General features: G+C 36.4%; 51 protein-coding genes (2 of these 51 cut by a window edge). 3 read left to right on the forward strand and 48 right to left on the reverse strand.

Annotation, left to right across the window (positions count from 1 at the left end; translation table 11 throughout):
* From SCSH_RS00880 to SCSH_RS00920, 9 genes are all read right to left on the reverse strand, one after another.
* Positions 1 to 331 carry the 5' end (the start) of an argininosuccinate synthase gene (locus tag SCSH_RS00880; protein WP_057490018.1) on the reverse strand. Its footprint begins 869 nt before the window's first position, so only the first 331 of its 1,200 coding nucleotides appear in the window; the start codon lies at positions 329 to 331; its stop codon lies beyond the left edge, outside the window.
* A 201-nt stretch (positions 332 to 532) separates the two neighbouring features.
* Positions 533 to 1,783, reverse strand: coding sequence for a hypothetical protein (locus tag SCSH_RS00885; RefSeq protein WP_057490019.1), 1,251 nt, complete (start codon positions 1,781 to 1,783; stop codon positions 533 to 535).
* A gap of 230 nt (positions 1,784 to 2,013) precedes the next feature.
* The gene (locus SCSH_RS00890) at positions 2,014 to 2,538 is read right to left on the reverse strand and encodes a transcription repressor NadR (RefSeq protein WP_057490020.1); all 525 of its coding nucleotides are present in this window, start codon (positions 2,536 to 2,538) and stop codon (positions 2,014 to 2,016) included.
* Between the two features lie 318 nt (positions 2,539 to 2,856).
* Positions 2,857 to 4,326: a glutamate--tRNA ligase gene (gene gltX, locus SCSH_RS00895; protein WP_057490021.1), complete on the reverse strand. Its 1,470-nt coding sequence runs from the start codon at positions 4,324 to 4,326 to the stop codon at positions 2,857 to 2,859.
* Positions 4,327 to 4,699: 373 nt separating this feature from the next.
* Positions 4,700 to 5,413: a TIGR00266 family protein gene (locus SCSH_RS00900; RefSeq protein WP_057490022.1), complete on the reverse strand. Its 714-nt coding sequence runs from the start codon at positions 5,411 to 5,413 to the stop codon at positions 4,700 to 4,702.
* A gap of 151 nt (positions 5,414 to 5,564) precedes the next feature.
* Positions 5,565 to 6,065: a beta-class carbonic anhydrase gene (locus tag SCSH_RS00905; protein ID WP_057490023.1), complete on the reverse strand. Its 501-nt coding sequence runs from the start codon at positions 6,063 to 6,065 to the stop codon at positions 5,565 to 5,567.
* A gap of 100 nt (positions 6,066 to 6,165) precedes the next feature.
* Positions 6,166 to 7,566, reverse strand: coding sequence for a DNA repair protein RadA (gene radA, locus SCSH_RS00910; protein WP_057490024.1), 1,401 nt, complete (start codon positions 7,564 to 7,566; stop codon positions 6,166 to 6,168).
* Entirely contained in the window at positions 7,530 to 7,991 is a 462-nt protein-coding gene (locus SCSH_RS00915) for an isochorismatase family protein (RefSeq protein ID WP_057490025.1), read from the reverse strand. Before SCSH_RS00915 ends, radA begins: the two co-directional genes overlap by 37 nt.
* A gap of 3 nt (positions 7,992 to 7,994) precedes the next feature.
* Complete coding sequence (locus tag SCSH_RS00920) at positions 7,995 to 8,441, reverse strand: dUTP diphosphatase (protein ID WP_057490026.1); 447 nt, start codon at positions 8,439 to 8,441, stop codon at positions 7,995 to 7,997.
* Between the two features lie 218 nt (positions 8,442 to 8,659).
* On the opposite strand from SCSH_RS00920, the gene SCSH_RS00925 reads away from it, so the two are divergent.
* Both SCSH_RS00925 and galU read left to right on the forward strand, forming a co-directional pair.
* Positions 8,660 to 9,676: an NAD(P)H-dependent glycerol-3-phosphate dehydrogenase gene (locus SCSH_RS00925; protein WP_057490027.1), complete on the forward strand. Its 1,017-nt coding sequence runs from the start codon at positions 8,660 to 8,662 to the stop codon at positions 9,674 to 9,676.
* 4 nt (positions 9,677 to 9,680) lie between these two features.
* The gene (galU, locus tag SCSH_RS00930) at positions 9,681 to 10,601 is read left to right on the forward strand and encodes a UTP--glucose-1-phosphate uridylyltransferase GalU (RefSeq protein ID WP_057490028.1); all 921 of its coding nucleotides are present in this window, start codon (positions 9,681 to 9,683) and stop codon (positions 10,599 to 10,601) included.
* Between the two features lie 65 nt (positions 10,602 to 10,666).
* Here galU and SCSH_RS00935 read toward each other — a convergent pair whose 3' ends face one another.
* The 7 genes from SCSH_RS00935 to SCSH_RS00965 form a co-directional block, all read right to left on the reverse strand.
* On the reverse strand, positions 10,667 to 11,347 hold the full coding sequence (locus SCSH_RS00935; RefSeq protein WP_057490029.1) for a rhomboid family intramembrane serine protease: 681 nt from the start codon (positions 11,345 to 11,347) through the stop codon (positions 10,667 to 10,669).
* Positions 11,334 to 11,870: a 5-formyltetrahydrofolate cyclo-ligase gene (locus tag SCSH_RS00940; RefSeq protein WP_057490030.1), complete on the reverse strand. Its 537-nt coding sequence runs from the start codon at positions 11,868 to 11,870 to the stop codon at positions 11,334 to 11,336. The genes SCSH_RS00935 and SCSH_RS00940 overlap by 14 nt, the downstream gene beginning before the upstream one ends.
* A 400-nt stretch (positions 11,871 to 12,270) precedes the next feature.
* Positions 12,271 to 13,401, reverse strand: a complete 1,131-nt coding sequence (locus SCSH_RS00945) for an N-acetyldiaminopimelate deacetylase (protein ID WP_057490031.1) — start codon at positions 13,399 to 13,401, stop codon at positions 12,271 to 12,273.
* 125 nt (positions 13,402 to 13,526) lie between these two features.
* Positions 13,527 to 14,225 carry a 2,3,4,5-tetrahydropyridine-2,6-dicarboxylate N-acetyltransferase gene (gene dapD, locus SCSH_RS00950; protein ID WP_057490032.1) on the reverse strand — a complete coding sequence of 233 codons (699 nt, stop codon included), beginning with the start codon at positions 14,223 to 14,225 and terminating at the stop codon, positions 13,527 to 13,529.
* Between the two features lie 99 nt (positions 14,226 to 14,324).
* Positions 14,325 to 14,672: a hypothetical protein gene (locus SCSH_RS00955; RefSeq protein ID WP_057490033.1), complete on the reverse strand. Its 348-nt coding sequence runs from the start codon at positions 14,670 to 14,672 to the stop codon at positions 14,325 to 14,327.
* Between the two features lie 13 nt (positions 14,673 to 14,685).
* Complete coding sequence (locus SCSH_RS00960) at positions 14,686 to 15,063, reverse strand: hypothetical protein (RefSeq protein ID WP_057490034.1); 378 nt, start codon at positions 15,061 to 15,063, stop codon at positions 14,686 to 14,688.
* A gap of 22 nt (positions 15,064 to 15,085) precedes the next feature.
* Positions 15,086 to 15,763 carry a hypothetical protein gene (locus tag SCSH_RS00965; protein WP_057490035.1) on the reverse strand — a complete coding sequence of 226 codons (678 nt, stop codon included), beginning with the start codon at positions 15,761 to 15,763 and terminating at the stop codon, positions 15,086 to 15,088.
* Positions 15,764 to 16,048: 285 nt separating this feature from the next.
* Here SCSH_RS00965 and SCSH_RS11205 point away from each other — a divergent pair, with 285 nt between their 5' ends.
* Complete coding sequence (locus tag SCSH_RS11205; RefSeq protein ID WP_193743665.1) at positions 16,049 to 16,195, forward strand: hypothetical protein; 147 nt, start codon at positions 16,049 to 16,051, stop codon at positions 16,193 to 16,195.
* Positions 16,196 to 16,413: 218 nt separating this feature from the next.
* Here SCSH_RS11205 and SCSH_RS00970 read toward each other — a convergent pair whose 3' ends face one another.
* From SCSH_RS00970 to SCSH_RS01125, 32 genes are all read right to left on the reverse strand, one after another.
* On the reverse strand, positions 16,414 to 16,779 hold the full coding sequence (locus SCSH_RS00970) for a PTS glucitol/sorbitol transporter subunit IIA (protein WP_057490036.1): 366 nt from the start codon (positions 16,777 to 16,779) through the stop codon (positions 16,414 to 16,416).
* A 47-nt stretch (positions 16,780 to 16,826) separates the two neighbouring features.
* Positions 16,827 to 17,828: a PTS glucitol/sorbitol transporter subunit IIB gene (gene srlE, locus SCSH_RS00975; RefSeq protein ID WP_057490037.1), complete on the reverse strand. Its 1,002-nt coding sequence runs from the start codon at positions 17,826 to 17,828 to the stop codon at positions 16,827 to 16,829.
* A 76-nt stretch (positions 17,829 to 17,904) separates the two neighbouring features.
* Positions 17,905 to 18,447 carry a PTS glucitol/sorbitol transporter subunit IIC gene (gene srlA / locus SCSH_RS00980; RefSeq protein ID WP_057490038.1) on the reverse strand — a complete coding sequence of 181 codons (543 nt, stop codon included), beginning with the start codon at positions 18,445 to 18,447 and terminating at the stop codon, positions 17,905 to 17,907.
* A gap of 85 nt (positions 18,448 to 18,532) precedes the next feature.
* Positions 18,533 to 19,021: a transcriptional regulator GutM gene (locus SCSH_RS00985; protein ID WP_057490039.1), complete on the reverse strand. Its 489-nt coding sequence runs from the start codon at positions 19,019 to 19,021 to the stop codon at positions 18,533 to 18,535.
* Positions 19,021 to 20,886 (reverse strand): BglG family transcription antiterminator, encoded by a 1,866-nt coding sequence (locus SCSH_RS00990; RefSeq protein WP_057490040.1) that lies wholly within the window; start codon positions 20,884 to 20,886, stop codon positions 19,021 to 19,023. The genes SCSH_RS00985 and SCSH_RS00990 overlap by 1 nt, the downstream gene beginning before the upstream one ends.
* 22 nt (positions 20,887 to 20,908) lie before the next feature.
* The gene (locus SCSH_RS00995) at positions 20,909 to 21,709 is read right to left on the reverse strand and encodes an SDR family oxidoreductase (RefSeq protein WP_057490041.1); all 801 of its coding nucleotides are present in this window, start codon (positions 21,707 to 21,709) and stop codon (positions 20,909 to 20,911) included.
* A gap of 345 nt (positions 21,710 to 22,054) precedes the next feature.
* Positions 22,055 to 22,576, reverse strand: coding sequence for a YjbQ family protein (locus SCSH_RS01000; RefSeq protein WP_057490042.1), 522 nt, complete (start codon positions 22,574 to 22,576; stop codon positions 22,055 to 22,057).
* A gap of 17 nt (positions 22,577 to 22,593) precedes the next feature.
* Positions 22,594 to 23,283, reverse strand: a complete 690-nt coding sequence (locus SCSH_RS01005; RefSeq protein ID WP_057490043.1) for a triose-phosphate isomerase — start codon at positions 23,281 to 23,283, stop codon at positions 22,594 to 22,596.
* 3 nt (positions 23,284 to 23,286) lie between these two features.
* Positions 23,287 to 24,126 carry a class II fructose-bisphosphate aldolase gene (locus SCSH_RS01010; RefSeq protein ID WP_057490044.1) on the reverse strand — a complete coding sequence of 280 codons (840 nt, stop codon included), beginning with the start codon at positions 24,124 to 24,126 and terminating at the stop codon, positions 23,287 to 23,289.
* Positions 24,127 to 24,281: 155 nt separating this feature from the next.
* Positions 24,282 to 25,307 carry a PTS glucitol/sorbitol transporter subunit IIB gene (gene srlE, locus SCSH_RS01015; protein ID WP_057490045.1) on the reverse strand — a complete coding sequence of 342 codons (1,026 nt, stop codon included), beginning with the start codon at positions 25,305 to 25,307 and terminating at the stop codon, positions 24,282 to 24,284.
* 41 nt (positions 25,308 to 25,348) lie between these two features.
* On the reverse strand, positions 25,349 to 25,867 hold the full coding sequence (srlA, locus tag SCSH_RS01020; RefSeq protein WP_057490046.1) for a PTS glucitol/sorbitol transporter subunit IIC: 519 nt from the start codon (positions 25,865 to 25,867) through the stop codon (positions 25,349 to 25,351).
* Positions 25,868 to 26,096: 229 nt separating this feature from the next.
* A complete protein-coding gene (locus SCSH_RS01025) occupies positions 26,097 to 27,044 on the reverse strand; it encodes a sugar-binding transcriptional regulator (RefSeq protein WP_057490069.1) in 948 nt (315 codons plus the stop codon).
* A 51-nt stretch (positions 27,045 to 27,095) separates the two neighbouring features.
* Complete coding sequence (locus tag SCSH_RS01030) at positions 27,096 to 27,455, reverse strand: PTS glucitol/sorbitol transporter subunit IIA (protein ID WP_057490047.1); 360 nt, start codon at positions 27,453 to 27,455, stop codon at positions 27,096 to 27,098.
* Positions 27,456 to 27,467: 12 nt separating this feature from the next.
* Positions 27,468 to 27,839 (reverse strand): transcriptional regulator GutM, encoded by a 372-nt coding sequence (locus SCSH_RS01035; protein ID WP_057490048.1) that lies wholly within the window; start codon positions 27,837 to 27,839, stop codon positions 27,468 to 27,470.
* 108 nt (positions 27,840 to 27,947) lie between these two features.
* The gene (locus SCSH_RS01040) at positions 27,948 to 29,195 is read right to left on the reverse strand and encodes an NAD(P)H-dependent oxidoreductase (protein WP_057490049.1); all 1,248 of its coding nucleotides are present in this window, start codon (positions 29,193 to 29,195) and stop codon (positions 27,948 to 27,950) included.
* A 245-nt stretch (positions 29,196 to 29,440) separates the two neighbouring features.
* Positions 29,441 to 30,790 (reverse strand): glucose-6-phosphate isomerase, encoded by a 1,350-nt coding sequence (locus SCSH_RS01045; RefSeq protein ID WP_057490050.1) that lies wholly within the window; start codon positions 30,788 to 30,790, stop codon positions 29,441 to 29,443.
* Between the two features lie 139 nt (positions 30,791 to 30,929).
* Positions 30,930 to 31,547, reverse strand: coding sequence for a phosphate-starvation-inducible PsiE family protein (locus SCSH_RS01050; RefSeq protein WP_057490051.1), 618 nt, complete (start codon positions 31,545 to 31,547; stop codon positions 30,930 to 30,932).
* A gap of 965 nt (positions 31,548 to 32,512) precedes the next feature.
* Positions 32,513 to 33,223: an SDR family oxidoreductase gene (locus SCSH_RS01055; protein WP_057490052.1), complete on the reverse strand. Its 711-nt coding sequence runs from the start codon at positions 33,221 to 33,223 to the stop codon at positions 32,513 to 32,515.
* Positions 33,224 to 33,628: 405 nt separating this feature from the next.
* Entirely contained in the window at positions 33,629 to 34,822 is a 1,194-nt protein-coding gene (gene metK / locus SCSH_RS01060) for a methionine adenosyltransferase (RefSeq protein WP_057490053.1), read from the reverse strand.
* Positions 34,823 to 34,926: 104 nt separating this feature from the next.
* Positions 34,927 to 35,637, reverse strand: a complete 711-nt coding sequence (locus tag SCSH_RS01065; RefSeq protein WP_057490054.1) for a thioesterase II family protein — start codon at positions 35,635 to 35,637, stop codon at positions 34,927 to 34,929.
* A gap of 111 nt (positions 35,638 to 35,748) precedes the next feature.
* On the reverse strand, positions 35,749 to 36,429 hold the full coding sequence (locus tag SCSH_RS01070; RefSeq protein WP_057490055.1) for a 4'-phosphopantetheinyl transferase family protein: 681 nt from the start codon (positions 36,427 to 36,429) through the stop codon (positions 35,749 to 35,751).
* Positions 36,426 to 38,141 carry an ABC transporter permease gene (locus tag SCSH_RS01075; protein ID WP_057490056.1) on the reverse strand — a complete coding sequence of 572 codons (1,716 nt, stop codon included), beginning with the start codon at positions 38,139 to 38,141 and terminating at the stop codon, positions 36,426 to 36,428. Before SCSH_RS01075 ends, SCSH_RS01070 begins: the two co-directional genes overlap by 4 nt.
* The gene (locus SCSH_RS01080) at positions 38,138 to 38,839 is read right to left on the reverse strand and encodes an ABC transporter ATP-binding protein (RefSeq protein ID WP_057490057.1); all 702 of its coding nucleotides are present in this window, start codon (positions 38,837 to 38,839) and stop codon (positions 38,138 to 38,140) included. The genes SCSH_RS01075 and SCSH_RS01080 overlap by 4 nt, the downstream gene beginning before the upstream one ends.
* A gap of 2 nt (positions 38,840 to 38,841) precedes the next feature.
* Complete coding sequence (locus SCSH_RS01085) at positions 38,842 to 40,497, reverse strand: AMP-binding protein (RefSeq protein WP_057490058.1); 1,656 nt, start codon at positions 40,495 to 40,497, stop codon at positions 38,842 to 38,844.
* Positions 40,498 to 40,513: 16 nt separating this feature from the next.
* Positions 40,514 to 41,485: an ABC transporter permease gene (locus tag SCSH_RS01090; protein WP_057490059.1), complete on the reverse strand. Its 972-nt coding sequence runs from the start codon at positions 41,483 to 41,485 to the stop codon at positions 40,514 to 40,516.
* A 38-nt stretch (positions 41,486 to 41,523) separates the two neighbouring features.
* On the reverse strand, positions 41,524 to 42,267 hold the full coding sequence (locus SCSH_RS01095) for an ABC transporter permease (RefSeq protein ID WP_057490060.1): 744 nt from the start codon (positions 42,265 to 42,267) through the stop codon (positions 41,524 to 41,526).
* A gap of 11 nt (positions 42,268 to 42,278) precedes the next feature.
* Positions 42,279 to 43,223: an ABC transporter ATP-binding protein gene (locus SCSH_RS01100; protein ID WP_057490061.1), complete on the reverse strand. Its 945-nt coding sequence runs from the start codon at positions 43,221 to 43,223 to the stop codon at positions 42,279 to 42,281.
* A gap of 24 nt (positions 43,224 to 43,247) precedes the next feature.
* Positions 43,248 to 44,444: an MFS transporter gene (locus SCSH_RS01105; RefSeq protein ID WP_057490062.1), complete on the reverse strand. Its 1,197-nt coding sequence runs from the start codon at positions 44,442 to 44,444 to the stop codon at positions 43,248 to 43,250.
* Between the two features lie 7 nt (positions 44,445 to 44,451).
* A complete protein-coding gene (locus tag SCSH_RS01110) occupies positions 44,452 to 45,252 on the reverse strand; it encodes a class I SAM-dependent methyltransferase (RefSeq protein WP_305851974.1) in 801 nt (266 codons plus the stop codon).
* A gap of 52 nt (positions 45,253 to 45,304) precedes the next feature.
* Positions 45,305 to 49,495, reverse strand: a complete 4,191-nt coding sequence (locus SCSH_RS01115) for a non-ribosomal peptide synthetase family protein (protein ID WP_057490064.1) — start codon at positions 49,493 to 49,495, stop codon at positions 45,305 to 45,307.
* Between the two features lie 17 nt (positions 49,496 to 49,512).
* Positions 49,513 to 51,546, reverse strand: a complete 2,034-nt coding sequence (locus SCSH_RS01120; RefSeq protein WP_057490065.1) for a type I polyketide synthase — start codon at positions 51,544 to 51,546, stop codon at positions 49,513 to 49,515.
* A 17-nt stretch (positions 51,547 to 51,563) separates the two neighbouring features.
* Positions 51,564 to 57,671, reverse strand: partial view of a hybrid non-ribosomal peptide synthetase/type I polyketide synthase gene (locus SCSH_RS01125; protein WP_057490066.1) — the 3' portion only. 3,285 nt of this gene lie beyond the right edge of the window; the window shows 6,108 of its 9,393 coding nt (coding positions 3,286–9,393); its start codon lies beyond the right edge, outside the window; the stop codon is at positions 51,564 to 51,566.

Genomic DNA, 57,671 nt, shown 5'->3' on the forward strand with positions numbered 1-57,671 from the left:
TAGTAGCACCTGTCTTGTGAGCAATTTCAACTAATTTTTTAGAAATAATTGGACGGCTGAGTGCTGACACCAAAGGATATTTTTGCTCATAATAAGCATGCGCCTGAAGAGCTGGAAGAACGTATTCTTCAGCAAATTCATCTTTAACATCAAGAACGTAAGACTCAACAGCTCCGACTTTCAAAGCTTTCTCATGGATAAAATCTAAGTCCTTACCTTCGCCGACATCCATACAAACTGCAACAACATCATAATCTTTTTTGAGCCAGGTAATGGCAACTGAGGTATCAAGACCGCCTGAATAGGCTAAAATAACTTTTTCTTTCGACATAAAATAAACTCTTTTCTATTTTGAATTTTAATTAATTATTCAAAGAATGATTTTATTATATTGCATATTTATTCAAAAGTCAAGTATATTTTTGAAAAAATATTTATTTTTATAATTTTTTTATGATGCTTATAGGGAAAATTCTAGCAGCAAAAAAGCCAGAACTTTCAAGCCTGACTTTTTTTCTTGCAGTAAGAACAGTTAGTTCTCCCCTTTAGGATATTTATAACTTAATAAATAATCACCATTAGATTGTTTTACAAATTCGAGAGATACATACGATAGCTTAGATTTATCAGAGCCGGAATAATCATTGTAAAGAAGCTTCAAAGTCTTTTTAAAGCCTTCACCGCTGCTTGACATGGCTTCTCTTGCGCCTACAGGATTGCCATGCTTTTTGATAACATCATCTAAGTTCGTGCCACCTTTGCCAGTATTCATATGACCAGTAGTTAAATCATCAACATCAGCCTGCGTCCAATTAGACTTGTAAGAACCTCTCGGAACAGTTTTAATTCCTGATGGAGTAGAAGACATTACCCCACTTGAAAGAATAAATTTACCATCATATTGCTTTTTAAAAGAAAGATGTACTCTTTCATTGTTTTTAGTGCTGCTATAATCCAAGGACAAAAGATTACTATCAATGTGAGCTTCTGAAGCTTTACCAAATTTCTTAATGATAGATTTAACGCTAGACCCTCCCTTGCTGCCAGAGTAGCCAGCAAATTTTAAACGTTTAAATTTAGACTCACTCCATGTGTAGTCATAATCAGAAGGACTTGCAACATAGTCTTGAACTTTAGTGCTGTCTTTTGAATCCTCATCAATGTCTTCTTCGTCCTCATCATCTATATCTTCTTTAACAGATTTCTTTTCTGTTCTTTCGGTTTTAATATCATCGCTTTTAGGCTGACGGACAAAGACAGCAAGTCCACTGATTAAAAAGACAAGCGAAGCTATGACAAGAGCAATAATTGACAAAACTACTTTACGTTTAAGATTGACAATTAAACCGACAATAGCATAAATAATACCCAAAAAAGCAATAATGACATAAATGAACGGCAGCGGTGCCAGCCAAGCTAAGATAAGGGTAATGACTGAAACCACAAATGAAATAATCGGAAGAACAATGAGTTCCTTACGAGCAGGGGCATTTTGCAAGGCCGGATTGACCGTTGGAGGAACAACCGGCTGGCCAAAGTTCATCTGCTGGCCTTGAGGCGGTACCGGTTGACCTGAAGGTACAGACTCCTGAGAAACTTGCGACTGGCTCTGCCCTTCTTGATGAGCACTCCCCTCTACTACAACTGGCTCTGCTGCTGGCTGTTCAGCTGGATTTGAGGCTTGTGGCTGAGTATTTTGACTCTCTGACACAGGGATTCCTTCAGTTGGGTTTTCAGGAGCGTTTTTTTCTGGAGTATTTCCCTTATTCAATTCTTCTACCATAGTATCTCCTTTGTTTTTTCTTTATTGTACTATAATAGTAGACCTTTTTCAATGTCTCCCTTAACTTAAAAGAAGGCTCATATAAAACAGCAGATCTGCTATCAAGCAAACCCAATCTTCTTGGCAACAGCAAGCTGCCTTCTGACTGATAGGACTATCAGAAGAAAAGCTGCTTTTGAATCTATTTTCAAGACACAAGTAATTCAGATCTGGCAGCTTCTTACATGAGGTTAATCTCTAAATGCCAGCCCTTCTTTTTCTAAAGCTTGAAAAATCTTTTCAAAGGTTTCTCTGTCTTGACAGGAAATTGTATGAAGATGAATGCCCTCTGTCAAACTGCTTAGTAAACTGCCTTGATAGCGGGACAGCTTATCCATAAAATAATCGATGTCGTCTTGTTTTGCAATATTGAGCGGAGCCGTAATCATGCCATAAATGGGGTGTTCTACTTCAACATCCAAAATATTACCGCCATTTTGAACAATTGTTTCCAATTCCAAACGAACCTCTTTTGCACTGTGTTTACAGGCCAATTTCCCATGATAGTAAGATTTTGGAATCTGCAAATGTTCAGCTAAAAGATAGCCTCGGTGAGTAGCCATAATCGCATGGTTTTCAGCCCGCAAAAGGGCAACATCTCCTACGATAATCTGACGGCTGACACCTAATTCCTTAGCCAGATGGCTGGCAGAAAGCGGTTGAGAGGCCCCTTCTAATTTTTCCAAAATAGCCTTGCGGCGTTCCTTAGCTTTCATTTCTTACCTCTAATTATTAACCATAAATTAAGTTTATGGTCTCATTTCTTTCATTATACCAAATCTTGCAAACGATGTTGATGTTTATGATTGGACTAGGTGATTAGTCACAGGCAGTACTAGGATAGGGCAAAGTGAAAGCAACAGTGTCTAGTTTTAATTTTTGAAGAGTATAAGAATATGAGCAACATCTTCTATAAAACAGGGACTGGACAAATCTAGTCCAATCCCCACTTGTTATAGCATTAATCAACAAGGCAGTAATTTTTTCACCTTATAGCTGCAGTAAAAGACAAACCAACCGCCCAAAATCTACGGTTAAGCAAGTCCTTCATTAATCTTTTCTAGCATAGCTGCCAGATGCTCAATAGATTTTTCTCTGCCCAAGAGGTAAATAGTGTCTGGCAGCTCTGGACCATGCATTTCACCAGATACCGCAATGCGGATCGGCATGAAGAGATTTTTACCCTTGATACCTGTTTCTTTTTGAACCGCCTTAATTTGTGGGAAGATGTTCTCCGCTACAAAATCAGCATCACTCATGGCTTCCAGTTTAGCCTTGAAGGCTTCCAACACTGTCGGTACTGTTTCACCAGCCATAAATTCCTTTTCTTTCGCTGTCAGTTCTGGGAAATCTTCAAAGAAAAGATTGGTCAGTTCTACAATTTCATCAGCCGATTTTAATTGTAGCTTGTAGAGTTCAACTAATTTTTCAGCTTTATCTGTCAGACGGCCTGCCTTTTCTAAGAAAGGTTTGCAAAGCTCGAAAATACGGTCAAAATCAGCATTTTTGATATAATCATTGCTCATCCAGTCCAGTTTCTTTTGGTCAAAAGCCGCTGGTGACTTGCTGAGACGATTTTCATCAAAGAGCTTAATCAACTCCTCACGCGAGAAAATCTCATCTTCGCCTCCAGGATTCCAACCCAGAAGAGCGATAAAGTTGAAGACTGCTTCTGGCAGATAGCCTTTTTTGCGATAGTCTTCAATAAATTGCAAGGTATTGGTATCACGTTTTGAAAGTTTCTTGCCAGTTTCTGAGTTGATAATAAGAGTCATATGACCAAACTCAGGTGCCTCCCAACCAAGGGCTTCATAGACCATGAGTTGTTTAGGGGTGTTGGCAATATGATCATCGCCGCGGATAACATGAGAAATTTGCATATCATGATCATCCACTACAACAGCAAAGTTATAAGTTGGATAGCCGTCTCGTTTCTGAATAACCCAGTCGCCGCCGATATTGCCGCCTTCAAACTCAATATCCCCCTTAACCATATCCGTCCACTTGTAAATACCACTTTCATTAACTGCTAAACGAACCGTTGGCACAATACCAGCTGCCTCGCGTTCTGCGATATAAGCTGCTTTTTCTTCTTCAGACATACCGAGGTATTCGTTGATGTAACGAGGTGTTTCACCAGCTGCTTCCTGACGCTCACGCTCAGCTGCCAACTCTTCCTCAGTAACATAAGACTTATAGGCCTTACCCTCTGCCAAAAGCTGATCAATGTACTTTTGATAGAGTGCCAAGCGTTCAGACTGACGGTAGTTTTCATGAGTTTCTGGACTTTCATCCCAGTCAATTCCCAGCCAGCGCAGATTATCAAGCTGGGAGCGTTCTCCATCCTCAACATGACGCTTACGATCTGTATCCTCGATCCGAATCACAAAAGTACCGCCATAGTGGCGAGCATAAAGGTAATTAAAGAGCGCTGTCCGCGCATTTCCAATGTGTAAGAGTCCAGTTGGACTTGGTGCATAGCGCACACGAATGTCGTTTGCCATTTCTCTCTCCTGTCATTTAGATACACAGACTTATCCAGCAAAAAAATTAGCAAAAACTCCCTCAAAACAATCAATAGGAGCCTATCTGTATAGGAAGTCTGTGTCCATAAAAATCAATCGTTTCTATTATAGCACATCCTGGTCAGTCAGGTGAAGAAAATAAGAATAACTTCTAAAGAAAGTACTCAACCAATATTTTTCCGATACTTTTCATAGCTAAAAGGCCAAAAATAACTGACGATTTATACAGTAAATCATTTTATCATTTCGCTTTTATTTGCTTTGTCAATACCGCATCTATAACTAAAAAATCGAGGCTGAGTTTTAGTTCAGCCTCAATTTTTACATACGTTTTTAAGTAGTGATAGTTTAATCAATGGTTGCTTGTTGCAATGAAGTTCTGCAGAACACCGGCAAATTGCTGCAGATTAAGACTTTGTACATAAATATCACCTGTTCCTCGGAAAGTATTAACAATTCCTTCGCCAGTTCCAATAGATTGCATAAAACCATTTTCCAAATGAATGTCATAGTCTAAATCTCGGCTCCAAGCCACAACATGAGCATTGTCAATCGTGATTTCCTGACCTTGTAGCTCTATTTTTTTGATGGAGCCAAAACTGTTAGCCAGCAGAGTCCCCTGGCCTTCTGTTGTCATAACGAAAAGACCGCCCTGACCACCAAAAAGAGCCCGTCCAACACTTTGAGCTTGCATTTGATACTGAGCAGAACCATCCAGAGCTAGGAAAGCACCATCATTGAGCCGATATTGCTTTTCTCCCAGTTCTAAAGCAATAACTTGACCCGGCATCGAAGGGGCCAAAGCTAGCTTGCCATCGCTCGCATTGGATACTGCTTGAGTAATGAAAAAACTTTCTCCAGAAGTCACCGAACGGCCAATAGCTCCCATTAGTTTCCCAAGCCCTGAACCACGGCCGTTGACTTTGGTATTGAGAGTTACGCTCGGCGTGTGATAAACCATACTGCCACGTTGAATATAAGCAGACTCTCCTGTTTCCAAAGCAATCTCTACCAAAGGAAACTGCATGTTGCTGTCAATAGTGTACTTCATGCGATTATCGGGCATAATAAGCCTCCTTCAAAAATTTATTTGTATTACTTGTTTAGTACAAATAAATTATATAATTCCCTAACTCCCTTGTCAATAAAAAAACTAATCATTACTCTTTGTGCTTTAGTTTTTATAAGGCCCCTTGAACAAGAAAATGACACCAACTTTATGATTCTTTTACTACTTTAATTCTTCCTGTATCAACATCGTAAACAGCTCCTGAAATAACAATGTCATCAGGAATCAAAGGAGAGTTTTTCAAAATAGCCATGTCTTCTCGAACGCTGTCCTCAACATCTTCAAAAGGAAGGAAATCTCGATCCTTTACATCAACAGCCAAATCACGCTTTAACTGCTGGGCAAACTCTTCATTTGTAAAGGTCTGGGCTCCACAGTCCGTATGATGCAAAACCACAATTTCACTGGTTCCCAGCTGCTGTTCAGAAATAACTAAGGACCGGATAACATCATCTGTCACACGCCCGCCAGCATTGCGCAAGATATGAGCATCTCCCAAGGCCAGTCCCAAAGCAGGTGCTACGTGCAAACGAGAATCCATACAAGTAACAATGGCAACACGCGTCTTAGGCTTCAGTGGTAAATGCGCGGTCCCATGCAAGTCAACGTAGGCTCTGTTTGCTTTCATAAAATTATCAAAATAAGACATTATAACTCCCTCGCTTAAGCTGTTCAATTCATCATTTGAACAATACTTAGGCTGTATCATACCATTTTTAAAAGACTTTGTATAATTAAAAGTCTAAAAATCAATGAAACACCTTTTTTAAGACTTCGCTGACAGTTGTCACACCAATAACCTGAATACCTTGGGGAATAGTTAAACCAGTCAGAGCATTTTTAGGGACAAATATTTTGGTAAAGCCCAACTTTCCTGCTTCATTAATTCGCTGCTCAATACGATTAACACGGCGGATTTCACCCGTCAGACCAATTTCACCAATATAGCATTCCTTAGGGTCAGTTGGTTTCTCTTTGTAGCTGGAAGCAATAGCGACTGCTACCGCCAAATCAATAGCCGGCTCATCTAAGCGGACACCACCGGCAGCTTTGAGATAAGCATCTTGATTCTGCAAAAGCAGACCGCAGCGTTTCTCCAAAACGGCCATAATCAAACTAACACGGTTAAAATCAAGACCTGTCGTTGTCCGCTTGGCATTACCAAAGACCGTCGGAGTTACCAAGGCCTGTACTTCAGCCAAAATCGGACGAGTCCCTTCCATAGTCACCACAATAGCTGAGCCTGTCGCACCATCCAGACGTTCTTCCAAAAAAACCTGACTGGGATTAAGGACCTCAACTAGACCACCTGATCGCATTTCAAAAATACCGATTTCATTAGTCGAACCAAAGCGGTTTTTAACAGCTCGTAAAATTCGAAAAGTATGCTGGCGCTCGCCTTCAAAATAAAGCACCGTATCCACCATGTGTTCCAGCATGCGCGGTCCAGCCAGCTGACCTTCCTTGGTCACATGACCGACGATAAAGGTGGCGATATTATTAGCCTTAGCCAGCTGCATAAGCTCACCTGTCACCTCACGAATCTGGCTGACAGATCCTTGAACACTGGAAATTTCAGGACTCATCACCGTTTGAACAGAGTCAATAATTAGGAAATCCGGCTGAATTTGCTCAATTTGGGCACGAATAGCCTGCATATTGGTTTCTGCATAGAGGTAAAATTCGTTATTAATGTCACCCAAACGTTCAGCCCGCAATTTAATTTGCTCTGCTGACTCTTCACCAGAAACATACAGAACACAGCCCTTGTTGGCTAGCTGAGTCGAGACTTGAAGGAGCAGGGTTGACTTACCGATACCAGGATCACCGCCAATGAGAACCAAACTCCCCGGAACTACACCACCGCCTAAAACACGGTTGAATTCTTCCATATCGGTTTTAATACGAGCGTAATCAATAGAATTGACATCTTTAAGTTTAGTAGGTTTTGTTTTTTCACCTGTCAGACTGACACGAGCATTTTTGACTTCAGCAATTTCCACCTCTTCAACAAAGGAAGACCAACTGCCGCAATTTGGACAGCGTCCTAAATACTTGGGTGAATTATAGCCGCACTCCTGACAGACAAAAGTCGATTTTTTCTTAGCGATGATTATTCTCCTTTCGTTATTATTCCAGCAGCTTGCCATTGCTGCAGTGTCTTTTGGAATTTTTTCGTGTTAATGACGCCAAGGCAGGCTAAATCAACTGATACTTGGTAACCTTTATGGGCTGCAGCTAAAACTGAAGCATTAATACAGTGATTGCCATCAACACCGATAAATTCTAAGTGATTAGTTCCGCTTTTTGCCAAAAAATCAAGCAAATTCCGATTGGTAAAGCAAGACGCTCGGCGTTTTTCAAAAATCTGATCAGAGACTATAGCCAGCCCTGTGGCAAATTTTTTAGGCTTGTTAGATAGTTCCCATAAAAAACGATTGAGCACATAAATCACGCGCTCTGGCGGATAAGCATTTATTTTTTTATTGACCATTGATAAAAGTTGGCTTGGATAAGACTTTGTTTCACCAACATAATCTGTCTGCATATCAATAACCAATAAATAATCAGCCATCTCTTACTTTCCTGTGCTGCCAAAGCCGCCTGTGCGCTGACCACTTGCTTCATCACCATCTGCCAGCAAGAAAGGCATAAAGACTCCTTGTACAATTCGTTCACCAGCCTCCAACACAACTGGTTTGCTGCTGATATTCTGCATCTGAGCAAAAATATGGCCTTCATTGTTAGGATTGTTGTAGTAGTCCCCGTCAATAACACCGACAGAATTAATGAGAACCAAGCCTTTTTTGCGAGGATTAGAAGAGCGGTCATAAAGATAAAGCACTTCTCCAGTCTGCATATAGGCCTTAACCCCTGTCGGTACAAGCATAATCTCACCTGGTGCAATCGTGACAGTCTCGGCCACTTTGAGATCGTAACCTGCTGCATGAGCAGTTTCACGCTGAGGCAGCAAATTAGTATTGGTAAAGCCGGAAACCAGCTCAAATCCGCGAATTTTTGACATCTTGTCCTCCTTGAAATCCATTTCCCCTATTATAATTGATTCGCAAAGCAAAAGCAAAAATTCCCTCATTCTTATCTAATACTCATTTAAACAGTTTTGAAAAACTGTGCATCATTTTTAAAATACACAAAGAATACCATTTCCTTTCGACTAATTAAAGACAAACGAATTAGCTTTATGATATAATGAGGTTAACTTTAATAATACAGGAGAAAAAAATGATAAGACAAAAAATTGCCGTGCTTGGCCCCGGGTCATGGGGAACTGCCTTATCTCAAGTCCTTAACGACAACGGTCATGAGGTTCGTATTTGGGGCAATATTCCTGAACAGCTCGATGAAATCAATGAGCATCATACCAATAAACGCTATTTTAAAGATGTGGTGCTGGATGAAAAGATTAAAGCTTATAAGGACTTGAAAGAAGCCCTGAAAGATGTCGATGCTGTTCTTTTTGTAGTTCCTACAAAAGTAACACGCTTGGTTGCTAAACAAGTGGCAGAAATTCTTAAGCATAAGGTCTTTATCATGCATGCTTCTAAAGGACTGGAGCCAGGAACGCACGAACGCTTATCAGTTATTCTGGAAGAAGAAATTCCAGCTGAGTTTCGCAGCGATATTGTTGTGGTTTCCGGACCCAGCCACGCTGAAGAGACCATTGTCCGTGACATTACTTTGATTACTGCAGCCTCAAAAGATTTGGAAGCTGCTAAATATGTTCAAAAACTTTTCAGCAATAACTATTTCCGCCTTTACACCAATCCGGATGTCATCGGTGTTGAAACGGCCGGAGCTCTCAAAAATATTATCGCGGTTGGAGCTGGAGCTCTGCACGGCATGGGCTACGGTGACAATGCTAAAGCAGCTGTTATTACTCGCGGTTTGGCTGAAATTACCCGGTTAGGAGTGAAATTAGGCGCTGATCCACTAACCTACAGCGGACTTTCAGGTGTTGGGGACTTAATCGTTACTGGAACTTCAGTCCACTCACGCAATTGGCGGGCTGGAGATGCTCTGGGACGCGGTGAAAAATTAGAAGATATTGAAAAAAATATGGGAATGGTCATTGAAGGAATTTCAACCACCAAGGTTGCCTATGAACTTTCCAAGGAACTTGACGTCTATATGCCTATCACCAGTGCTATTTATCAATCCATCTACGAAGGTAAAAATATCAAGGAAGCCATCAAGTCAATGATGTCCAACGAATTTAGAGCAGAAAATGAATGGAGTTAGTAATATGCCAAGCAAAAAAGTAAGAAAAGCCGTTATTCCCGCAGCAGGATTGGGAACACGTTTCCTGCCAGCTACCAAAGCACTTGCCAAAGAAATGCTGCCCATTGTGGATAAACCAACAATTCAATTTATCGTAGAAGAAGCCCTGAAATCAGGTATTGAGGATATTTTAGTTGTTACTGGTAAATCAAAACGTTCTATTGAAGACCATTTTGATTCCAACTTTGAACTTGAATACAATCTAGAGCAAAAAGGAAAAACTGATCTTCTCAAGCTTGTTAATGACACTACAGCTATTAATCTGCATTTCATTCGCCAGAGCCATCCGCGTGGATTGGGTGATGCTGTCCTGCAGGCCAAAGCCTTTGTTGGGAATGAACCCTTTGTTGTTATGCTGGGTGACGACCTGATGGACATCACAGATGATCAGGCTATCCCTTTGACACGCCAGCTGATAAACGATTACGACGAAACCCATGCTTCTACAATTGCTGTTATGCCGGTGCCGCATGATGAGGTTTCTGCTTACGGTGTTATTGCTCCTCAAGGTGAAGGCGTTAAGGGTCTCTACAGTGTTGACACCTTTGTTGAAAAACCAGCTCCTGAAGAAGCTCCTAGTGATTTGGCTATTATCGGCCGTTATCTGCTGACACCTGAAATTTTTACAATTCTGGAAACCCAGAAACCTGGTGCTGGCAATGAAGTACAGCTGACAGATGCTATTGATACTCTCAATAAGACACAGCGGGTTTTTGCGCGTGAATTCAGAGGAAAACGCTACGACGTCGGTGATAAATTCGGCTTTATGAAAACTTCTATTGATTATGCCCTCAAGCACCCGCAGGTTAAAGAAGATTTAAAATCTTATATTATCAATCTCGGTAAAGAATTAGATAAAGAAGCTTCAAAAAAGAACTCGAAATAAGCTCGAGTTCTTTCAGACTGTAGACAAACTTCATTTTGAGGTTTGTCTTTTTTTAATTTTTATCTTTACAAAAATCTACGGCTAAAGGCTAAAAACAGCAGCACCAGAGCAAGCCCCAAATAGAGTAAAAGGGCTTCTAAGCGCTGGCTGGTTTTGAAAGCTTGCTTTTCTGTCTGACTCGGTAGAATAACACCTAAAATAACGCCGCCAATCATGCCACCTAAATGCCCAGCAATACTCACGCTCGGCATAAAAAGGTTAAAGAGCAGATTGATAGCAATCAGAGCCTGATAATTACGTCCCAGCTGCTTTAAGTAGGGGTTACGCCCAAAATATCCCAAGACTGCAATCGCTCCGAACATGCCAAATAAAGACGTTGAAGCCCCGGCTGCTACAACACTTGGTGTAAAGAAAAGGGTAAAAATATTCCCCATAATACCAGCTAAAAGATAGAGGAGCAAAAATTTCCAAGAGCCCCAAATGCTTTCAGCCATCTGTCCTACAAAGTAAAGAGTCAAGCTGTTAAATAAAAAATGTTCCCAGCCAATATGGACAAAAATGGGAGTTATCAATCGCCAAAGCTGATTTGGCATTTGAATGACAACATCTCCATACATGCCACCAAAATTAAAAACAGTCAGCGTTTCTGTTGCCCGTCCAAAATAAAGAATCTGCATGGCTAAAAAGACTAATGTTGTCAGGGTCAACAAAAACGAAGTTGCAGGATATTTTTTAAAGCTCTCCATATTGTAGTACCTCTTTCACTGGAATATCAAAATAATCGGGTTCAAAATCAAGCATCTGAAAAGGATAGGCAGTACTAACCGTACTGCCAGCAAAATCAGCCAGATAGCGATCGTAATAACCTCCGCCAAATCCCAGACGATAACCCATATTGTTAAAAGCAAGACCCGGAACGTGAATAAGATCAATATCGGACTTGGCAACCGTTTGATTGCTTCTTGGCTCTTTCAGACCAAATGCATTCATCTCCAAATCAGCAGCATTATAGCTAACAAAAACCATTTTCCCCTTGCCATAGGTCTTAGGAACAACAATTCTTTTTCCGTCTTTTTGCGCCTGCTCGATCAACAAAGACGTATCAAATTCAAAGGGAAAGGCCAGATAAGTCGCCAGAGTACGGGCCTTTTTATAAGTTTCTAATTCAATAAAATTACTGACCAGCTGCTGGTCTCTTTGCGTCTTAACAGTCCTGCTCTGATTTTTTAACTGCTCTATCATTTGAGCCCGAAGTTCTTTTTTTGTCATGCTAATATCATAACACGATTGAACTTTTTTTCCTATTATTAACTAAGATTACTTAAAAACAAGACTGCTTTAAGAAAAAATTCTTAGCTTTTTTCTTTCTGACCATCTAAAAAGCTGATAAAATAAGGGGTTCTAGCTCTAATAAAATAAAAATTTTACTTTAAGGTTTCTTTAAGGTTTCTCTTATATAATTTAATCATCCTAAAACAACCACTTCCCCAAGTGGTTGGGGAGATAAACTTTCCTATTTTATTTCCCCTTTTTCATAAATCTCCTGGGCATTCAGTGAAAGCTGGATGCCCTTCCCTTTTCTTTTTAAAACCCCTTGGGAACTCAAGTCCTAAGGGGTTGTTTTCATTATTCTGTGGGTTTGCGCAGCAATCATTACTGTCTTTCCTCTTTAATTTGTTCTAGTCTTTAGAAAACCGCTAATTTTATCAACCGCAAACGGCAGAGCTTCTTCTTTAGGGCTCATCTTGGGATGGTGCAGCGCATAAGGAGTGTCAACCCCCAACCAGAACATCACACCAGGGATTTTGTTGAGTAAGTAGCCAAAGTCTTCACCAGTCATAGCAGGCAGACAGTCAATCAAATGGACACCGTCTGTATTTTCAAAATAAGCCATGAGATTTTGAGCCAATTCGGGATTATTTTCGACCGGCAGATAACCGCCCTGCTTTAACTGAACATCAACTTCTAGGCCAAAGGAGGCTGCAAGACCTTGGGCAATTTCCTGCACCCGCTTTTGGATCAGCAGGCTCATATCCTGGGTCAATGTACGGATGGTTCCGTGCAGGGTCGCCGCTTCAGCAATGACATTGTTGGTCGTTCCGGCGTGCATAGACCCAAAAGTAACGACTCCACCTTCAATAGGATCAACATTGCGGCTGACAATAGTCTGCACTTGTGTAATAAAATAGGAAGCAGCTACGAGAGCATCATTAGCATTATGCGGAAAGGCAGCATGCCCACCCTTACCTTTAAATGTGATGAAAACTTCACAGGTCCCGGCAAATAAAGTAGCTGTATTGGTCGCAATATCTCCAACCTTAAAGTCAGGACGAACATGCAAACCGTAGAATTCATCAGGCTGCCAATCGCCAAAGGCACCGTCCTCATACATGAGCATACCGCCTGCTTCATTTTCTTCTGCTGGCTGAAAAAGAAAGAGCAGGTTGTTTTTGGGCTGAACTTGTACCATTTCATCTAGTAAACCAAGAGCAACTGTCATATGCATATCATGACCGCAGGCATGCATCCGGCCTTCATGAGTGCTGGCAAAATCAAGTCCTGTCTCTTCAACGACAGGCAGAGCATCAATGTCTGTCCGCCAGCCAATCGTTTTCTCAGGTGCCCAGCCTTTCAAAAAGACTAAAATTCCCGTGCGCCAAGTCTTTTGTTCAACAAAGTCTTTGCCATGGGTAATTTCAGCGATACGTTCCAAGAGATAAGCCTGCGTTTTAAATTCCTCCAGACCAATTTCTGGAATTTGGTGCAGATCACGACGAATTTTGATTAAATCTAGAGTCATATTAATTTTCCTTTTGTAAAGAGGCTAGAACAACGTCCCGCCTCTTTTGAATTGATTCATACTTAACAGCTTAGTGCAGTGTCTGAGAGAAATTCTGTTGACTTTACTAGAATTTTCCCTAAGACCTAGAGGTTGCGAAGGGCGTCTTCAAGAGCTGTCTTTTGCTGCGTTTTTTCATCAATTTCTTTGATGACACGCGCCGGCACACCAGCTACGACAACATTTTCAGGGACGTCTTGAGTGACGATAGCGCCGGCTGCCACAACTGAACCGCTGCCGACCTGTACCCCTTCAATAATAACCGCATTGGCACCAACCAAAACATTGTCTCCGATACGGACAGGATCAGCAGAAGCTGGCTCGATAACGCCAGCAAGGACAGCACCTGCTCCAATATGGCTGTTTTTGCCAACAGTTGCACGGCCGCCAAGAATAGCCCCCATATCAATCATAGTACCTTCACCAATTTCAGCACCGATATTGATAACAGCTCCCATCATAACCACAGCATTATCTTCAATCGTCACTTGGTCACGAATAATTGCTCCCGGTTCAATACGAGCGTTGATATGGCGTTTATCAAGCAAAGGAACTGCCGAATTGCGCCCGTCTTGCTCAACAACATAATCCTTATTCTCAGTCAGCTTCGCTAGCAAAGGTTCAATATCTTTCCAATCACCGAAAAGAACATTGCCAAGCTTAACAACTGAAGCAGGAACTGCTCCAGTAAGCTCTCCCTCAAAAGTCACCTTGACATTCGTTTTCTTTTTAGCATTGCCAATAAAAGCAATAATCTCTTGCGCAGACATTTTTTGTGCAGTCATGATTTTCTCCTTAATAGCTTTATTACTATTATAACAATATTCAAGTTATTTGTGTCAAATTTCCACAAAAAAATACCCTAATAACGGGCATTGATTAAATTAATCTGTAAACTTTTTTAACGTTCCTAAGTACAGCGAACCTCCAATAATAGCCAGAATACCACCAACCCATCCCAAAAACGGAACAAGTGAAATAGCTCCTCCAACAATCATTAAAACACTGGGAGCTGCTCCTACCCGCATATCACCTTTATAATAGACAATTCCCACAATTCCAAGAACCAAAATGGCAATCTTGATAATATAAATAAAAGCTGTCATACTTGATGTTGCTGATACAGAACCTGTCGCTGCAGCGCCTAAAATAAACCAAACTGCTACAAGTAAAAAAACTCCCCCAACTAAACCTACGATACCATTAGTTAATGCTAAACCTTTTGTTTTCATATTTCTCACTTTTCTAATCATTTATTTTGTCATTTGATTTTTGACTATTTTTCCACTTTTTCCATTTCAAATACTCTTGAAAATCAGCATAATCATCAGAGAGTACAGTTTCTTTTGCATGTCCATCAGGCTCATCTTCCTCATTACTGGGAGAAATAAAATTAGTTAGCCAATCTGCTATTTTATTTCCTGTATTAACTCGCCTTTTCTTAAAAATCCTGCCAGATTTATGAGCCGCATTCGCATTAATTTTGTTATTTACTGCATTTCCTAAAATCGCTCCTAATCCAATCCATTTCCCAGCTTTAATTAATTCTTGGATGATAGTCGCAGTTATTATAACTATCATGAATAAAAACAGCATAATTATTAAAAAATAAAAACTAAACATAAATTCCACTTAAATTTCATTATCATGAACCAAACATTGTATCTACTGTTTGTCTATAGGTATTACGAATTTGAATAAGCGCTTGAGCCAAAAACTCTTCGGAACCGCTTAGAGGCATGTTTTTCATCGAACCATACTCTTCTTTAGCATCTTTGTATTCTTGATCAAGTTCAGCTTTTGCCTTTTTAAATTCTTCTTGATAGTCGCTATTAGTCAGATTAAGCTGCTCTAATTTGTAATTATAATAGCCAATATAATCATCAACAACTAATTTATATATATCAAGATAATCCCCATATGTTTTCATTGATTGAATTTTTTCATCAGAAACAAGATTTGGATCATAATTTTTTAGACTGCTTGTAGATTTTGACTCAGTTTTTGAATCTGAACTCTTTTTTATTTTTTCTGATGACGCAGTAGTAGAAATCTCTTTTGATGCTTTATCGACAGCATCACTGTAAGCAGACTGAGAGACTAACACTATCACAATTCCTGCCAATGAAATTATTGTTCCAATAATGGTCAGAACTTTCTTTTTCTTTAAATTAACAATAAATGCTACTATACCTAAGATAAGACCTACAACAGCAAAAAGAAATGCTAAGTTATTAATAAATGGTACCCATGATAAAGCAAGCCCTATCCCTCCAAAAACCAAAGCTAAAATTGGCAAAACTTTTCTTTCTTCTTTTTTCATTAGCTTCTCCCCTATTTTGAAAATCTTTACAAAACCATTATATAATATATATATATATATATCAGGTTGTAGACAAACTCTATAGTTAGCATTTCACAAGCACACACATCTTAGGATAATATCAATTCACAATCTATAAGAAAAATAGACGAATTGAACAAGCCTAGCCCAGATACTTTCCGCTGTAGCAAAAACGCCAGAAATGAGTGATTTCTGGCGTTCGGAGATTTTGAGACTTAGGCTCAAAATCTTAATTGAACATGGGCTACAGATTATGGCAAAAAGATGAGTCCGCCTAGAATCTTAACGATTCCGCGGCGCACTCCCTATTTTGCCTTTATCCGCAGACGCCCTTTGTATCTTGAACTTAGGTATGAAATTCCAAAGGAAGTTGCTGCGACGATTGCCGTTAGAAATCGATACTATTTCTAACGGTAATCTAATGCAAAACCTAGTCAAAAGCTATAGCGTTGGCGTTTGGTTTTGCCGTCCGCGCTACCTAAGGAAAGTATCATAACACAATAGTTCTTTTGATAAAAATTGACTTTTTCTTCAGTCTGAAGCCTTCCGAAGAGGGCTTTTTAATGTTTGGTAAGTGCTTTTTCTCTTTTTCAAAACAAGGTTTGAGTGTTTTTTTGAAAATTTTATACTTAAGTGAAAAGCTGAATAACTGATCCGGCATTCAGAACCACGGGCTCGCTTGCCTGAACATGGAGAGTTCCTGGAAGTGAGCCTTCGCTTGAACCATCAAAAGAGATTGTTATATGGCCCAGATTCTTTAAATTTTTCTCAACGACATCACCAACTGCGGTCACCGGAAATTCTTGCTTATCGATGACCAGTCTACTGCCTGTAACAATCGCTCCCGATAAATCTTTGTTATCAATCTTGTAGCAGTATTCTGCTAAGTCAGCCGGAGCTTCTTCACCAAAAAGAATCAGCATATTGGCATCTTTAATCATACTAAGGGCCTCTGGCCCGACATCCAAAACTTTTGCTTCAAAAATCTTAGTCATTTTCCTCCCCTTTTCTAACTAAATAATTTACATTCATTTTATTCTTTTTATTGATAAAGTCCAATGCTGGCAATCCAGGCTACAATAACGCGTGGAACACCATTAAGGAAACGTGAGTAAAGAACGGATGGAACACCGACTTCTACTGTTTCAGCATCGGCTTCTGATAACCCTAGGGCAACAGGAATAAAGTCACAACCATTTTGCGTATTGATGGCAAACAGAGCCGGAAGAGCCATTTGCGGCGGAATAGTTCCTTTACCGATTTCAACACCAATAAGCGTTCCAATAATTTGTGAAATAACAGCACCAGGGCCAAGTAAAGGTGATAAAAATGGAAGTGAGCAGATAAAGCCAATAATGACAAGCCCCCAAATATTACCAGCCAACGGCACCATAAGATGAGCCAGCCATTTACCAACTCCTGAACCTTGAATAAAACCAATCAGAAGCGATACAAAGGCCATGAAAGGAAGGATGGTGTTTATTAGTGTTTGAATAGCATCACGCGCTGCCTGATTAAAGATTGCAACAATTTTACCGGCACCCATGCCAATCCGAGCAATAAAACTTGTTTCAGCACGCTGCTCCGTGATTTTTTTACTGGTATCATAACTTTCAGTTTTTGCTTTAGAAGTCTGTAGATCCACCTGATTGTCAGGAGATTCAGCAAGAGCTTCTGTAGAACTGATTTGTTCAGGACCTACCGCTGATACATAAATATCTTCAGTGATATATTGTGCCAGCGGTCCACTTTTACCAGTTGCCACAATATTAATAGTAGGAATGCCTTTTTTAGGATAAATACCGCAGCGCAGTGTTCCGCCGCAATCAACAATAGCTAAAGCTATGTCTTTATCTGGAATAGAGGTTTTAAAACCGTTAACAGCTTCCATTCCTGTTAATTCAACAATTTTATCAACAATTTCAGGTTTTTCACCACCACCGGTAATATAGATAAATTTGTGTTTTTCTTCAGTCGGTGTGATAATCAAAGGACCACCAAATCCACCATTGCCTTTTACAACTTTAATACTTCTATAAGCCATAGTTTTCTCTCCTTTAATCAGTTAAGTAAGTCCTAGGGGACTTTCCCTAAACTTCTTAGATACTATCTTCTTTTTATTAATCAAGTGTTTTACTCAGGGTAATGCCTTGCTGTTTGCATACCCAGGCTGTGGTCAGATCTGTTACCCAGCCAGAGACAAAATTCATCAACAAGCCAACTAGTAAATAACGAATGGCTAGATCTATTTGACTCAAGCCGAGCGTCTTAATTCCTGATGCGATTCCCAGCCAGACAAATAATTCACCGGGATTGATATGAGGAAAGACCCCATTTGAAGTATGGCAAAATTGCATTTGAGAGGCAATGTAGCTTGGTTTGTAATATTCTGGCATGAAGCGTCCCATGCTGATGGCCATTGGATTACCCAACATAAAGGCTGATATGAACGGTAAAATCATATAGCGGCTGATTGGATTTTTAGCAGACATCTGAGCCAACTTATTAACCTTCTCTTCTCCAAGCAGAGCAATCAGGGCATTCATTGCAACCAAGAGCATCAAAACTACCGGAACAATGCTGGTCATCCAACTGACAAAATTGTCACCACCTGTCTGGAAAAGTTTCATAAAACCTTCAGCAAATTTTGAAATATAAGACATAACTATCTCCTTTTTTATCTATATTAAAAGCTAAGAAAATTTAGTCTAGATTTAAATTTTCTCTGTCTTAAAACCTTTTTCACCTTTAAATTTCATGACGATTTTTTAATCTCAATTTAAAGCGTGATATTAATACTTTAGCGTGCAGTCCAAGATCAATCAGTGGAGCTTGTTTTGGTTCATCCTTATAAACACCTGCTTCTGTTTTCAAAAAAACAGCTCTCGCATCTTCGATAGCCATGCGCAGCAATTTGTTTTCTTTACGAACCAAGGGATTATAGGTGTCAAAATAGTGAATATCCTCTCCAATATAGTCCGGCATATCCTTAAATCGAGCAGCCATGGTGACGCCTTGCATCTTTTTAGCATCTAGGACTATGCCTTCTTTATCAATAGCAAACATGACAATAGTACCCGACCTAATCCTACCGGATCTACGCCCTATAGCAACACGCCCCTGACGTCTTAACTGGGCATAGATTTTATTAAAATGTTTAAGCTGCTTTAGACCCAACATCAATTGAACAGCATAGGCTGCCAGTATAAGCAAGCCAAAACTAACCATAACATCCATTAAAATACTCCTTTTTCTCTGGTAAATGCGATAAAGTCTGCTTCATTTTCAATTTTTCTCAAAGCTTCTTTAAGGTCTGTATCACCAGCAATTCGAAAAATGTCATCATACAGCTCTAAAAGTTCTGCTTCTGTTTGACTTTCAATTTTAGGCGGAATAGCTACTAAAAAGATAAGTTCTACATTTTCTTCGTCCGTACAATAAGGCTCTTCAGGAACTCCCAGCATTAGCACGGTCTTTTGCAGCGATTGATTAACAGTATGCGGGAAAGCAATGCCATTACCAAACACCGTTGACTGCTCCTTCTCTCTGTCTAAAATGCGTTTTTCAAAATCGTCATCAACCAAATCCAAGGCTTTCAGCCGATGGATCATATGTATCAAGTAATCCCGATAACTTGCAGCTTTAGACAATCTCGAAAAAGTTAAAATAACCGTTTTGAGATTTTTTTGATGATAGTGATTAACACGCTGCCACTCTTCACGCAGCCACTGGTCGTCAAAGAGATTTTTAATTTGAACAACTGGAGAATTCAGTCGACCCAGCTTCAAGGGAATGGTCGTAAAAATAGCAAAATAATTATCATTTGTGGCAGGATTAAAATTTTCCTCCGAATATTGAGTTATTTCAATGTCATAGCCAAGTACACGCATTAACTGCCGTTTTATCATATGTGCTGTGCCCCGTCCTGTTGTACAGACAACTGCAATCCGACGCTTTTCGCCTTGGGAAACGGTTTCATTTTCATGCAAAATTAATTCGAAATAAAGCGCCAAGTAACTCAGCTCGGATAACTCAAGCGGATGACCAAAATGCTTCCTTAAATCGTCACCAGCCACCCTTGCCATCTCAAAGGCTAGAGGATATTTATTTTGAATTTCTCCATGAAAAATATCGTTAGCCTGAACATGAAAGATCAGCCGATTGATAAGAAATTTTAGGTGGGTCTGAATTTCAGAAAACAAATGCTCTTCATCAAAATTAACCAAGAGTGTCTCTTTAACCCTTTTGACAAGGCTTTGATAAAGTTCCAGCAAGTCCTGCCTATCTGTAGATTGATAAGTTAAGGCGTCAATGTATTGGGTATTGAGCGGAAAACTCAGAAAATCTTGTTCATATTGGCTGAGTGACACTTGATAAACCAGCTCAATATGATAAAGCAGCTGCCCCATGATGTCTGAATGAATCAGTCCATTGACATAATAGTCAATTGGAGACAGCAACAGTTTATTTTGCTGAATGCGATCAACCGTTATAGAAATGACTTTGGTCAGCAGTTCCTGTGTTTTTCTTGGAATTTTAAAGTCAGCATATAATTGTTCCAAAAAATGATAGGTTTCTTCTTTTAAAGCATCTGAATTAAAATAAGAATAGACATGGTGAATATAAAAGAGCCGCAAATTCAATTCTGTTCCGACAATTTCCAGACCGCGATTGGGTCTGCCTGACAGGTGCAAATGATAATTTTCAGCTAGGTTCTTAACACGTTTCAAATCCTTATTAATAGTAGTCCGGCTGACACCAATTTCCTCTGCCAAATCATCAATGAGCAAAGGCGAAGCCGCCTGAACCAAACGCTTAATGAGATAAGAAGCTCGTTTGTTTGCCGAATTAAAATCACTTTCTTTACGAAGACTCCCCGCTAAAATAGTTTCCAAGCGAGCATAATCATAAACTTCTAACAAGAGATTATTTGCTTCCTGCCTGATTTGAACATCACCGTCCAAAACATCATTGAGCTGCTCAATGCTTGTCAGCAGCGTTTTCATACTGACATTCAGTTCTTTGCGCATAGCTTCCAGAGAAATACTATGCTGAGCAACCAATAGTTCCAAAATATGATACCAGCGATTAACTAATGCCACTTTTATCGTCCTTTGTATTTAATTAACCGCGCGTTTTACCTCCAGCAACATTTGTTGTAATTCCCGTGATATAACTTGAGCGATCCGAAATGTAGTAGGCCACCAAATCAGCAACCTCACTCAATCTACCGCTGCGTCCCAAGGGTGTCGTTGTTGTTGACGCGTAACCCGCACGAATATCTTCAACTGTTTTTCCTCTAGTATAACCAAGAGCCTCTTCATAAGCAAGTGTCCGCAGACCCGTTGCCTCCATAATACCTGGAGCAATACCAACCACACGAACATTGTATTTCCCAAGCTCTTTTGCCCATGAACGTGTATAACTGTAAACTGCAGCCTTGGTTCCTGCATAAGCACTTTGTCCTTCAGAACCTTCTAGCCCTGCTTCTGAAGCCATATTGATAATGACACCTTTTTTCTTATCAACCAAGATTCGGCCAACAGCCTGACTAACCAAATACAGCCCTTTTTGATTAATCATCGTTATTTTGTCAAAAACGGCATCATCAAGTTCATACTTGCCATGAGGATCCTTGGGATCTACTAAGAGACGCGGAATATTGATACCTGCATTATTAACCAGAGCATCAACTGTTCCAAAATGTTCAACAACAGCAGCTACAGCTTCCTCCACCTGTTGACGCGAGGTGACATCTACTTTCTGGAAAAAAAGATTGTCATGTTTGAAGTCATTGTCAGCAATATCAAAGTTAGCAACCTTGACACCTAAATTCAGCAATTCTTCGACAATGGCCCGGCCAATCCCAGATGAAGCCCCTGTAACAATTACTGTTTTCCCAGCAATATTTAACCAATCCATTATTGTTACACTCCTTTACATTTTTTATAGCTCTTTAGTCTATAAATAGAATTCCTACTGTCAGTCAGCTTGATGTTGTCCACTTTCTTTGACCACTACTGACACTTAGCAAGAATAGCCGTTTTATCAAGTGATAAAGGGTTCTCGATATTGCTATAAAACTAAACAACTATATTTTGTATGTTCATTATAAAACGCTTACAAAAAATAATTAAGACACACTTTTTTCAGCTGTTAAAAAATTTAGTGTATTAATTAAAAAAACCGATAACCTCTATTAAAGATTACCGGATTAAAATGACATATTATAAAATCTGAAATAATGGCTGTTAAACTGCTTGTTTTACCTTATTCTCCGAACACCGTCACCTGACACTTACGGGTACGTTCTCTCGTCTTATCATAATCAACAAAGTAGAAATAACCCGTACTGCCTACTCCCAAATCACCATTCGTCACATCAACAAGCTGGCTAGAACCAATTAAAGTTGCTTTTAGATGACCATCACCATTCCAAAGTGCTTTGCGATCACCTCCAGGAAGATAGCTTTCAGCATCTGGCCACGATTCTACCGCTTGATAATGGGCTTCTCCAGGATAAATATAAGTTTGGGCACTAGTGTGATCTGGAATGATTTTTTCAAGAACATTATTCAAATCAGCCTGAAGAAATTCATCTCCATCTTCTGTATAATCATGGGCAAATTCTTCAAAGAAAACCGCACAGGTTGTATGGGGTGAAATCATTGCCAGCAGGCCATTTTCAATCCCGCTTTCTTTAACGATTTCACGCAGCTTATCAGTTATGTTGACATAGGTTGCCTTCCCTGCTGCTGTATCTACAGTAAAGGTTTTTTTATATAGCTTCATCTGTCTTATCCTCTTAGTTACTTACTGGCTTTTTCAGCCGCTTCAATCATATCTCTGAGCATTTGTTTAGGATCTAAAGCTTCTGTAATACCGCTGGTACAGCCTGTTCCATCTGCTCCAAGTTTAATTACCTTAAAGACATCATCTGCATTAGAGATCCCTGCTGCCTGCATCACTAAAGTATCTGGTGATATCGCTTTGATTGCTTCATTAGTACTTGTCACATAGGCCTCGTCACTTGTATTGCCCGTCCCAATTAACTCGGTCGGCTCACACAGGATAATGTCAGGTTTTAAAGTAGCAATAGCCCGCGCTTCTTTTAAAGAATTAGCACAAACAATAGTGATGATATCTAATTCATCTGCACGCTCAACAGCCTTAACAATTTCATCAAAAGTTACAGGACGTTCAGCATGATTAATAAATGTTGCATCGGCGCCAGCAAATTTTACAGCTTCAGGCAGCACATGCCCCATGCCTCGGCCAGGTTTAAGACTGTCAATATGCTGCGCTGATACAATAACCTTATCTGTCACGGTTGCTACATGGCTTATGTTTGCAAAGGGACAAGTAACAAACACCGACAGGTCAGGAAATTTTTCAGCCATTTCTTCAGCGACTATAGCCATTTCTACAATGTCATTTCCATAAAGATAAGATTTTGGATTAAACATGAAAAACGGCGTCTTTATCTTAATCTTACTCATTTGCTACTCCTTAATTGCTTGGGTTCCAAAAACATCAAAATAGTGATCCAATACTTTTTCCATACCTGCATCTGCTGCCTTCTTCAAGTCAATATAATTTTGAGGCTTGGCCTCTTTAACAGCCTGATAAGCACCAACTAAGAAATCTGTATAGATATTGATTTTTGTAATACCTTCCCGAGCACAGCGGCCTAAATTTTCATCACCTGACGAGGATCCTCCGTGCAATACTAGCGGAACTGATGTAAGGCTTGCAATTTCATGCAGACGCTCAAAATTAATCTTTGGTTCTCCCTTGTAAACACCGTGTGCTGTTCCGATTGAAATAGCTAAAGAATCAACATTCGTTGCTTCTACAAAGGCAACCACTTTACTTGCTTCTGTATAAACAGAATCTGTCACTTGATCAGACTCAGAAACATCATTAGCTCCAACATGGCCTAGTTCTGCTTCAACGACAACATTGCGATTATGAGCATAGTCTACAACTTTTTGTGTAATAGCAATGTTGTCATCAAATGATTTTTGCGAAGCATCAATCATAACTGATGAAAAGCCCAAATCAATAGCCCTTTTAATAAAATCAAAATCTTCGCCATGGTCCAGATGTAAAACAATTGGCACCGATACCGATTCGGCGTAAAATTTGCCTATAGCAGCAGCCTCATCCAATGATAAAATGGAACTATGGGACTGAGCAAAAGCTAATAAAATCGGAAGCCCACGTTTCTCAGCAGTTTTTACAAAAACTCTTGCAGAATTAGAATCAATAAAATTAGCATGAGGAATGGCATAATGATTATTCTTAGCAACTTCAAACAGGTATTTAGAATCTGTAATCATATCTACTCCTTTCAACTAGAGTGGGACAGACAGCCATAACTTTTGCTAGTCCCCCACAAAACGCTGTAACCAATAAGATCAAGCAATACAATCGCAATTCACAGAAATTGTTTCTATAGTCCTAGCCTCCTTTCTTGACAATGATTTCTTATAAATTAATACATACCGATACTGAAAACCCAGCCAATAATAACAGCCAGCGCTCCTGTAACAACACGGCTGTAAAGTATAGCTGGCACACCAACTTGCACAGTTTCGGGTTTAGCTTCCCCAAGCGACAGTCCAACAGGAATAAAATCACAGCCTGCCTGCGCATTGATCGCAAAAAGTGCTGGCAAGGCATAAGTTACCGGAATGGTTCCTTTGGCAATCTGTGTTCCTATCAGAACGCCAATAACTTGAGCAATGACTGCTCCAGGGCCGATAACAGGTGATATAAAAGGAATACTGCAGATAAAAGCAATAACCACAAAACCGATAATAGAACCTGACAGCGGCTCAAGTAAATGTGCAATAACATTTCCAATACCAGTATAATTAATAATCCCAATAATCATGCTCATAAAAGCCATGAAGGGAATGATATTTTTTATCAGCATATCTACCGTATCACGGCCTGCCTGATAAAAGACTCCCATAACATTTCCGATACCGCGAGAAAATTTGACTAGTAAGCTATCTTTAGCATCTTGATTAGCCTTATGCTCAGCTTTGACTTGAGCATATTTTTCTTTAAAAGCTTCATCATCCATAAGATCTTGATTTGAATTTTCGTCGCTAGCAGCTGCAGCATCAGCCGCTGGAGAATCAGCTAAGGCAACACATTCTGGTTTAACTCCTGAAACAAAGTTCTCTTCATTAATATGTTTGGAAAGTGGCCCAGAAGGCGACGACGGTAAAACATCAAGCGTTAAAATGCCCTTCATTGGATAGACTCCAATACGAGCTGTCCCGCCACAATCAATAACTGCCGCAGCTATTTCATCATCTGGAATAGCATTTTTAAAACCATCGACGGCTTTTGCCCCTGTTAATTCCGCTACCTTTTGAGCTACGGGGTGAATGCCTCCGCCAGTAACAGAAACAATCTTATTTTGCTGAGCGGTTGGCCGAATAAACAGACCCTGTCCCCAGCCATTGTCGCCTTTGTTTACAAAAACTGTTTTGTATTCTTTTGTCATATGTCATCCTCTTTCCTATCAATCTTGTTTCCTTATAATCCTTAGCTAGCACGCTGCACCAAGAATCTCGTAATTCTTTCTGTAACAAGGCCGCGAATAAAGATAACAACAATACCAGCTAGAAAATAGCGGACTGCAAGACCTCCTTGAGAATGCCCCGCTTCAACAACACCATTGGCAATTCCCAAGAATACAAACAGTTCGCCTGCATTTGCATATGGAAACAAACCTGTGACTGGATGAATCATACTTACTGTTGCATCGTAAAAAGCAGGTTTTTCTTCTTCTTTTAAAAATTGTCCAAAGGTATAGGCCATTGGATTAGTTAATATGAGACAAGCCAATAAAGGCATTACAGTATAGCGTAAAACGGTAAATTTAGCACAGGAGCGGATGAATTTATCAACACGTTCCCGGCCAATTAAGGCAATTAAAGCATTAGTAAAGGTTAAAAGAGCAACTAAAAGAGGGACAATTCCTGTCATATAACTAACAAATTGTTTTCCTCCTGCTTGGAACATCCCGATAAAATGTTCACCAAACCATTCAATATAGTTCATATAAATTCCTTTCTTTCGCTACCACTTCTGGTAAGCGCTTGCATCCTTATTTAAAGAAGGGAGTGGGACTCCATCATGATTTCACAGAAATCGGTGTTGTCTCCACTCTCTAATTTTTAGGTTCTGATCTTAAGGGTTATGTTAAACCACCTAAGCCTCGTATCTTGCCTTTTGAATGATATGATTAAAAGAAATCTAAGTCTACTTTTGTGCTGACCCTGATTGAAGATTATTGTAAAATCTTTTGAGCAGTTGTATCCGTTGTAACAAGAATGTCAATTAATTGATTTTCCAGAGAGACCTTAATAGCTTTTGCTTTATCATTTCCATAGGCAACCGCCACTACTGTAGGAATCTTTTTAATCTGGTTCAAATCAAGCCCCATAACTCTTTGATTAATATCATAGCCAAGCTCTTCACCATGGCTGTCAAAAAAGTGTGAATTGATATCTCCAATGACCCCTAATTCCTTTAGTCTTGCAATATCACTAGAATTGATATAGCCTGTCTGAGCCATTGTATTCTGATTATTTACCCCAGCAATACCCACCAAAGCAATATCTACATCCTTGGCTTCTTCTAAAACACCAGAAATCGTCAAATCCTGTTCTAATTCTTTTTTCAAGGTATAGGTTGATACCATGGCTGGCACATAAAGATAATGTGCTTTTGCCCGTATTTTTTTTGCCAATTCATGAACTAATTGATTGGAATGTAAGTAAAAATACTCATTTCCCATACCGCCAACCAAAGGATAGATATGAATGTCCGGATAATTTAAATAGGGAAAATAATCAATGACACTTTTCAATGAGGCTCCCCAAGAGATACCGATTTTGTTGACAGCATCAGCTCTCTTGATATAAGACTCAAGATAGTTGGCTGCAGTTCTCCCAACTTTTCGTTTAATTTCGGTATCGCTCAAACTTTCTGTGTCTACAACGATAACATCTTTTAAACCAAATTTTAATTCTAAGGCACGTTCAAGTTTTACAGTGTAAACTGACTGGCTGTTGATAAAAATTTCAACAATTTTAGCTTCTCTGGCATCGATTAGTATTTTTGAAATAAGCGAACGCGAAACACCCAGTTTTCTAGCGATTTCAGCCTGAGTCATTCCCTCATCGTAATACATAATCGCAACTTTAACATAGTCTTTTTCTGAATACTGGTCCATGATCATCCCTGATTTCTAATAGATATATGTCATATTATAACATACCAGATTTTAATCATTGATAATCTTTAACCTATCCCCAACTTGCAATTTTGGAAAAATAACTGGCTCTGCTATGACAGCTCCGGGCAAGATATCATTTTCACCATTTCTAAAGTAAACAGAAACATGTCCTAGCTCTCGAAAGTTTTTATTGGCAGCATCGCCAACCTTAGTAATCGTATATTCCTGAGCACCAAGCTGAAGTTTAGTCCCAACCTTAAGTACATTATCTTCCTTGGCTTGATAGTCATGCACCACACAAATTGCTCTTAATTCCGGTGGAGCCATTTGGCCAAAGAGGACAATAAGCATTTCTTCTTCAAAGGCAGGTACCATTTCACCTATTTCAACAACTTTAAATACTTCCATCAGACACTCCAATTAATTATTTTTTACTACTAAAGATTCAATAGCCTCTTGTATAGCCTTATGATTTTCGCCCTTAACACTGTCAATTAAATGCTCATTTAATTTCTCGCCTATAATTTTGTCAAACGATGTAAATTTAGAAAAAATGGTTAAGCCCTTTAAATAATAGGCCTCAACAATTTTCTTTTCCTCATTAATAACTAGTATAACAATAGTTGAAGCAATAAGTGATTTTACAACTTCAGAAACCAAACGATAATGATTGGTTCCTTGGTAATTGGCGACCAGCCTTTTGACAAAACGTTGATAATACTGGATTTGATATACACTCAGTATAAGCTGAAATAAAATAATAACTGTTAAAGCAATTGCTAAATTGGCCATTTTTCTTTCCTTAGTTTATCAGTCTAACCAGAAGAAACTTGTTAGCATTTCCTTCTGATAGCAGAATCTCACATTATTAATCAGTGCAAAACGTTTTTACAAGAAGCTCTAAGCAAATGTCTCATCTTGCAACTTACGTAATTTATAAACAGTTGTCGTTTCATCCAGTTCAATATCATCGTAGGTCAGGAAGGTACCATCTTTAATATCTCTTTTAGCCACTGAGTTTCCACCAACAAGACCAATTGGTACATTGTCATTTTTCTTCATATCTTCATGAGTCTCAACGACACCCCGTACACAGAAGCCGCCAATGCCATCAATTTTTTCACCAGCCTTGATATCGCGTTTAGCAACTGCAACGGTTTCAGCAATTGGAGCTCCTAAAGGAACGATGGCATAATCATGTTCCAAGACAGCCCGTGCAATGGTTAACGGGGTTTCTAAGCTGCACAGATGGTAAGGACGATAAATGATGTGATGATCACGATCACCAACTTTCAAAAGATAATTCATCTCATGCTTAACGCCTTCATTTTGACCTTCGACAATCACAAATACACCAGGCGCGATACCATCCACATATTCAACAACACCAAACTTATCGAGGACACCACCGTTTTCTTTGAGGTCAAGATTTTCAACAGTCCCTTTTAAGTCTGCAGAAATTCCGTGCATGCCAGGAACATCGGGTACAAAACCGATGGCATTAGCCAGCAGATTCATTTCTGCCATTGTTTTCGTGCCATCTTGGAAGGCTGCCAGCATGTGGCTGTTCATTTGTTTTGAAGCCGCTTCCTCAGCAGCAGTATCTGGATTCGCAGAAACTTTCAGAGCATTGTTCTTACCCTTACCGGCAACGAGAACTTTCATGCCCATGCTTTTAGCAAATTCAAACAATTGGGCAGTGGCAGCTGGCTCGTCGCCATCTGAACCTGTATAAACCAGACCTGCAGCATCATATAATTTTTTCATCAAAGGGCCAATGGTAATATCAATTTCAACATTCAATAGCACAAGGTGCTTTTTAGCAATCAAGGTTTCAAGAGCAATCTTGGCACCTGCTTCTGGAACACCTGTTGCATCAACAATGACTTCGACACTGTCAGAATGAACAATTTCTCTAAAGTCTGTACTAGTCAAAATATCAACTTTTTGCTTGGAACTCTGATTGAAGGCCTGAGCAGCACGATCAGCATTGCTAAGATTAATGTCACTGATGCCAGCGACCACCATGCCTGGAATGGTTGAAATCTGTGAAATCATTCCATAGCCCATTTGACCAGCTCCAATAACACCTACTCTAATAGGATTTGTTTGGGCTTCTCGTTCCAAAAGTTTACTGTATAGCGTCATAATAGACCTCCTTTTTTTGTCATATGACATTTTATTTGTCATTTGCTACAAGCAAAGTGTAACCCTTTTCATGTCATTTGTCAATAACTTTGTCAAATGTAATATAAATGTAATTTTATTAAAAAAAGCCTAAGGCAGACCGCATGATAGTTACTTAATCATGTGATTCTACCTTAGACTTCCAGCATTATTTATAATGATATTAGAAAAGCCAAGACATTAGCCTTGGTTTTTCAGGTTTATGATTAGAGACGTTTGTTCAACTCAGCACCAAGATCCTCAAAGCCTGGTTTACCAAGAAGGGCAAACATGTTTTTCTTGTAGGCTTCAACACCTGGCTGATCAAACGGATTAACACCATTGAGATAACCAGACAGTGCAATAGCAAGCTCAAAGAAATAGATTGTGTAACCAAGTGTGAATTCATCTTGTTCAGGAATGGTCAGATAAGTATTTGGCACACCACCATCTGTGTGAGCAAGAAGAACACCATCAGTTGCTTTTTTATTGACAAAGTCAACATCCTTGCCTTGAAGGTAGCCAAGACCATCAAGATCTTCTGCTGCTTCTGGCACAAGAATATTTTTGCGCGGTTTATCAACGCGGATAACTGTTTCAAAGAGATTACGGTAACCTTCTTGGATAAATTGTCCAAGCGAGTGAAGGTCTGTTGAAAAGTTAGCTGATGTTGGGTAAATCCCTTTTTGATCCTTACCTTCTGATTCACCGGCTAATTGTTTCCACCATTCTGAGAAGTACTGCAGCGATGGTTCATAATTAGCAAGCACCTCTGTCACATAGCCTTTTCTGTAAAGGATATTACGGATAACAGCATATTGATAAGCTTCGTTTTCCGCAATCTTATCTGAAGAATAGTCCTTGCGGGCAGCATTGGCACCTTCCATCAATTTGGTAATGTCCGCACCGCTTGCCGCAATTGGAAGAAGCCCAACTGGTGTCAAAACAGTGAAACGTCCGCCCACACTGTCAGGAACAACGAAAGTTTCCCAGCCATTAGCATCAGCTTCAACTTTAACAGCACCTTTTGCTTTGTCAGTAGTTGCGTAAATCCGTTTATTGGCTTCTTCTTGACCGTATTTTTTAATCAAGAGATCCTTGAAGACACGAAAAGCAATCGCTGGTTCAGTTGTTGTTCCTGATTTAGAAATGACATTGACTGAGAAATCTTTATCAGCCACATAATCTACCAAATCAGCAAGGTAATTTGAAGAAATGGAATTTCCGGCATAAAGAATTTGCGGTGCTTTGCGCTCTTCTGCCTTTTGCAGATTAACAAATGAATTGTTTAAGAAATCAATAGCTGCGCGAGCACCAAGATAAGAGCCGCCGATACCAATAACCACAAGCACATCACTGTCAGCTTGGATTTTTGCAGCCGCTTTTTGAATACGGGCAAATTCTTCTTTGTCATAGTCTTCTGGCAGATTGAGCCAGCCAGTCATTTCTGCACCTGGTCCAGTGCCATTGCGAAGAGCCGTATCCGCAGCTGTCACTTGCATTTGCAGATAATCCAATTCATGAGGGGCTACAAATTGGTCCAAAACTTTGGAATAATCAAATGTAATATGTGTCATGTTTAATACTCCCTTAAAATTTCAGGTTCCATATTATCATACTCTTTTGTAAGGGTTTTTTCAATCCTTTTGAGTAGAATTTCACAAAAAAGAGACAACTATTTATTTTTCTGAAAATACCCTGAAAATTGCTGTTATTTTACGAAAGCGACTTGATAATTTCCACCCTTGTAATGATACCATTTTTCATACTGTCAACCCGTAAAGCGACATCATTCAAATAAACAGCTGCCCCAATGGTAACATGTTTTTCCTCTGCTTCTAAATGGCGCACAACAAAGTCTCTTAATAACTCTCCTTTTTGACCCTTCAGATTGACACGCGCTATAACATTAGCGATCTTGACCTTTTGACTGCCGCGAACAATAATATTATTCGAATCATCAAAACTTGTGAAAAGGTATTTTCGTGTGGCAAATAAGGCAGAAATCGCCAAAATACTCCACAAAGAATCAAGGCTGGTACTTTGATCTACAACCACATGTCTGGCAATGGCAAAGAGCAAAACTTCAATGATGGTAGCAGAAGTATGCTTACTAAGCATTTTAATCAACTCAACACCAATGGCAATGCTCATGGCCTGATCAAGAAAATTCTGAAGATAGGACTCAATTGAGGCATCAGAACTAAATATTTTCATCATATCCATAGCCAAAAATCCAGTCGATACAATCAGTACAGCTACCAGGATTAAGGAAATCAGAATCTCAACATAAAATGACATCTCATAAAAGCTGACCTGTAAAAACTTTCGCATAAAACCTCCTTTAATTAAGATACAAAGGGCGTTAAGAAAGCAAGAAGAAAATAGGAGCCTAACGCCATGCGCTTTGCGCATAAGGCAGGCTATCTTTTTCTCGACGCTTTTAGCCCGTGTTCGATTACATAAGATACAAAGGCGTAAGCGACACAAAGCAAAATAGGAAAGCTGACGAAGATGCTCAGCATCTAGGAAGTCTTTATCTTTTTGCACAGTGTCGTAGCCGTGTTCAATTGCTAAGATACGGCAGAGGGTTGTTATCTAAGTGCTTTGCACTTGATAACAAACGCCAATCACCATTGTGACTTGGCTACCTCTCCCACTAACTTCGTTTGGTTAGTAAAATCGACTAACCAAACGAAGTGTCGCAAAGGGCGTCAGCGAGCAAAGTCAAAATAGGAGGTTTGACCAAGAGTCAAAGGACTCTAGGAGAAGCTATCTTTTTGACACAGCTCGCAGCTCGTGTTCAGTTAGTAAGATACGGCAGAGGATTGTTATCTAAGTGCTTTGCACTTGATAACAAACGCCAATCACCATCGTGACTTGGCTACCTCTCCCGCTAACGTCGTTTGGTTAGTAAGATCGACTAACCAAACGAAGTGTCGCAAAGGGCGTTAAGAAAGCGAGAAGAAAATAGGAGCCTAACGCCATGCGCTTTGCGCATAAGGCAGGCTATCTTTTTCTCGACGCTTTTAGCCCGTGTCCGATTACATAAGATACTAAGCCGTTAAGCGACTCAAAGAAATTTAGGGAGCCTGACGAAGAATCCCTAAAGATTCTAGGAAGGCGAGTCTAACTTCACAGAGTCGTAGGCGTGTTCAATTAAACGCTTTCTTAAAAAGAAAACTTTATTCTATTATAACTGATATCGGGCGGAAAAGATAGGATTTCAAAACAAAAGAAAAGTGCTAAATCATTCAGCACTTGAGATTTAACAGCTTGTTAACAGTTAGTCTTTTTATCTACACAATGGTATAGCCGTAATCTAAGACAAGATTATGGCCTCTAATTGACTTGCTCTGATCACTTAACAAAAATTGGATGGAATGACTAACATCTTCTAAATCTACAAATCTTTGATAAGGAATTCGAGCTTGTAAACGATGTCCAAAATATGAGTTTAAGAAGCCACTATTAGCATCCGTTTTGACATAAGAGGGCGATATGGTATTGACTCTAATATCTTTATCCTCTACCAAGGAATAATCTGCAGATAAATTTTTAGCCAAATGAATTAAGGCGCTTTTAGAAGGCCCATGATCTACTCGCATGCTGTTAGCAATGACTCCCTCTTGTGAAGCAATAAAAACGACTGCAGCTTTTTCTGATAAATAATCGTAAACAGCTTTCATTGAAAATAGGGCTGCCTTGACATTGACATTAAATGTTGCATCCCAATCTTTAGATGTCACACTAAAAACATTGTTCATATAATTAATGCCTGACGCAAAGACAACCTTGGAAAAGCTTAAATTAAGCTTTTTCAAAAAGGATTTAATTTTTTCAAATGAGTCATTTTCTCGAAAATCAATGGATAAATAATGTTCCAAACTCTCAGATGTTTCAGGATAATCAATTCCAACAACAACCTCATATTGGTCACCGTATCGTTCTAAAAAATCTTTACAAACATAACTTTCTGAGCCAATTAATAATAAATTTTTATTCGCCATTAAATACTAAATACTCCTTCAATCATGTCATAACTTTCAAAGCTTATTATTATATTAATAATCAAACTCTACTCTTTAAAAAGTTCTTTCAAACAATTCATGAAACTAACTATATTTTACTAGAATCTCTATCTTACCAAAATGAATTATCGTTTATTAATAATTACTTATTTGCAATATTAATCTAAAAAGTTAAAACAAAAACTTCTTCTACATAATTCATTAAGTGTTTTCCTCATTAATGCATAAAGACGGAATGTTGATAGATTTTATTCAAACGTTAGAATAACAAGAAAAATTGATTGCTACGAAATCACAATTTTTATGCCTAATCTTAAGGAACACAACATTTTATGAGTGATTACCTAGCAATCATGTATGTCCTTACTAAATAAAAATAAGTTTTTAAGTCTGAACAGCCTTTTTCAAGTTTTTAACCTTATCCACTCTTTCCCAAGGCAAATCAATATCCGTTCGCCCAACATGTCCGTAAGCTGCTGTTTGGCGGTAAATTGGCCGCTTGAGATCCAGCATTTTAATAATCCCTGCTGGACGCAAGTCAAAAATCTGACGCACAGCTTCTTCCAGCCGGCTTTCAGCTACCTCTCCAGTTCCAAAAGTATCCACACGAACAGAAACAGGCTGAGCTACACCAATAGCATAAGCCAACTGTACTTCTGCCTTCTTGGCAAGACCCGCAGCCACAATATTTTTAGCGATGTAGCGCGCTGCATAAGAAGCCGAACGGTCAACTTTCGTAGCATCCTTGCCGGAAAAAGCTCCACCACCATGACGGGCATAGCCGCCATAAGTATCCACGATAATCTTACGCCCTGTTAAACCAGAATCTCCTTGCGGTCCGCCGATCACAAAACGGCCTGTCGGATTGATGAGATACTTGGTTTTATCATCAAGATATTCAGCGGGGATAACAGCCTTAATAACCTTGTCAATGACATCTCTGTGAATGTCTTCGTTGGCTGCTTCTGGATCATGCTGCGTAGAGATAACAACAGTGTCCACACGGACAGGTTTGTTATTTTCATCATACTCAACCGTCACCTGACTCTTGGCATCTGGCCGCAGATAAGCAATCTCTCCTGATTTTCTCAGCTCTGCCAATTTTCTAACCAAGCGATGCGCCAACGAAATCGGCAAGGGCATAAGTTCCGGTGTCTCATCAACAGCGAAACCAAACATAAGCCCTTGGTCACCAGCACCAATCAAATCAAGTGCGTCTTGCTCATCATGACCGCGTACCTCAAGCGCTTCATTGACTCCCTGAGCAATATCCGGAGACTGCTCTACTAATGACGGATGCACCCCAACTGTTTCAGCTGAAAAACCATAATCGGTATCTGTATAACCAATCTCAGCAATGGTATCACGTACTATACGATTAATGTCCACATAGGCTTTGGTAGAAATTTCACCAAAAACATGGACAGAACCCGTATAAACAACCGTTTCAGCGGCAACATGGGCATCGGGATCCTGTGCTAAGATAGCATCTAAAATAGCGTCTGAAATCTGATCGGCAATCTTATCGGGATGCCCCTCAGATACCGATTCAGACGTGAAAAGTTTACGTTCTGACATAAAATGTCCCCCTTTTTAAGAATTTCTAATCAGTCAACTTCTTAAGCTCAAAGAAATAGATTAACAATCTGAAATATAATTAATTTTTTTCATATCTTATATCATCAAACCAGTTCATATAATTTTTTTATCGTTTGACTCATATAATCACTAACTTCTTGAAATTTATTAAAAATATAAAAGTGTTTACCATCATATTTTACATAATCACAATTTCCCAAAGTAAGTTCTTCCCAATCGTAGAATCCTCTATCTAACAATGGATCTAGCTCTCCACCTAGAACAGAAATATTAACTTTAATTTTTTCTCTATCCATTAGTGGCTCATATTTCTCCATTATTGTATAATCAGACCGTAGTATCGGCAAAAATAATTTTCTCAATTTTTTAACTTCAAAAATTTTTTTAGTCGCTTCATGATTTTTTATAATATACTCAATAAACTCATCATCATCTAAGTTAATAACACTTAATTCTTGTTTAGTAAAAGGTGAACGATTGCCTGAGAAGAATATGTGAATTGGAAGAGGAGCTTGTTCTTCAAGAATACGATAGTATAATTCATATGTTAACCAACTTCCCATACTATGACCAAATAGGATATAGGGTCCCTCATGAATAATTTCTTTTACTTGTTCATATATATCATCCACAGCCTCATCAAAAGAATAATATAATTGTTCATGAACTCTTTTTCCTCTTCCAGATAATTCAACAAAGTGAAAATTAAATAGCTCTTCATTATATTTTTTAAACTTATAATATGTTGAGGCCATTCCTCCTGCATGAGGAATTACAATAACATTTATTTTCATTAAATTTCCCTCCTGAAATATTTTAATGACTTCTTAAGTTCTCATAAAATTGTGAGATTCCCAATTATTTCTAAGTAAAGGTATAAAAACTTATTTATAATCATTAAATTCTTATTGCCAAAAATTCAGTATCTCATCTAAATCAATTTGTTTTATCTTTTTACTGACTATATCGGACTCACAACATAATGCATACCAATGTTCCGCATCAAGTTTTTTGCTAAAAAATGAAAGATTTGTGTCTTGCTGTTTCTCTTTTAATAATTCTAGTGAATTAATGTCAATGGAAAAACTATCAAATGGACATCTTAATCCTGTTCCAATAAACTTAACAAAACTTTCTTTAAGGGTCCATAATTTAAAGAAAGAAATTTGCTTATCTTGAGTAGATAAAGTATCAAGGTGCATTCTTTCAGTTGAAGAGAACGATTTATATATATTCTCATATTCTAACAACCGTATTAATTCGACATCAACTCCAAGTTGTGAGTTCCCAATAGCACAGACAATCCACTTACCAGAATGAGAAATATTGAAATGTAAATTGCTTTCCATAAGAAATGGTTTTCCATATTTAGAACGATTAAACAAAATCTTCTCTTCCTTCATTCCATAATCTTTTATCAAAGCATAGCGTACTAATGCTTCAGCAAGTAGACATCGTTCTCTATCTTTTTGATGAATAAAACGATTTGCTTTTAAACAACGTTTTTCAGAAACTATAGTCATCAATTTTTCTATTTGATTAGAAGATAAAAATTTATCTATTTTAATGGAGTATTGATAGATCATCTATATTGCCCTAAATCAATTCTATTAAATGTATTTTTTAGTTTAACATCAAAAATTTTAATAACCACCAAATATAAAAATACTAAAATTACTAATGCATATAAGAATACATATATATTACTGTTAAATGGCATATAATCCCCCGTCTCTAAAGACAGCATTCGAAGAATTTGCTGACTAGTCAGCATACTTGGAATAATCATAATAACAAAAGTAAAAAGAATAAGTGGTAAGTAAATATTAATCAACATGTTCTTAATCTCTTTGTGTAAATATCCTAATTTACGTAAGTAAATAAAATTATTTATATTATCCTGAAAATTGAGTAACAAGACTAGAAAAATTAAAAGAACACTAAAAACACAGGCCAAAACTTGATTTATTATCGCACTCATTCTATTGGACACGTTATTATTTTGCAGTTCCTTCTTATAACTACTATATGTTTTAATATGCTCTTTTGACAATGTGTCATTAAGTTTATTACACCATAAACCATTATAAGTATTAGCAGGATTACCAATCAATCTGTTAAAATAAGTACGTTTAATATAAATACTACTTGTATTTCCATTATCTGCAATTGCTTTAACACTTAAATATTTTTCGAAATTCTTATATTTTATTAAGACTTTATCTCCTGGTTTAATGTTATAAATCTCAGCAATACGCGGATTAACAGCTAATTCACCATTATTTAGTTGGATTTTTTTTCGCTTATTTACCAGATGAAAATAATCTCCATCGTTATCCATTGCCACCAAATTCTGCTGTCCTATATTTTTACTAGTAGTAGCTAATTTTACTTTTTTTTCTAAAAAATACTGATTCCCATTTTCTTTTGGAGCAGAATTCACTTTTACAATTGGGAAGGTAACTTCATATTTGTAATTACGAAAAGCGATTTGTGACTGATAAACTTTTGAACTACTCATATTGAGTGAAATACTTATCACTATCAAGACTAGATATATGTATACAGAAACTAGAATGAGGAAAATATTAAACGGCTTTCTCAAAGCTAACTTACTTGAAAACGAATATTTAGATGGTAAAATCTTAGCGACCTTTTCAAATAACCGCATCATTCTTAAGTTCCTATTACTTTCTCCCTGCCCAGCAAGTAAGTTAGAAATCTCTACACGACGATACACCCCAGATGCTAAATATGTCATAATACAGAACAAAATTGTCGGAATTATTATGCCAATAACAAAACTAGATGCTGAGAGACCTCTCACAACATTATTCACATTGTAAGACACTTGATAAGTATTAAGGAGTATATACGAATAATAATAACCAACCACTAATCCCAGTAGCAAAAAAACAAAACTAATGATTGAAGTAATTGCAATGTAAATACCTGTAATTTGTCTCTTGGTAAAACCCAAAGCACGATAACAACCAAGGTTCTTTCGATTTAAATCAAAACATTTTTTATAAAACATATAAAAAATAAAACAAGAAACTGATGTTAGACATATAAGAAACGTCAAAGCCAATATTTTATTTGAATTAAGACCAATTAGTAACTCATTTTGTCCATTATTTAATTGAGTTTTAGTAGAGAGCCAAGTTAAATTACCATCAATGGAGCATTCCACAAAGAAATACATAAATGAAGTCAGGAAAGCAAGGATAGATAAAATCAAAACATTTAATTTGTTTCTCCTAAAATATCCTAATGATTGTTTGCAAATACTTCTCATATATTAATCCCCCAATTTATTTCTGATGGTAAAAGCGGAGACTCATTCTGCTTATCCTGAACTACTAATCCATTTCCAACTGTTATAACTCTATTCGCTGTCAAAGATATTTTAAGATTATGTGTTGCAAAAATAACAGTTATACCATAAGTTTTAACAACATCGTGTAACAACTCTATAACCTGTTTGCTATTTTCTTCATCCAATGCCCCTGTCGCTTCATCACAAAAGAGCAGATCAGGTTTTTTTATTATTGCACGCGCAATTGCCGTGCGCTGTTTTTGACCTCCTGATAATTCATCAGGGTATTTATCTAGCAAATTAATAATTCCTAATTTATTTGCTATATCATTAAGATTTAAATTGTTTTTACTCATCCCAAGCTCAATATTTTCCTGAACAGTTAACTCTGGCAAAAGCATGTAGTCCTGATAAATATTGCTAATCGTATTTCTACGCAGGGAAGCTAGTTGCTTCTCTTTAAAATTATTAATATTTTGCTTGTTAATTAAAATTGTCCCTGAAGTTGGCTTTAGTAATCCAGACATGATATTTAATAAAGTAGATTTTCCTGAACCACTTTGACCAAGTAATACATTAAATGTACCAGCTTCAAAACTTAAATTAATTCCTTTTAAAACATGGTCACGATCATTATAATTTTTTACAACTTCACTTACTTCAATTATAGCTTTCATTGCTAATTACCTTTCACATTTGTTGTGTTATATTCTAAATATAATTTTTTACAACTTTGTCTTTGAATTTTGCCACTACCTGTACGCGGTAAAGCTTCTTCCTGATAAAGTACGATATCATATGGAACAATCTTACAATTCATTGCTACTATATTTTTAATCATAGATACTAATTCTTCATGAACATCTGCAACATTATCACTTAATTCTGCCATAATAGTAAGCTCTTCTGTATTATTAATATCTATAGCAAAAGCAATTGCGTTTTTTAGCTTATTATCTGTATTTTTCAAGATAATCTCTTCAATATCTTGCGAATAAAAGTTTTTCCCTCTTATAATAACCATATCCTTTTTTCGTCCTACAACATAAAGGAAACCATTATGCAGAAAGCCTAAATCACCTGTTGCAAAATATGGTTGGTCTTCATTTGGGAGGAAATTATTAAAACTAGTTTCCTCATCAAGATTCCAGTATCCTTGTGTAACACTTTGACCAGAAATCCAAATTTCTCCAATCTCATCTTCAGCAAGTAAATGATTATTCTCTAATCCAACAATTTTGACTTCAACACCTTCACAGATGGCACCACAAGAGACAATATCTAATCCCTCATCACTGAATTCAATAATGTTATTTCTCAATTTTTCACCATCTATAGTTACATGCTGGTAGCCTTTTTCAGGATAGTGCGCCGAAACAAGTAAGGTATTTTCTGCCAGTCCATATGCAGGATTAAATGACAGAGGATTTAGTTTATATTTTTTCATTTTTTCTGCCAATGCATGTAATGTGCTATACCTAACAAGTTCAGAACCGTTAATTGTTAATCTAACTGATGATAAATCGATGTCTTTCATTTCTTCGGTGGGGATATTAGAACACATCTCATAGGCAAAATTGGGAGCAATAAGTATTGTACCGTGATAAATACTGATTGCATTTAGCCATGAAATAGGTGATTTCATAAAACCTTCCGCAGAAGTAAAATAGTTTGAAGAGGCATTAAAAATAGTATTGATTGCTGAACCAATAAGTCCCATATCAAAATAAAACGGCAGCCATGTAGTAAAGATATCTTTATCACTAAAAGCAAAGTGATTTTTCATTATTAAGCAATTTGCATAAATATTGTTATATGTAACCTTAACACCTTTAGCTTGACTTGTAGAACCAGAAGTATACTGTAAGTAAGCTACTTGTTCATCACAAATTTCTTCTTCAACAAAACTTGATTTAACAAAATCATCTATGTAACAAATCATTAAATCTTCAACTAAATCACCGAACCAATACTCGAGATTAGTACTATATTTTGTAGAGGTAATAACATATTGAGCATCACTATTCTCAATAATTTGCTTTACCATTTCAGCTTTACTTTGATCATCAACTACACTCATTGGAATACAAATTGTTTGCGTAAATAAACATGCAAAATATGCAGTCAGATAATCCACTCCCGATGGTAATAAAATAAGTGCACGTTCACCTTTGCTATCAAGACTTTGGAGATAGCCTCCAAAGTCTTTTACTCTAGAATCAAATTCACTATATGTTACAGAATCTATAACATCATATCCTTCATAATAGGTATAAAGTTTTTTGCCTCTATTTTCGGATATATTTTTTTTAAAAATATCAATAAATTTTGCCATGCTTTCACCCCTTATTTTAACTACTATATTGATTCGACCTATTGTAGAATCCAACTGCCAATAGCATTGAAACTGTAAACATAATTATAATTAATAAGAAGTTTCCTCCTACAATATCGCCGTGATGAAAAATTTCGTTAACCCAATTAAAGCTGATTTTCTGAGGCATACACTGACTGATAGCTTTCAAAATTGTATTATGAAAATTACCAAACATCCCTGACAATAATACAGTAAAGCATGCAACAATATTACCAACCATAATAGCAGAACCATTATCCTTGACAAGTGTACAAATCAAAACTGCAAGTGCTGAAAATAGTCCTGTAACTATAAAACTAATTAAAATAACTTTCAAATCCTCTATCATAGAAGATCCGAAAAATAATCGATTACAAATGACATTAGCAAGACCAAAAGGGATAAATAAAGCTGCCCAATTAAATAACAGATGAGAACTCAAGTATTGACTGTTCTTTATACCGATTACTCGCAGTCTTTTGGAAGTATCATTAATTCTATCGTTGACAAACAACCTCATATTGAGAACTGCTTGAATCAGAAGAATACTCATTGATAAATAAAAAGCATTTGGAAATTTCTCTGAATTATTTTTTTCTTCATTAGAACTATACTTTTGTTTTGTGATAAGTTGAAGTTCCCGTCTATATTGTGAGCCTTTATATGATATAACTGTTACTTTTCCGTTTTGTTTTTTAATGACACCACTGTAATTTCTCATATAAATATCTTGTTTTTCTGGGAGAGCTTTTAACTTATCGTAAGAAATCTGATTTTTATCAAGATAGTGAGTAAATGTTTCACTTCCCCCAATCACAGCAATTTTTTCAGTTGCATTAGGTAAGTTTGTCGCATAGAAAGCTGCAACAACGACTAATGGCATAATAATTACCGAAAATATTACTCCCATATTATCGCTAAAATTGCGAATAATATTGATTTGAAAGCATTTAAATATTTTTCTCATGATTTTTCCTTTTAAAACTTAACTGTCAGATAAAAAACTCAGTATATAAAAAGCTGAATTTTAAACATTTTCCGAGCCGCAAATAAAAGTAGTACTGCCAAAAGTAAAGAAAGTACCCAAACAATTAGTTGCCCTTTTATACTTTGACCATACACATAGCTACCTATACCATAGTTAATCCACTTTACAATTGAGAAATTAGATAAAAATATACCTATCTTCCCAAGGTAGGTTATTGGGAAAAAGATTCCACCAAATATACAAAGAATAAGCTGAACAACACCTAAAATATTATTGCACGCAGATTCATCTTTAAGACCTATACAAAGGGCAGCTCCCAAACAAGTTGAGAAAAATCCAAGTATCATATACGTGATATAAACTATCAATGGATTGGTACCAAAATTGACATGATAAATTCCCATTAACAAAAGCATATAAACTCCGATTGAAATAGCATTAGCCAATGTTAAAGCAATTATTTTTGATATATAAATATAATTTTCATCTTCTAAGCTATAGGCAATTCTCATATTAGGAAGCTTAACATTTTCTTCCATAATCATATTAGATACCATAGTTCCCATTGTTAGTTGAAAGTAAATTATAATAGTCAAACCATAGTAATCAAAAGATGATATTCCCCCTGAAAAATTAGCAGTAGTTAAGTATCCCAATAATGCAAATATTAAGAATGGAAATACAAAAAGGTAGACTAAAATAACTGGTTTTTTTGCAATATTATAACTTATGTCAAATTTAATTAGATTCCATTTTTTCATAATAAAATCACCTAATCTCTCAATTTTGTTCCAGTTAATTCTAAGAAGATATCTTCTAAGTTTAAATTTAAAGAATTAATAGATGCTATAGAAGAATTACTTTGACTAAATGTGTTTGTTATATCATTAAGTACTTTATTATTTACCTCAATATTAATACTGATTTTAATAAGGTTTCCATCAATTGACACAGAGTCTACACCTGCTATTGTTAGAATTTTTTCTTTCAAATTTTGATCAAACTTATCTGCCCTGATGGACACAATAGATTGTTTAGAATAATTCTCACGAATATTGTCAAGTGTATCATCAACTAATTTTTGACCGTGATCAACAATAATCACATCTTCAGCTATTGCTTCAATCTCTTCCATATAATGCGTCGTATAGATAACAGATACACCTTGATCTCGAAGTTTCTTTATTGCTTCAAGTATAAAATTTCGTGATTGCGGATCAATGCCTACTGTAGGCTCATCAAGAATTATTAATTCCGGTGAATTAACAAGACTACAGGCGATATTAAGTCGACGCTTCATACCACCTGAAAAAGTTTTCGCCTTTTTGTCTTTAACGTTTTCCAAATTGACAAAATTGAGAGCATAAGTACAGACTTCTTCAATTTTATCTTTAGATACTCCATATAGCTCTGCAAAAAATTTTAAATTTTGATAAGCTGTTAGGTCCTCATAAATTGCTAGACTTTGTGGTACTACTCCAATTTCATTTTTAAATTTTTTTCGACATTTTTCTACAGCAACTTCTTTATAATATATGTGACCTGCATCTTGATGTATTAGTGAACTAATCATGTTGATGGTTGTACTTTTCCCTGCTCCATTCGGTCCAAGAAATCCTAAAATATGCCCTTTTTTTAGACTAAAGCTTAAGTTATTTACCACAGCAACCCCATCATAAGTTTTTGTGATATTGTCTATTCGCATAATATTTTCCACTGAAAACCTCCAAACATTTTTTCTTCACTGATATTTTTTTACATCCTCGGTTAATTGGTTCCTAGAATTAAAGATAATAGTTACGATAATTTTTCCCAAGACTCCAGTTATAGTTAAGACATAGCCAACCCATGAATACAAAGTCGCAATTCCAATTTTATTTACTATAAATCCACTGCTAAGTGCTCCTAAAGAGTACGAGATGACTAGTATGATACCTACAATTGAAAAGAGTGTCAGCATTTTTTTACGATTGGATATACTCTTAATAATATTTTCCTGAGTTGTCATAATCATCTGCCAACTAAGTCCACCAATTAAAAACATAGAAAATATAAGCAAAAGAGGTATTGTTTGATGACTTGCAAAATATGAACCCGCAAAAATCATTAAAATTCCCATAACAAGAAAACCAATATATAAGAATAATTCTCTTACAAAATATTTTTCAAAATAAGACGAGATTAAAAATACTCCAATGCCTGAAATTCCAATACATAAGCCAAAGGAAACAGCAGAAACATTTGTTATAAGATGAAAAACTGTTACTAGTTGTGCATCAATCATTTGAATAGTAATAGAGATAATAAAAGCCATTATCAAAAATACATGAAAGACTCCAGCATTTTTCTCATATATATTACTTGTAATATATTTTGAGTCTGTTTTTTCAAGTTCAATATTCGTAACTGGACTTTCAATTGTTAAAACGGTAAGTATACTTAGAAAAAGCAATACTACATTCAATAGCATAATATTTTTGAAGTTGAATAATTCTACTATAACCCCTCCAACAATAGGTCCAATAAAACGCATGAATTTAAAAATTTTTTCACTTATATCTGCGCCTTTTAATGAAGTAACTTCGAAAATTTTATCTTTAGAAATACTAATACTAGAAAAACATGCAGCGACTAAAAAAATATATACATAAATAATATTGTGATTCAAATTTGCCGTATACAATAGTACATAAAGAACGATATCGATAATCAAAGTAATCAGCATGACAATTTTAGAATATATCGGTTTTACTAACATCATCATAAGAGCATTAAACAAGGCCATTGCTCCAGAAAAGCTAAATGACATTAACCCTAATTTAATCGGTGATAAATTTTGAGAAAAACCAATCTTCCAAAAACAACAAACCAATGTTATCCAAATAGAAAGTGAACTTAACACTTGAATTGTATAAAGGCGAGTATTTTTATTTGTCATATCTTCCTCACTTTATACCAACAACGAAGAAAAGAACGAGTAGTGCAAAAGGATAGTCCGATTTCAAGAATTTATCAGCAGCAATTTTCACTTTGTCAATATCATCTTGATTTAACAAATCATTCTCAATCATTGTTCCCATTTCTTCATAATCAACTTGTGGAAGAAAAGCATTAATACCAACTTCATCACTATTAACTGGGATTAAATCAAGATCAACTGTGCTAAAGTTTGCATTCTTCAACATTCTCCATAATTTTCTACCAATGTAGCGATCTCCTCCTTCTAATACTTGTTCTTGAATGTGCTGTCCATATACATATGATAGTTCAGGAACCTCTGGGTCAATAATCCCAAATAAACCTTCATCAATATCAGTAATTAACATTTTACCGCCTTTCTTCAAGGCCTTATAAACATTTGCTAATGCCTTATCAACACCATGAACATGTTGTAAGACAAGTCTTGCATAAACAATATCATAGACTTCCTCATCAAGATTAATCTGAGTGATATCACCTTCCAAAATTTCTACACGTTCTTTATAGTCATCTGGAAGTGCTGTTTTACTATACTCAGCAAAATCACTATCCAATTCAAGACAGGTGATTTGAGCATTAGGGAATAATTCACAAAGTTTCTTTGTAATAACTCCTGGACCACTTCCAATTTCTAAAATTCTAAGTTTAGCTTTCGGATCTGTAACATTTTCTCGAATTAACTTAATTTCTCTATTCCAAGTTAATTTTGCTTGAACTTCCATTCTTTGGATTAAACGTGTGTATTTTTCTGCTTGCATAGTATTCACCTTTCTTACTTACCTACAATTAATTGTAGGTTCCTTTACTTTTATATTAAAATCAACTGTTAATCATGTTTTGAACAACTCTCTTTATATCAGGAAGCTCTATTCCTGCTTCCCAGGCAAGAGCCTGAGTATTACTTAAATCAAGTGAGATACTCTGTCTGTCCAATTCTTTGCCAATTCCAACTGCTACCTGTCTTGCTAGAGGATCACCTAAATCTGAGTATTCCATACATTTTTCATACCAAATATCCCATGAAACTCTATTCATATCATTATCTCCAAAAACATCAAATAGCTTTACTGATACGTTTACATCAGGATTAACTACGTGGTATATTTTAGATTGTTTTTGATAAAGCGAAGCATAAACAATTAAACTGCTTACAGTATCTACTGGTATTCCATTAAAATTCATAGAAATATCTGGATACATTTGTATTTGCTGGCAAAATTCTACCATTTTGTAGAACATGTCTTTGTTCTCTTTTCCTCCATCATTGGAACCCATAATTCGACCTACTCTAAAGATTTCAACGTCGTAATTCCTGTTCATATACTCACGAAGAATCTTTTCTGTTACGTATTTAGATCTTGAATATCCGAGTTTTAAATTATTAACATCTAACGGTTGTTGTTCTTCGGTAACAAGACCTTTTTTATAATCCTGTTTTGCAAAAATTGAAATTGTTGATACATAGGCCATGCTCTTCCTTTTTCCAGATTCCAATAATTTTAGAATTCTCTTGGTACCTTCAACGTTCGCAATTTTTATCTGATCATACGAGAGAGCAAAATTAACATTAGCACCATTATGACAGATGACATCAATGTTATCACTTAAGAAATCTAACTGTTCTTGAGATAAGCCTAAATTATATTTAGTAAGATCACCACAATAAACCTTTAAACGCTTGCTGTCTTCATCTTTCCATATGCCCCAATATTGCATATTCTCTTTGATACGTTTGAAACCTAAATCTATGTTTTCAGCTCTAACTAGACAATGCATTGTTGCTGCTGGAGCTTTGTCAAAATATTGTCGTAAAAGATAGGCTCCTAAAAATCCAGTTGCACCTGTCATGAGAATGTTTTGATTAGCATCATTTCGAGCGCGTACTTCATATGGTAAATTTTGAAGTCCATCAAGTTCAGATTGAATTTCAACAAGATCTGATTCTTTTGCCTTATGATCAAGATAGTTCTCCAAAGATAACGCAATATCTTTAATAATGTCTTTGCCAAGAATGAGCTCAAACGGAATTTTTTTCTGTAATTTTTTCTCAAGAGCTATTTTTGCATCGTATATGCTTAAAGAAGTACCGCCTAAGTCGTAAAAGTTTGCATCTCTGCTGACCTTTGAAACACCTAAAACTTGACCAACAGTAGAACAAACCAATTCTTCATAGAAATTTTGAGGTTTACTGTACTGCTCAATTTCAAATTCTATAGGGTAAGTCATCAATTTTTTACGATCTGCTTTCCCGTTGACATTTGTTGGAATTTCATCAATAAAACAAAATATTCGAGGAATCATGTAGTCCATCAAATGCTTAGATAAGAATGTTATGATAGACTTTCTATCTTTCTTACTTGCCTTAACAAAAGCAACTAATACTTGTTGCCCATCTGATTTTTTTCTTACCATAACTATTGCATCATCTACAAAATCCAGTTCTTGAATTTTATTTTCAATTTCTGCAAGTTCGACACGCTGTCCCCGAATTTTGACTTGAAAATCTTTTCTATTGATATATAGGAAATTCCCATTTTCATCAATTTTGACAATATCCCCTGTTTTATAGAGTCTTTCAAATGGTTTATCGTTGGACCACGGACATTCTAAAAAGCTACCCTTAGTCTTTTCTTCATTATTTAAATATCCTTGTGCCAATCCAATTCCAGAAATATATAGTTCTCCTGGTACTTCTGGTGGTTCAAACATTAGCTCATCATTTAATTTATACAACTTCATGTTTGCAATAGGTTTACCGATAGGAATTGTAGAATTCTCATTTTGCCTTTTCACTAACCAACATGAAACATCAATAGCGGCTTCTGTCGGACCATATAAATTAACTAATTGAGCATCAAGCTTGGAATAAAAATCAGAACACGTTGTCGCATCTAGTGCTTCTCCACTACAGATAACATATTCCAATGAGTAACATTCAGTACACTTGTCCGTACTTAAAAATTTCTTTAACATGGAAGGTACAAAATGGATAGTATTAATACTTTTTGAAATAATAATATCGGCAATATACTCTGGATTTTTATGACCATCAGGTTTAGCAATTACCATAGTCGCTCCTGTAAGCAATGGCCACACCAATTCCCATACAGAAACATCAAACGTATATGAAGTTTTTTGAAGGACTCTTTTATTAGGTTCAAGTGGAAACTGTCTTTGCATCCACAATAAGCGATTTACAATTCCAGCTTGAGTATTAATAACCCCTTTGGGATTACCAGTAGAACCTGAAGTATATATCACATATGCTTTATCATCTCCATTTATAATCGTATTAGGATTATTAGCTTGTCCAGTTAAACTCTTAAGGCTTACACAAAAAGTTTTAATATCTTTGGGAACACGAGACGCAAATTTTTCCGAGGTAAGAACAATATGACTTCCTGAATCAGAAACAATAAATTTCATCCGTTCGTCTGGTAATTCAGTATCCAAAGGCAAATATGCACATCCTAGTTTAAGAATCGCATGAATTGCTACCAACATCTCAAAACTTCTATCAAACAAAATAGGGATAATTTGTCCTTTTTTAACCCTTTTTTGCCGCAACTTTTGACATAAAACATTAACTAACCTATTTAATTCTTCATAACTGAGAGATTCGTCTTCAAAAATCAAGGCAGGTTGCTTTTTATACTTTTGAACAGCCGTTTCAAAAAGTTCTTTTAGAGATTTATCTGAATCTTGAAAATCTACAGTTGTTTCGTTCCAATTTTTTTTCTGAAGTTCAATTTCCGAATCATTTAAAAGACTTATTCGACTCGTAAATTCATTGGGCTGATTCATGTATCCATCTAGAAGTTGAAAAAGATATTGATTGAAATCATCTATTCGAGCTTCACTAAAAAGTTCACACATATATTCCCATTCAAATACATAACAAGCATCCTCAAATGTTACTGATAGACTCACATCATATTTACTTTTCCCATTGCTAAGACGTAAATATTTTAAATCGTTTCTTTCTTCAGTTCCTACATTAGGTCGATTTTGAAAGACAAACATTGTATTACATGGACAATCAATGTCTACATCCGATTTTGAAATCATTCCCATGAAGTCTCTGTGTTGTTGTTTTAACCTTTCTTGAACTGATTTTTTCTCAGAAAAGTCAAAATCCAAAGGAATAGTATTTGTAAAATAACCACAGATATCCATCGTATTTTTCTTAAAACGATTAGCAACTGGAACAGCAATACTCAATTTCTTCTCCCCAGACAAGCGCGAGAATAAAGCACCATAGGCACTGACTAAAAGTGTAAATGGTGAAATCTTTTGCTCCCTACAAAAAGCTTCTATCTTCTTGCTTTGCTTACGACTCATGTGATACAATTTACGATTTCCAATACGTGTATACTTTTGCTTTTGAGCAAAACTGTATGGAAGATTTAATTCTGTAGTATTTCCATTTGTCTTTTTCTCCCAAAAGAGTCTACGCTTAAGATATTTCTCGGCTGTAACTGGAAGAGTCTGTTCATAAGCATAATCATAATATGTATAATCTGATGGTTTAATAGACGAAGTATTTTCTTTATCTGTATTAAAGTAGTATGTAGTAAACTTCTTCATTAAAAGTTGAAATGACCATCCATCACAAATAATATGGTGTAATCTGAAAAACAGTATTGTCTTACCACTACTGAGCGAAAAGACAACTATTTGGAATAATGGACCACCTTCGACTTTAAACGGTTCAGTCTCTAAATTTTTAATCTCCGTTTTTAATTCTTCATCCCTTATATTTTTATATGTTACTGCATAGTCGGTAATATCTGCTGCAAATTGAACAGGAGTAAAATCTTTTTCCACAATTCGACATCTTAAGATAGGTTCTTCTATCAGAATTCTTCTAACTACTTGCTCAAAATGCTTTTTATTCAGTGGCTCCTTTAGTTCAATTCCTTGGAGTACATTATACTCAGTATCATCTACATGAACTTTAGAATACTTATATAATTTTTGCTGTTGATATGATAATGGATAATATTCCATTTGTCTTATCCTCCTTTCTAGGCAAGTAATTTCTGAATTATGCTTGTCATATGGGCTACTGTCGGATTTTCAAGCATGTCTTCAACATCTAACTCGATGTTAAAATGCTCTTCAACATCTGCAAGCATTTGATAAGCTATGATAGAATTTCCACCTAACTCGAAAAAGTCTGTTGAAAAGTCCTCTTCATCTACACCTAGATAATTTGTCCAGACGTCTTTCACATAGTTTTCAAGTTCAACCCCCTCTTGACTGATAACAGGCTCTTCTTTTGAGGATGAAGTCTCTGCTGCCTCAATAATCTCCTCTGACTCTGGTTGCATCCAAAATGATTTATGTTCGAAGAAATAGCCAGGAAGAGGTTGCTTCATTACAGTACTTGGAAAAGTCTGTTCAAATTGAATGTCTGTACCTTCTTCCCAAGAGTTCTTGATTGCTTTACATATTTGTATAACTTCGGATGTTTCAATACCCATACGCTTTCCGATATTAAGAATTTCTTGAGTATTATCAGCCTGTTCAAAGAGGGAAGCATCTTCCTCTACATTATCTTCTTTTAATTTATCCAATAATTCCTTACGATTTTGATAATAAATAAGTGTTCGATATGAGAACGTCTCACGTTGGAAATTATAAATAAGATTAAGAACCCGATCATCTACTGCATTTTCCAATAAATATTGGTACAATGCCTTTTTCATCTGTTTTAAAGAATTTTCAGATTTCGCAGATAGTTTAAGAAATTTTACTGTTTTATCTTCTTTTATTTTTGAACATTCAACCGGTTTCCGGTTATATTCTTCTAAGACAACATATGCATTTGATCCACCCATGCCAAGAGAACCAACACATGCTCGTAATGGGTAATCTTTATTCTCCCATTCTTCAAAATCACTTACGAGATTTAAGTTACTGTCTGAAAGTCCAAGTTGGGAATTTTCTTGATTATTGTATAATGATGGACAAAGATGCTTTTTTTCTAAGCACAGTACAGTTTTAACAAGTGATGCTATCCCAGCAGCGGCAAGTGCGTGTCCTATATTACCTTTTACTGACCCAAGCTTAACTTTATTGCCTGAATGCTCAAAGATTCGCTTAAATGAAGCAACTTCAATTTGATCCCCCATACTAGTCCCTGTTCCATGTGCTTCAATATAAGAAATACTTTCTGGAGAAATATCGCCAAAAGCTAAAGCATCTAAAATAACACTGGTTTGCCCAGCTTCGCTTGGGGCAGTATAGGACATCTTTTCAGATCCATCATTATTAATCGCACTTCCACGAATTACCGCATAGATATAATCATTGTTTTCAACTGCATCTTCCAGACGTCGTAAAACAACGGTTCCTAAACCTCCACTAAAGATAGTTCCATCTGCATCTTCTGAAAATGGAAGACAGTGGCCAGATTGTGAATAAATTTCATTTTTTACATATCTATAGCCTTTTCCTTGGGCGGCATTAACAGAAACTCCACCACATAAAGCCATGTCACATTCATAGGTTAATAGACTACGACAAGCCATGTGAAGCGCTGTTAACGATGAAGAACATGCAGTTTGAACCGTTAAAGATGGCCCCGTTAAATTCATGCTATATGAAATTCGGCTAGAAATATAATCAGGGCTGTTACCATGAAAAGCTTGCGACATAACCTTGTCTAAACTAATCCCATTATTTTTTAAGCTAGGGATGACATTATGAACTAAGTATGAACTGATTCCACTACCTATAAAAACTCCGGTTTTCTCTGTTATATTTTTAGTATTATAACCAGCATTTTCCACAGCTTTCCAAGCTGATTCCAGCATTAGTCTTTGTTGAGGATCCATATATTCAGCATCTCTCTTACTAATGTTGAAGAATTTTGCATCAAACTTATCAATATTATCTAAAGAGAAAGCTTTGTTAACAAAATTTTTATCACCACTATAATCAATAGAGTCTTTGACTACGCATTCCCCATTTTTTAATATTTCCCAATACTCATCAAGATTATTTGCACCCGGAAACTTGCAGTCCATCCCTACAATAGCAATAGCATTTTCCATTCTCATCTCCCTTTCTATTATTTTCTTTTTGCATTATACTTCATAAATAATGATGCCTTCTTCCTACGTTGTTGAGCTTCTTCAAAAGCAGATTGTATGTTGTTTTCTGCTTGTTTTTTATCTTTATCTAAATATTTAGATAAGGCTCTAATTGTCGGATTATTAAACAAGACCGTTATCGGGATTTCTCTTTGAAATTGTTCTTCTAAGTTTTGTTGTAAGGTTAAAAGCTTCATAGAAGTCCCACCAACCTCAAAAAATGCTTTGTCAGATGGAATCATATGAAGTTCAAGAACTTCTTCCCACGCTGTTCTAACTATTTTTTCTGTTTCTGATAGAACTTGTTTATCAACAACCAAAGCACTAGTATTATCAATTAGTTTTTCAAGTTGTCTGCTATCAATTTTCCCATTTCTAGTTAACGGAATGGAAGGTATGGTTATAATCCTACTTGGTATCATATATACAGGAAGATAATCAAGAAGACTATTCTTACACTTTTGCTCATCAAATTCATTAACTGTAGTTACAAAAACATAGATATTATCTTTGTAGAAAAGCGCTTTAGCGTAATCTACATCGCCGTAGCGTGTTACTGCACTCTCAATTTCACCAAGTTCAATTCGCTGTCCGTATCGTTTTATCTGACTATCTTTTCTCCCTAAAATATCAATACTGCCATCTAGTCTGTAACGGCCAAGATCTCCAGTATTATAAATATTAGATTGAGATGAAAATGGGGTGATTTGATTTGAATTTTCTGTCAAGTACCCTTTAGCCAAATACTTTGTACATACATGAACTGACCCAATTTCTCCAATAGATACTTCTTCTCCTGATTCATCTGCTAACACAATCTTAACATCATCAATACCAGGTCCTATTGGCAGATATTCTCCTAAACTATTAAGAGCTTCCTCACTATACTCAATAAATGACATTCCTTGCGGTGTTTCTGTTGTTCCATAATAATTAACAATTCGACAATTTGGTGCAATCTTTTTTAGAGCTTGAACTGTTGATTTCCTTAACCTTTCGCCTCCAAAAAATAAGAAGCGGAGGTGTGACAGTTCTTTGTTAGGATGGCGTTTAGCTCCTAAAATAATCGCTTCAGCTAAGCTTGGAGTAATATTAGCAACACTAATTTTATTTTCTTTTAAATATCTGAATAAATCATTTTGAATCAACTCGGATTCATCTGGAAAAACAAGTGACGCACCTAATGTTAAAGGTACAATTATATCTCTTAAAATCGGATCATGCGAAATTCCTGAAAGTATAGCAAACCTATCATTAGAATTTAAATCAAAGTGATGAATTTCCCAATCAATAAAATGATTAACTGCACTATTACTTCCTAGAATAGATTTAGGTTTCCCTGTAGTACCAGAAGTCATAGCAATATAGCTGCTATCGTTAAGTGAGTATTGTACTTTTTGTGATTGTACTTCTAAAACTTTAGTTTCACTATCCGTTAAATCAATAAAGTACGAACTATTTGTTGCCTGCAAGGCTTCATCAATTTTTCCTTTTGGCCACTGTGAATCAATAATTGTAAATAAGGATTCACATTTCAAAATGGCTAAAATGGCAGCAATCATTCGTGGTTCTCTTAAACCACTGATAGCAATGACACATCCTTTAGGAACATTCCTATTTTTAAGTTCTTCAAAAATTTGAGTTACTTGTTCTTGGATATCTCTACTATGATAGACTTTATTTCTGTATTCAAAGTTAAGGCCTTCGCTATTATTTGTAATGTTTTCTAACGCCGTATGAGCTAACAAATTCGAATCATTACAATTTTTAGTCATCATACCTTCAGAAAAAGCTATTTTCTTTGCAAGTTTATACTCACCAACTCTTCTAGAAGCATCTTCAATAATCATTTCAATTAGCCAAACATACTGATTTAAAATGAGTTGTGCTGTTTCTTGACTATATACGCTTGAATAATAATTCAATCTTATTTGAAGACCATCTGTATTTTCTGTAAGATAGAATGTAAAATCATACTTAGCTTCTTGAACATCATCTTCTATAACATCTAATGTCAAACCATCTAAACCATTTACATCAACGTTAAAATCAATCATATTGATGAGTACTTGAAATAGTTGAGTATTATCAGAACTCCGAGGAGGATTGGCAGCTTCAACAATACGATTCAAACCAATTTCTCCCATATCCATAGAAGAAATAATTTCATCTGCCACTGTATTAAGATATTCTTTAAAACTAAGATTTGGATCTACATTCAGCTTAGCAACAGTTGTATCGATAAACATTCCAACCATTTTTTGACTGTATTTATTATCACGACCAAGCATTGGAAAACCAATATTAATGCTTTCTTGTCCAGAATATCTTCTAAGTAAAATTCCCAAAATTGCAGTCATGAGGCTAAATACGGTTATTCCATGTTGCTGCGCAAACTTTTCAACTTCTGCATATTTTCTAGAATTTATAGTCGTATAAACATTTCTACCTACGTGATTCATAACAGGAGGTCGTGGATAGTCTTCAGGCATACTGAGAATAGAACTTTCATTTTCAAATTTGTTTTGCCAATAGATTTCACGTTTTTTATCAAGTTCTTCATCATGCTTAATGTACTCTGTATAACCGATATCCTCATATTGATATTCCAGAGGTTCTTCTTCAAAATTCGTTCCAGTACAATAAAAGTTATAATAATGCTTAAGCTCAGTAAAGATAATCTTGAATGACCATCCATCTGCGATAAAATGATGAATTGTAAACAAGAAATAATGCTCATCAGCAGTAGCTTGTAAAAGCTTAACCTTGAATAATGGATACTCATCAGGCCTTAAATTAACAAGCTTCATAGCTGTGATTTCATCTTGAATTTTAAGATGTTTTTGTTCAGTTGTTAGCCCTGATATATTTTCAACTGGAATTTCAAAAGAAAAGTTATCATCTAGATCACATAAGATATCATCACCAGATTGATAGTATCTAGTATGTAATATGTTATGTCGCTCTACAATCTTATTCAAAGCTTTATTCAAAGCTGACTTATCCAATTTACCAGTTAATTTTAAGGCAATAGGAATATTATATTCACGTGTTTCCTTTTTCAACTGACTAGCAATCCAAATCCCCTTTTGTTTTTCAGATAATCTAGTTGGTACATCTTGTGGTTTTTTCTGTAGAATAAGATTTGACTGATTATTTTCATCATAAATAATCTGGCATAATGCAGACACACTTATATTTTTGAGCAAGTCCTCAATCTTTAAGGTTACTCCAAATTCTTTTTCAATATCTACCATCAAATTATAAATATTGATCGAGTCAATTCCCAATTCTAATAGAGTATCTGTCATTGAAATCTCATCGTTTTCCACATACTTTTGAAGAACTGCTACTACTGCAACTTCTTTTTGAGTTGTTGGTAAAATGATGTTCCGATTTCGACTTTCTTCCAGAGCTTGTTGTTTTAAGCGTTCGCGGTCAATTTTCCCATTTTGCGTTAGCGGCATATATTCTGTTAGGAATACCCTATCAGGAATCATATAATGTGGCAAAATAGGTTCTAAATCATTTCTAAGATTTTGTTCTGATAAATTTTCCTGCGGTTTTGGCTCTACGTAAGAAACAAGTTGTTTATCATTACCTTTTTGTATAAGAAGAACAATTGCATTTTTTACCTTGGAAAGGTTCTGAATTACTTTTTCAATTTCCTCTAACTCAACTCTATAACCATGGATTTTAACTTGATTATCAGCCCGTGCAACATAATCAATTTCACCTGAATAGTCTAATCGAACCAGATCCCCTGTTCTGTAAAAACGATTGCCTTTTATATGGATAAAGCGTTTTTCATTTAATTCCTTTAATCCGGCATATCCTTCCGCTAATGATATTCCACCAATTAACAATTCCCCCGTAACTCCTTCAGGGCAAATATTCCCATCTTGATTTACAATACGTAAATCAGTATTGGCTACTGGTTTTCCAATCATTACCTTTTTATTGACATCGCATTTACTTGTTGTATTCCATATAGTCGCTTCTGTAACCCCATAAGCATTATAGAATTCATGACCTATACACCAATTATTCTTGATATCATCTGTACAAGGCTCCCCAGCAGTTACAATAACTCTTAAGTCTGGAAGATTCTCATTTTCCATTGATGCTAAAACTGATGAAGGTAAGGTTGTGACAGTTATTTGCTCATCTTTAAGAAAATCATGTAACCTCACACCCGTTCCCATTTTTTCCCGGGAAGAAAATACTAAAGTAGCTCCATGTCCAATTGCCATTAAGATATCAAACACAGAAGCATCAAAACACACAGAAGCAAAGAATGTAACTCTATCCTTTGAATTAACATTGAATAGACGTTCTTGCTCTTTTACAACATTTTCAATTCCTGCATGTGTGACTTTTACACCCTTTGGTTTACCAGTTGTTCCAGAAGTATAAATCATATAAGCAGTACTTGCCAAGCCGTTATTAACAGTAAGATTAGAAGAAACTTCATCTGTGATAACTGGAGATACTACGGTAACTTTAGAATAATCTAATCCCATGTCATCAAAAGTTCCATCTGAAACTAAAAACTTCATACCAGAATTATCCATTATATACTGCAATCGCTCACGTGGGTAATTCTTATCCAATGGAACATAGTAAGCTCCTGCTTTCATAATAGCAAATATACTTGTTAAAAATACCTGTGATTTCTCTACTGCAACACCAACAGCAATATTTTTTCCTTGAGTATACTGAATAAGTTTTTTTGCTAAGATATTACTTCTACGGTTGAGTTCGGCATAGGAAATATTTTCTCCATCATAACTTACAGCTAGTTTTTCTGGAAGCTTTTCAGCGAAATACTCAAGATATTGATGATATTTGATCCCTTGCATTTCAACACTAGTTTCAATTGCTGGTACATTTTTAGAAATGTCATAGTCTTTAATTGGAAGTTTAGGATTAGTTAAAATGCTTTCAAGTAGTGTCTCATAGCTACCTAATAAAACTTCTATCGCTTTATCTTCATATACTGCTTCCTTAAATTGACACTTAACAATTACTTTATCTGAGCACTCTTCGAGCATAAATACAAGATTGTACTGTGAATCAATGCATCCCATATTTATCTTTTCAAAGTTCATACCATCAATGGTAAATATATTTTCTTTATCATCACCGTTCATGAATACTGGTGCACTATTAACTTCTCCAACTGTTTTTTCATATGCAAAGACATGGGAGAGATTTTTCCCCGTTTCTAAACCAACATTTTTTAAATAATTTAATGATACACCTGCAGGATAATCATACGCTTCAAATAATTTTTCACGTACCCCCTTAATAAAATCATTAATCGTTTCTTGTGGATTTATTTGGCTAGAAACAAGAATGTTTTTAACAAGATAACCAATTGTATCATAGTATGTTGCATTTTCCCGTCCAGAACTATAGGTACATGTAATAAAGTTGTTATCATTGTTGAGCTTATAATAAAGAAGCTGATAAATACTATATAAAGTTTCAAAAAGCGTATAACCATATGTTTTACTGAAATTCTTTAACTTTTCAAAAAGTCTACTATCAATTTGTAAATACTTTTCTGAGCTACTGGATTTTGTACGATCTGGATTCGAAAAAACTCCGAAATCTTCTGCCAACTCACATCCAGCCAAGTCCTTTTTTAGCTTATTTGTTGCAATTTCATACTGGTCAGACTCTTTTACAGATAACTCGTGTTTTTGATAATTAAAGTATGTTTTATCTTTTTCCAAAGTAAGAGGAATCCCTCTTTGTAATTGCTTATATGCAGCAATAATTTCTTTTAACAGGAAAAAAATCGAAATGCCATCAATGACACTGTGATGAATAGATAAACCAAAATACCAGTCATTAGTTTTTGCTCCTAAAACCACACGTACAGTTTCTTTTTCTAAATCAAATGGCTGATTCAACACCTCATTAATATATCCATCAATATCATCAATGTGTGAAAAGTCTGTTACTTGTACTTCAAAATTAGATGTAGATTCTGTTTGAACAATCTGCTGACCATCCACAGAAAACCTTAGATTCAATACTACATGCTTTTGGATAACAGCCTCACAAGCCAATTTCCA

This window comes from Streptococcus orisasini, from assembly GCF_001431045.1.
GTDB lineage: Bacteria > Bacillota > Bacilli > Lactobacillales > Streptococcaceae > Streptococcus > Streptococcus orisasini.

What these genes read in the sequence shown, in the direction of transcription:
- SCSH_RS01030 (WP_057490047.1), bottom strand. Translation starts at nt 27,455, where the DNA reads ATGGAAGTATTTAAAGTTGTTGAAATAGGTGAAATGGTACCTGCCTTT.
- SCSH_RS01095 (WP_057490060.1), bottom strand. Translation starts at nt 42,267, where the DNA reads ATGAAAAAATGGAATCTAATTAAATTTGACATAAGTTATAATATTGCA.
- SCSH_RS01080 (WP_057490057.1), bottom strand. Translation starts at nt 38,839, where the DNA reads ATGAAAGCTATAATTGAAGTAAGTGAAGTTGTAAAAAATTATAATGAT.
- SCSH_RS00960 (WP_057490034.1), bottom strand. Translation starts at nt 15,063, where the DNA reads ATGTTTAGTTTTTATTTTTTAATAATTATGCTGTTTTTATTCATGATA.
- SCSH_RS01075 (WP_057490056.1), bottom strand. Translation starts at nt 38,141, where the DNA reads ATGAGAAGTATTTGCAAACAATCATTAGGATATTTTAGGAGAAACAAA.
- SCSH_RS01010 (WP_057490044.1), bottom strand. Translation starts at nt 24,126, where the DNA reads ATGATTACAGATTCTAAATACCTGTTTGAAGTTGCTAAGAATAATCAT.
- SCSH_RS01040 (WP_057490049.1), bottom strand. Translation starts at nt 29,195, where the DNA reads ATGACGCTATACAGTAAACTTTTGGAACGAGAAGCCCAAACAAATCCT.
- SCSH_RS01025 (WP_057490069.1), bottom strand. Translation starts at nt 27,044, where the DNA reads ATGGACCAGTATTCAGAAAAAGACTATGTTAAAGTTGCGATTATGTAT.
- radA (WP_057490024.1), bottom strand. Translation starts at nt 7,566, where the DNA reads ATGGCAAGCTGCTGGAATAATAACGAAAGGAGAATAATCATCGCTAAG.
- metK (WP_057490053.1), bottom strand. Translation starts at nt 34,822, where the DNA reads ATGTCAGAACGTAAACTTTTCACGTCTGAATCGGTATCTGAGGGGCAT.
- SCSH_RS00915 (WP_057490025.1), bottom strand. Translation starts at nt 7,991, where the DNA reads ATGGCTGATTATTTATTGGTTATTGATATGCAGACAGATTATGTTGGT.
- SCSH_RS11205 (WP_193743665.1), top strand. Translation starts at nt 16,049, where the DNA reads ATGAGTCCGCCTAGAATCTTAACGATTCCGCGGCGCACTCCCTATTTT.
- SCSH_RS00935 (WP_057490029.1), bottom strand. Translation starts at nt 11,347, where the DNA reads ATGGAGAGCTTTAAAAAATATCCTGCAACTTCGTTTTTGTTGACCCTG.
- SCSH_RS01070 (WP_057490055.1), bottom strand. Translation starts at nt 36,429, where the DNA reads ATGATCTATCAATACTCCATTAAAATAGATAAATTTTTATCTTCTAAT.
- SCSH_RS00885 (WP_057490019.1), bottom strand. Translation starts at nt 1,783, where the DNA reads ATGGTAGAAGAATTGAATAAGGGAAATACTCCAGAAAAAAACGCTCCT.
- dapD (WP_057490032.1), bottom strand. Translation starts at nt 14,225, where the DNA reads ATGACTGCACAAAAAATGTCTGCGCAAGAGATTATTGCTTTTATTGGC.
- SCSH_RS00905 (WP_057490023.1), bottom strand. Translation starts at nt 6,065, where the DNA reads ATGTCTTATTTTGATAATTTTATGAAAGCAAACAGAGCCTACGTTGAC.
- SCSH_RS01120 (WP_057490065.1), bottom strand. Translation starts at nt 51,546, where the DNA reads ATGGAAAATGCTATTGCTATTGTAGGGATGGACTGCAAGTTTCCGGGT.
- SCSH_RS01115 (WP_057490064.1), bottom strand. Translation starts at nt 49,495, where the DNA reads ATGGAATATTATCCATTATCATATCAACAGCAAAAATTATATAAGTAT.
- SCSH_RS01055 (WP_057490052.1), bottom strand. Translation starts at nt 33,223, where the DNA reads ATGGCGAATAAAAATTTATTATTAATTGGCTCAGAAAGTTATGTTTGT.
- SCSH_RS01000 (WP_057490042.1), bottom strand. Translation starts at nt 22,576, where the DNA reads ATGAAGCTATATAAAAAAACCTTTACTGTAGATACAGCAGCAGGGAAG.
- SCSH_RS01065 (WP_057490054.1), bottom strand. Translation starts at nt 35,637, where the DNA reads ATGAAAATAAATGTTATTGTAATTCCTCATGCAGGAGGAATGGCCTCA.
- SCSH_RS01090 (WP_057490059.1), bottom strand. Translation starts at nt 41,485, where the DNA reads ATGAGAAAAATATTTAAATGCTTTCAAATCAATATTATTCGCAATTTT.
- galU (WP_057490028.1), top strand. Translation starts at nt 9,681, where the DNA reads ATGCCAAGCAAAAAAGTAAGAAAAGCCGTTATTCCCGCAGCAGGATTG.
- SCSH_RS00945 (WP_057490031.1), bottom strand. Translation starts at nt 13,401, where the DNA reads ATGACTCTAGATTTAATCAAAATTCGTCGTGATCTGCACCAAATTCCA.
- srlE (WP_057490045.1), bottom strand. Translation starts at nt 25,307, where the DNA reads ATGACAAAAGAATACAAAACAGTTTTTGTAAACAAAGGCGACAATGGC.
- SCSH_RS01085 (WP_057490058.1), bottom strand. Translation starts at nt 40,497, where the DNA reads ATGGCAAAATTTATTGATATTTTTAAAAAAAATATATCCGAAAATAGA.
- SCSH_RS01035 (WP_057490048.1), bottom strand. Translation starts at nt 27,839, where the DNA reads ATGGCCAATTTAGCAATTGCTTTAACAGTTATTATTTTATTTCAGCTT.
- srlA (WP_057490038.1), bottom strand. Translation starts at nt 18,447, where the DNA reads ATGTCTTATATTTCAAAATTTGCTGAAGGTTTTATGAAACTTTTCCAG.
- SCSH_RS01105 (WP_057490062.1), bottom strand. Translation starts at nt 44,444, where the DNA reads ATGACAAATAAAAATACTCGCCTTTATACAATTCAAGTGTTAAGTTCA.
- srlA (WP_057490046.1), bottom strand. Translation starts at nt 25,867, where the DNA reads ATGAACTATATTGAATGGTTTGGTGAACATTTTATCGGGATGTTCCAA.
- srlE (WP_057490037.1), bottom strand. Translation starts at nt 17,828, where the DNA reads ATGGCTTATAGAAGTATTAAAGTTGTAAAAGGCAATGGTGGATTTGGT.
- SCSH_RS00940 (WP_057490030.1), bottom strand. Translation starts at nt 11,870, where the DNA reads ATGACAAAAAAAGAACTTCGGGCTCAAATGATAGAGCAGTTAAAAAAT.
- SCSH_RS00900 (WP_057490022.1), bottom strand. Translation starts at nt 5,413, where the DNA reads ATGCCCGATAATCGCATGAAGTACACTATTGACAGCAACATGCAGTTT.
- SCSH_RS00965 (WP_057490035.1), bottom strand. Translation starts at nt 15,763, where the DNA reads ATGAAAAAAGAAGAAAGAAAAGTTTTGCCAATTTTAGCTTTGGTTTTT.
- SCSH_RS00955 (WP_057490033.1), bottom strand. Translation starts at nt 14,672, where the DNA reads ATGAAAACAAAAGGTTTAGCATTAACTAATGGTATCGTAGGTTTAGTT.
- SCSH_RS00920 (WP_057490026.1), bottom strand. Translation starts at nt 8,441, where the DNA reads ATGTCAAAAATTCGCGGATTTGAGCTGGTTTCCGGCTTTACCAATACT.
- SCSH_RS01045 (WP_057490050.1), bottom strand. Translation starts at nt 30,790, where the DNA reads ATGACACATATTACATTTGATTATTCCAAAGTTTTGGACCAATTTGTA.
- SCSH_RS00890 (WP_057490020.1), bottom strand. Translation starts at nt 2,538, where the DNA reads ATGAAAGCTAAGGAACGCCGCAAGGCTATTTTGGAAAAATTAGAAGGG.
- SCSH_RS00925 (WP_057490027.1), top strand. Translation starts at nt 8,660, where the DNA reads ATGATAAGACAAAAAATTGCCGTGCTTGGCCCCGGGTCATGGGGAACT.
- gltX (WP_057490021.1), bottom strand. Translation starts at nt 4,326, where the DNA reads ATGGCAAACGACATTCGTGTGCGCTATGCACCAAGTCCAACTGGACTC.
- SCSH_RS01005 (WP_057490043.1), bottom strand. Translation starts at nt 23,283, where the DNA reads ATGAGTAAGATTAAGATAAAGACGCCGTTTTTCATGTTTAATCCAAAA.
- SCSH_RS00970 (WP_057490036.1), bottom strand. Translation starts at nt 16,779, where the DNA reads ATGACTAAGATTTTTGAAGCAAAAGTTTTGGATGTCGGGCCAGAGGCC.
- SCSH_RS00985 (WP_057490039.1), bottom strand. Translation starts at nt 19,021, where the DNA reads ATGGATGTTATGGTTAGTTTTGGCTTGCTTATACTGGCAGCCTATGCT.
- SCSH_RS01050 (WP_057490051.1), bottom strand. Translation starts at nt 31,547, where the DNA reads ATGCGAAAGTTTTTACAGGTCAGCTTTTATGAGATGTCATTTTATGTT.